The sequence below is a fragment of the Stenotrophomonas sp. YJH_SMC_130 genome (assembly GCF_059369035.1).
Map to the genome: position 1 here is coordinate 786404 of NZ_JCAFSH010000001.1, position 53262 is coordinate 839665.

The following is a 53262-nucleotide window of genomic DNA, read 5'->3' on the forward strand; positions in this document are numbered from 1 at the left end:
ATCCTCCAGTGGGTCGTCGCCATCATCGAGCGCGCACACGTAACTGAAAGTGCGATCGTCCAGCGGCTCACCGACAAAGGTCGGATCGTTGACCGCCTCGGTATGCCCAGCCGCCACTTTCACCGCGTGCTCGTGCTCCTCCCAGGCAACACTGTTTCGGTCGCTGCCCGAGTTGGTGATCATGAACAGCAACGGCTGTCGCCTGAACTTGAAGCCGCGCTCGAGCATCTCGATGGCGCGCCGGTCGGGCAGCTCGTGGACTTCGTCGGCAAGAACGAAGTACGGGCGAGGACCGGAGCCTGTTCGCCCGGTGTCCCGCGAAACCGGCCGGAAGAAGCTGCCGCTCTTGTGGTGAGCGATGTTGTACTCGCGCCCCTCGCCGCCGGAGAACTCCAGACGCTTCATCAGCGCCTTTGACGCCTTAACCATCTTCACCGCGTCGGCGAACAGGATTCCGGCCTGCTCCTTCTTCGCGGCGGCGGCGTAGATCTGCGCGCCAGCCTCCCCGTCGGAGGTCATCCCATACAAACCAATGCCGCCGGCCATGGGCGACTTTCCGTTGCCCTTGCCCATCTCGATGTAGGCGCGACGGAATCGCCGGTTCCCGTCTGCTTTCTTCCAGCCAAACAGCGATCCGAGAATGAATGCCTGCGAGGGGTGCAGCTCAAAAGAGCGGCCCTCGAACTGGCCCTCGGAGAGCTTCAGAATCGTCTCGAAGTACTCAAAAACCCTTTGCGCCGCAGCTTGGTCGAAGTAGAGGCCGCGCTCGTGACCGTCTTGCAGGTCCTTCAGGTGCCGGCGGCATGCATTCCGCACATGAGGGCCGGCCACGATCTCACCTGCTACCACCGCCAGCGCATAGGCCGCAGTGCGATCAGAAGAGCTTGTCGTCGGGGTCTTCGTCCTCTTCGCCGCCATGATTCACTTTTGTCTCGTCAACCGGCGTTGCGCCGAGCTTGGAAAGCAGGGAGCCCAGCGCCTGAAGGGCAGAAACCCCCATGTCGGGGTCGGTCTCCATCCGAGCCGCCAAGATGCAGACCTGGCGCAGCAACAGCCGGTGGCCGGCATGCAGCCACGGCATGTTTTCGACCTGCTCACGCCATACCGCGATCTGCGGTTTGGTCATCCCCTTGTAGGGAGGCCCGACCGCCTTGGTCTTTTTCGGCGTCTTGCGGTCCTTGTGCCGTTTTGGGTTCTTGGCCGCTGCGCCAGAAACTGCCGCTTTTGCGGCTGGTGTCCTTGGATTTGACATTTTTTGCCCCGGTCGGGGTGTCGTCTTTCCAACTGTGGATGTGCGAAGAAAGGGGGGCGCACGTATCGCCGGGCGATCGGCCCAAACTTTTGAGCCCCCCTCCCCTTTTCGTTCAGCTTTCTGTGGATAACCCCGCGCCGGCGCTGTTTGCCTACTTGATCGGCCAACCGTCGGCGTCGCACCCCACAACCACCTGCTGGGCGTTCCCAAAGCCGCCGTCCTCGCGGGCCGTCTTCCGGCTATGGCAGCTGATGCACATCGTCCTCAGGTTCTCCGGGGCGTTGTTGTTGGGGTCGCCATCCACGTGGTCGACGTGGGCTTGGCCGCGCCCGGTGCAGAGAACACCGCAGCCATGTTCCTGGCATCGGTACAGGTCCCGAACCAGAATGGTCTCTCGCAGCGCGCGCCAAGCTCGGCTGTTCGTCGGCAGGGCGCGCTTGGCCTGCCGGTTACCGGCCAGCCCTCGCGCGCTCATCAGTAGGGCTTCCCGTCCAGGTCGACGCGCTCAGGCTCGGCACCTTCATCCTGCACGGGTGCACCGGCCTCCTCGCCCAGCAGCTGCGCCACCGCCTGCACGAGCAGGCCAACGTGCATTGCCAGCTCGGCGATCTGCTTGCCCTGCTGCTCGATGATCCCGACCAGTCGGTCAATGCGGCTGTCGGTGCTGCTCTCAATCAGACCCGCCAGGGCCGTGACAGCCGCAGCGCGCGCCACCTCTTCAATCCGTGCAGCGTCCATCACCAACCCTCGTCGTTCGCAGCACCAGGCCGCGGCGGATCCACCACTCAACCCGCTCCCAGTCCGGTTCCATTCCCGTGGCCCGGGCAAACCACACCACGGCAGCCAGATACCACCGCAGCCACCAGCGCAGGCGGACCGACGCAGTCACTGTCGCGTGCATCAGAATTCCTCCACTTCCCAGCCACCGCCGTCGCGCTTGGGCCTGACCTTCACCGCAATGAAGCGGAACGGGTACATGGCCGCGGCAATCTTGATCTTGGCCCTGGCATCGTCCTGCCAGTGCCCCTTCACCTCGTGGCACTCCATGACTCCATCGGCAGCCATGACCGCAAAGTCCGGGGTGTAGAACGTGTTGTCGGCCAGGCGCAGCTTCATGCCCTCGAACCGGTGCCACTGGACCTCGCCCGCAGCCTGCAGCGCACGCAGCCGCGCGGCATACGTAGCCTCGGTCTTGTTCATCTCGCCGGTCTTCAGCCGGCCAAGCGCCAGGATGCGGCGCTCCACCCCGTTAATTCGTCCCATCGACGAAGCACCTCGGAATCTGTCACCTGCATTGCTGAGGCGCTTGGACACGCCAAGAAGTAGATGCCCGGCCAGCGCTTTCGCTGGCCGGGACTGGCCTTAGTTCGTCAGCACGATCAGCTGGAACTTGGCATTCACGCCCCACGAGCCTCCACCGCCCCCCGAAGCGCCCAGGCTCAGGCTGAAGCTGCTGCCACCACCAAAGGACGAGCCGCCGGAGAACTGGATTCCCATGCCACCGCCGAACTCCTGTCGGACGCTTCCGGACCAACCACCGCCGAAGTCATACGTGATGCCGGCACTTGCAGGGGAGATGTCGATCGCGGTGTTCTTGAACTGGACCTTGGCGGAGCCAGACAGCTTGCCGTTGCTGTCGAAGGTGCCGGTCAGTCGGGCCTCTTCATTACCCACGCCGTAGCCGACCGTACCAGTGACGCGTTCGTTCTGGTACTTCAAATTCAGGAACGAGTCGTTCTCGCCCACCTTGACCTGCGCATTGCCCGTCTTTACCTCACCGCTGACGGCGGTGCCGTCGATGTTGCCGGTGAAGCTCGCACCCACGGGGCGCCCATTTTCGTTCACGACGCTGCCGCTGACCTGCCAGCCACTGTCGTCCATCGGCTGATCGATCGTGCCACCGCCTGCGCGCTGCATCATGTAGTCGTCCTTGTGTTCGTTCTTGCTCATTGAATTGCTCCTTAGTTGTTGCCTTTGCGGCGGTAGTCGGTGCAACGGCCTATCCGAGGCACCAAAACGGCAGAGGGCCGCTCAAGGCGGCCCTCAGATAAAAGTTGACTCCAGATTTCGGTCAGTGCTGATCGCGATCCACCCGGATCACTGCTTGGCATGCTCGGAGCTGGTCGTCGGCGTCGGTGACGATCTGAACAGCAGCTCCGACAACCTCTGGACGTAATTCGGCTCGCGCATCACGTTCGGCGGCGCCGGCGGCAGCTTCGGACAGGCGAGCGGTGTGGCAGGTGGCGAGGTCGTCGCGCAACTGGAGACGCCCAGCGCGCAGGTCAGCCACAACAGCAGCAGGGACGGTCTCGGCCGCAGCGCGGTCTTCTTCATGTTTTGCTCCGATGGTTGCGAGGCTGTCGGCCTGGCGGTGTTCGACGGCTCGGGCCTGATTCACCTGTTCGGCCACGGCCAAGGCCGACGTGCCGCGCTGATTGGCTTCACTCGCCTCCGCCTGGTCGCCTCGCCAAGTCCAGCCGGCGCCAAACATTGCGGCGGACCACAGGCCGAGTCCGACAACCACAACGGCGATACGGCTCATGACTTGCCCTCGCACATGGCCCGTTCTGCCGCGCGGCGGTCCACCAAGCCTTGCACGCGCTTGCCGCCGGCGTAGACCCAGCGGTCCAGCTCCGGGCACCAGCTCGCGGCGGGCTGGCCAGCGTTGATCCGCCCCACCAGTGTTGAGCGGCAAGCAGCAGCCACGCCGACGTTGTAGGTCCAGCTGAGCAGCGCCGCCGCCTGATGGGGCTGGAGTGGGACCCGGATACACGCCTGAATACCGACCAGGTAGTGCCCGAGCCGGCTGTTCAACCTCTCCGCGCACTCCTGCTCGGTATACACCGCCTTGTCCGGTCTGCTGGTATCGCCGTAGCAGTAGGTGGCAACACCGACCATGTCGACGTAGGGAGTCGGCGAGTAGCCCTCCCATGGCTTTACCAGCGCGGCCGCGGCCAAAGCAATGACGGCGGCGGCGCTGCTACCGATGATCTTGGCCTTCATGCTCGCGCCCTCTGCCGCCACTCGCGAACCCAGCGCCAGCCCAGGTAGCTGATCTGGCCCACCAGGTAGATGATTGTCAGAACTACCACCACGCGATCGAGGTTCGCTCCTGCGGCGACCGCGCCGGCTACCGTCACCGGTGGAGCAGCCTTCGCCACAGCACCAGCGGCGGTGCCAATGATTTCGTCCTTCATGGTGGCCCCGTAGGTCGTCCGGTTCGGCATATGCCCCTCCCGGTTGATTGGTGCCCGCCCCTGGCGCCGGCTGGGCACGAGAGTTTGTCCGGCTGGGACGCGGGCAAAGAAAAAGCCCCGGCATGGCCGGGGCTTGCGTCTGGATGCTGGGAAGATTGCACCCGTTTCCGATGACCTAGGAAGTCATCGCTACGCGGCCTTGGAAAGAGCCCTGTTGAACTTCCTTGCGGCGCGCGCCTCGGCGGCACGGAAGCTGCACAGCATCCACTCGTACACCGGGCGCCAGAACCGGCTGTATGCCGACCAGTCGGCACCGATCGCGGCAGCGCGCTTACGGCCGCTCAGCGGCTCATGGCCGCTACCACCGCACTCCACGCAGTTCACGACACCTGCGACGCGCGGGTCCAGCAGAACCCGCTTGCCACAGCAGTGCGAGCACTCGCGCGCGCCGGCCATTTCAGCGATCACCGCTCCGGCCAGGACTCCCAACTGTTCCATCGTGTTGTTCGGCCAGGCCGCAGCGCGTGCATCGTCCAGAGCCTTTTCCGTACGGAGCAGCTCCCGCCGCTGCGCCTCCGTAATCGACCCGCCGCACCAGCCCATGCTGGCCTTGGCGATGCCGTAGTCAGTACGGGCGTCCGCAAGAGCGTGCATCTGGCGGGTGAACTCCGGCGCGACCAGGGAGACCACCGCCTGGCGCAGCTGCTCGCGCCTCCGCTGACCACTTTCCGGCCACCACAGCGCCTCCAGCAGTTCGCGACCGAGGCCAGCCGGAACATACGCCAAGGCGGCCAAGATTTCCTCAGTGCTTGGTCCGCCGATGCTTCCGTCGAAGCTCAGTGCCCTCGGCCCCGTCCGGCTCGACAGCAGTTCGCGTGCCTCGTTCATTCCCATGCGCCTTCCCCTTGGTGGTTTGCTCGTGCAGCGCGAGATCGCGCTTGGTTGTCTTCTATTGCGGCACCTGTCACGCCGCACGGTCCCAGCTGGCCGTCAGGCGCTGCACCTGCCCGCCGCGCGCCTCGAACTGCTCCACCGTCTCGGCCGGGCCATCTGCGACCACACGGCCCTTGACCCGCTTGGGCCGTGACACAGTGTTGTGGTCCATCCGCCGCTCGCGTGGTGCACGCTGGGGGTTGATCCTCGGCGCCATGGCCTTCGTCTTCTTCATGCTGCCGCCCTCAGTTCGTTGATGTAGGTCTGCTGTGCGATCAGGTCGTCGTCGGATCCGAACGCCTCGTGGAATTTCTTGGACCAGTGCAGCGGTGGGCCCCAGCGGGCCACCATTTGCTTCTGCGTCATGTGTTCCGTTCGGTAGCGCTGGTGATGCCACTGGCACAACGCGTAGCCGAAGAAATGGCCGCGCCGGATGTTTCCCGACTTGGCGTGGTTGTATTCGCAGCCGTAGATCACGTGCTTCTTCGCCATCAGTCCCTGCGCGTAGCGAACGAGGCATGCCATGCACGGCCCGGTCTTCGCCAGTTCGATGCGTGCTGCCTCCGCCTCGGTCGGCGGCGGTGCGTTCGACCACATCAGCGCAGCTCCGGGATCGGGCCGGCGTAGCGGGTGATCGGGATCCGCCGCATGCCGTCGCGCCAGACAGTCATCCCGCGCGTTGCGTAGACCACCAGCGGCTTGATCCCGTAGCCGTAGGCCAGATACCAGCCCGCCTCGGCCACTGGCTCGCTCACTGGGCGCACTTCGACGTTGAAGTGATCGGGGCTCATGCCGCTTTGCCCTCCAGCAGCGCGACGACCTCAGCCAGGCGCGAACGGGTCCGTTCGTCCGCGGTCGGCGACGCCTCAACGGTTCCGGCCAGCAGCGCCACCGGGTCGAAGGCCGGGGTGGGGGGCGGAAGTGCCAAGTACTGCTCCACCTGCTCCTTCATGAGTTGGCCAGCGGCCACCGCCTCGCGCAGGACGCTATCCCGACCGGACACGTCGCCGCCAAGGGACAGCTGATAGGTGGCGACCCGGTGCGCAGCGCGCGCTTCCTTCACCAACCGGGTGTAGACCTCCAGGAATGCCGGCCGGGCAGCGATCTTGTCGCCCGCCTGCACCAGCGGCAGCGCCGCCGCCCACGCATCGCGGGTCTGCTCAGTCCACACCACGGTCACACCTTCGTCAGCGGCGCGGATCGCGTTGGCCCATGCCTCATTCGGTGCCGGGTGGCCGTCCTCGATGCGTTCGAGGATCGCCGCCAGCGAAAGCCGCGCCTTCAGCTCCCGGCGGCACGACGCCAGCGCCCGCTCCAGCATCGGCAGCGGGTACTGCGCCAGATCCGAAACCATGTAGGCGGCGGCGTTCGGGCTGAGCTGGTGGCCAATCACCTCGGCGGTGGCCACCAGCAGATCGACCAGCCGATCCTGCTCCTGATTACCCAGCATGTGCCGCCCTCCGCTGTGCCAGCAGAGCCTTGGCCGCGTCGGCGGCGCCAAGGTTGGTCTGCGTCTTGTCCGTCTGCCGGGCGGCTTCCTCGGTCACCTGCCGACCGGTGGCCCACTGCGTGCGGTATGCCTCGCACTTCGCCAGCAGCGCGCCCAGGTCGTGCATGTTCTGCACCACGTAGCGCTCGTTGACGGTCAGGAACCACGCGGCCACCAGCGGGGCCTCGCCGTGGCCGAGCCGCTGCACGATCTGCCGGACGTTGCTGTTCACCTTTGCGTTGCGGACAGGCGCCACACCGTGGCGGGTGCGGTAAGCGGTGGCGTACGCGGCCCAGGTGGCGCGGCACGCGGCCTGCAGGTCGGTTTCGGAATCCTCCGCCAGCGGCGCGGCCGGCAGGCCCGCCGGAAATGACGGTTCTCCTGACGGTTCATTGAGGGTTATATGACGGTTAGGCGGCACGGGGCGCACCCCTAGACCTGCGCCCGGTGCATCCCCCCCTGCATGGGGCGCATCCCCTCCTGCAGCGGGCGCCCCCCCTGCATGGGGCGCAGCACCTGCGCCCGGTGCAGTACCTGCTTTTCCTGCCTTGCGGCCAGCCTTCGACGGCGCAGCGGCCTTGTCGAAGTTGGCCGGGGTGACCTTGTAGACCGTGCTGCTGTTGAACCGGCGGTCACGGGTCAGCAGGCCGACGGCCTCCAGATGATCCATTGCCGTACGCACAGCGCGCGCCGACATGCAGCAGCGCGCGGCGATGGTGCCCACCGCCGGCCAGCACACACCGTCGTCGTTCGCCTGATCAGCCAGCGAGATCAACACAGCCTTCTGCGTGACGCTCAGGCCCTGCAGCGGCCAGCACTGCGACATGATGATGGTCGACATGTCAGAGCCCCAGCGGCATGTTCTGACCCGGGGCCACCGGCCACCAGGTGCAGGCGCTGCGGCCAGAGACGGAGCAGGGCTTCTTCGGGCCGCGCCAAACACGGCCGGTTTCTGCCAGCTCGGGGAGACGGCGTGCCAGCACATAGCGGCACATGCGGGTCTTTTGGGCCAGTTCATTGCTGGTGAGGCCGGGATGGCGCTTCACTGCGGACGCCGCTGCGGCCTGCTGGTCACCCTGCAAGCCGGATTGAACGACGTAGTGGGCTGCCTCGTGACTGGTGCTGAGGTCGGTTGCTCGGGCTGGATGGTTCATCGACGCGCCCTCCCCTTCGCTGCAGCGCGCGACACGTTGCGGATCAGCCGGTGCGCCATTGTGATCAGCGAGTTGGCCTCTTCCACCATCAGCTTGGCTTCGTCGCTGTCGATGTGGCGGTCGGCCATCGCATCCACCGCAGTGCCCGACAGGCGCCCCACCCGCGTGGTGATCTCCAGCAGCTTCGTCTGAATGGCGCCGATCTCGTCCGACCAACCACCCTCCGGCGGCGGCGGAACCGTGGCAACGGCCATGCCGAACTGCCCGGCCAGCGCCTGCATCCAGTCCAGTGCGTAATCGCTGCCGCCTGCCTTCTCCTGCATCCACTCGGTCAGCAGTTCGGCAATCTCCATCGTCACCGACTCACCCTCCAACCCGCGCAACTTTGCGCGCAGGGTCTCCGGGTGCATGGACTTGCCACGGCGGTCGGCCAGGAAAGCGGCTGCGTCCACGACACCGCCGGGCGTCTTGCGCACGGAGTTGTAGAGAACGTCGAGCCAGTTAAGTGCGGATGTACGGCAGGTCATGGGTCACCTTGGGGTGGACTGCGTTTCAAGGTTTCGGGCCGAGCCCGGGAGGCGCACGATGAGCGCCATGGAGATCAAGTGAGGGACGACGGCCATGGATGGCTTTTCAGGCGGTGTCGACAGGGCCGATGCGGCCAACGTCGGGGTTCGTATCGACGCGGGGCGAAGGAGCGCCAACTGCCGGGCCCAGGACGGCGAGAACGCTTGGCAGGGCGGGGACAGCTGCGTCCAACTCCCAAGCCGCGACGCGGTCCGCAGGCAACGCCAGAACGACCGCAAGATGAGCGTCATTGGACAGACCGAGCTTGGCGAGAAGATCCCGCTTCGTGACCGGGGCCAGCCCGGCGAAGGGGCCGAAGATTTCCGGGCAGAGGTCATGGCGCGAAACGCCCGTGACCGATTCGATGGGAATCGCCATGGCTGGGGGCACGCGCCCCCGCGAGCGCCAATTGCTGACAGCGCTCTGGCGAACACCAAGATGGGAGGCAAGGGATGTGACCCCGCCGGCGGCTTTCACGGCTCTGTCGAGTGCGTCCATTCGCGGAGAATCACATATCGTGATCATCCGCGCAACACATTTCGTGTTAGCGACTTATCACATACCGTGAAGAATTCCGGTATGGCCTTCTCCGACAACCTCCGCGCCGCCCGGCTCAAGGCTGGCATGACACAAGAAGCCTTGGCACTCGCGTGCGGCTGGTCGGGGCAGAGTCGTATTGCCAACTACGAGTCGTCGGCCACCAGCGCGCGCGAGCCCAAAGTTTCGGAAGTGCCCCTGTTAGCTGCCGCGCTTGGGGTCAGCATCGCGTCCCTTTTCGGGGAGGCCCCGGCGTCTCAGTCCCCGCGACCGGATCCTGCAATCCTTGCCGAAACCCACCGGTTCCTGGACAAGGCGTTCGGTACGCTTGGAAAAGCTTTCGACATTGAGTCCGAGGCAGATCTGTTTGCCGACGTGTACGAGTGGATCCTGTCGGATGAGCGACCTGCAGATCAGCGCAACTTGGTGGATTTTGCTGCATGGCGCGAAAAGCGCGATTCACAAAGGGGAGCTGTAAGAAATGAGCAAAACGGACGCGCTGCTGCACAAGCTGGTCGAACGGATAAGCGCCGCGCCTGATAGGAAGCCCGCACTCCGCGCGGTTGTGGGCAAGAGGGCGACGCACTTCGATGCGGTCGCCCGAGAGAGTCATCTGCGGATGATCCGCAGCCTTGCCAAGATATATCGCCCCTTTGGGGTACAACTGATCATCGACCAGGCAACCCTAGGGCACGCCTCCATTGATGACCTCGGCGACGAGGACCTGATCGAACTGCACCGCGCGCTCGACCGCGCTCGGGAATGCATCAGGGACGATGTTTCTTTTGAAGATGCTGGCTTGATCCGGCACACGTTCGACTAGCCCGACCGCCAAATTCTGAACGAGATCAGAGGCGTTCAGAATTTGCATGATCAAACATCACGTTTCGTGTTGCACTGACAATCACATTATGTGATCTTATCTCCGCCACTCAACAGCGCCCCACCCCGGGGCCGGCGCAGGAGATCAAGCAATGGCAACCCTGTCCCTCGGCGTCAGCAAGGCGCCGCCTTCCGTAGTAGCAATGCCCGCAGTCGCCATGGTAGCCATCAAGGTGGGCGCCGCCAGCCTGTACGTTGAGCAGGAGGAGGCTGATCGCCTCGCCCTGGATATTCAGCAGGCTGCGCTGGAACTGCGCAGCAGTACGGCGGCCGCCGCATGAGCGCCGTCGTCGCCCACCACTCCAGCGCTCAGCGCGCGGCGGCCGCCGCCGGCATCGTCGCCCGCGCTGGGCGCCGCTGGGGCCTCCTCCCCTATCAGGTCGTCATCGCCGCCAGCATCGCCGCCAATGCCGTCCTGCGACAGGGCAAGAGCGCAGCCGGCGCCGTCGCCGCCGCACGCCGCGCAGCGCGCGCTCAGGCAGGTGCTGCATGAGCGCCCCCTCCAAGATCCCGGCCATCCGCCACGCAGTCAGCGCGCTGCACGGCGCCGCCGACGACGGCGCGGACACCCGCCGCTACGCCGACGCGCTGCAGGAGGCGGCCGAGGCCATTGATGCGCTGGTTGCAGCCGATGACGACTACGACCAGGCGCGTGACCGGTGGCTCAACTCGCCAAGCGATCACGAATTGTTCGAGGCGGCGCGCGAAGCCTGGGCGCGGCGCGCGGTTGCCCTCTTCCGAGTCAAAGGCGGTGTCGCATGAGCCGCCCAGTCGTCGATAGCTGCCGCGTGTTCGGTGGCAGAAGCCCCAAGACGGGCAAGCCTGTCGGTGAGCGCCACCGGTGGAACGGCGGAAGCTGGGGCAAGGGCCAGTGCGAGTTCTGCCACCGCACCCTGAGCGAAGTGCAGCGCAAGCCGGCGCTTCGCGCCAAAGAGGGGGCCGCATGACCGACCACGATTCTTCGCCGCCATGACCGTCGGCATCCCGCCCATCACCCCGCCAGGAGCAATCCCCATGACCCAGCTAAAAGCCTTCTACGTCGATGACATGCCGAGCATCTACGCCGCCGCTACGCCCGAAGAGGCCGCCCGTCTGTATGAGGAAGACATGGGCGATCCCTGCGAAGACGGCTATCCCCGCGAGGTGCCCGCCGCAGAGCTGGATCGGTCGATCCCCGAATTCGGCGAAGACGAACAGCCGACCGGCGAGATGACCACCATGCGGACGTGGCTGGAAGAAGCCAGCCCGGGCTTCCTGTGCGGGGCCGAGTGATGCGCCACCTGGCCCTGCCCTTCTACTACGCCGCCGTCGTCAGACTGCTGCTGGCGCTGCTCGTGCGCGCCATCTACACCGGCGCCGCGTCGTTCCTCCTACCCGTGGGCGCCGGTATCGCCTACTTCCACTGGTGCGGCGTGCGCGACCTAGTGTGGAGCTGGCCCGCCTTCCGCGAGGAAATACGGTGGCGCGCGGCAGAGCGACAGCGCGCGCCGCAGCAGGCAGACGACCCCCAATGAGCAACCGCCCGCCCTACGCGACAGACCTCTGGCGCCGGCTTACCTTGCGAGATCGCTTTGACTACTACCGTCCGAAATCAAACCTACGTGCGGGCAATGGGACTAAATGGTCCAGTCGCCGTTAAGCGTGACCACGATTTTCGCCTCTACGCTCGCTTGGGTGGCAGCGTCACTCACTGCCTCCAAGTCCGAGCACAGCACCGAAACAAATCCACTGAAAGTCCTGAAAAAGCTCTCCTTCATCTCGTCGGTCATCTGTTCGTAATCCACGTTGAACTGCGTCTTCAGTGCAGTCGCAAGTCCAATCGCTCGCGCCAGACGGCCAGCCAAAGGATGCCCAAGCAGATGAAGTCTTTCCCTCAGCGCCGACGCCACTGGGAGCTCAAGCTCTGCCAACTTGGCAAGAATCTTGGAGCGATAGTCTCCGTCGTTAACGAATCGACTCTTCGCGTCAGCCTTCTTCGCTTCGGCAACCAGCCCGCGGGCATTCACTACTTGTGTCCCAACATCGGCAACCAGCCAGAGCAAGATAACGATTCGCTCGTCTGCCTCATTTCTTCGCCGTGCGTCGGCTTCACTTTTTGCTATCGCGACTGCCGCTGCAGTTGCTCTGTTGGCCGCACGTCCAAGCCTCAAGGTCATGAAACCCAAGAACACAGTCGCCAGTACAGCAATCGAAGACACGACTACTGCCCAAGCGTCCCACCACACCACGCAATCTGCAACGCCTGGTTGCATGCAAGGGCTGATTCCGCTCCACAACTGCTGCAAACCACTCATTCCCTGATCCCCCTGTGGACTCGCCGGCATTCTGGCATGACCGGCTCCCCGGAGGTATGTCGTGCGTAACCAGCTCGACATCTTCGACCACGACCCCGCCCGCATGGCAGCGGCGAACCGCGCCGCCGCCGAGCGGGCACTGCACGACGTGCAGTTCACCGCCACGGTCCGGCAGGAACGCCACGAGTACTACCTGGGCGAAGCCGAACGCTGGGAACACCTCGCCGCGCACAGCGCGCGCTCCACCAACAGCAAGGACATGCAGGCATGAGGAACGACAACAAGTCCCTGGCGGACGTGCAGCCCGGTGGGAGGGTGAGGCTGGGGGATGCGCGCGCACTGATTCAGCGGTACGACGCGGCGGGCGCAAAGTTCCGTGAATCCCTGATGGACGACCGCTACAGCGATGCGCAGCGCGTGGAACTGCGTCGTGAACTGACTGCGGTGCAGGACGAGCTGCTGACAGCCCTCTCCCCCCAGCCCTCCCCGGGTGGTCAGGATGCGGCAATCAAAGCGATGGCCGAAAGCCTGCTTTGCGCCGAGAGTTCCGCCACCTTGGAAGATGCGCGCGAACAAGCTGCACTCCTTCTTGCCGATGCGCTTCCGCACCTCGCCGCCCCCCAGCCGGTGGGTATCAGCTCCGACTGGGTGATTGGCTACCTCACCACGGACGCACCCGAGGAATCACGCGAAGCGATCCGCAATGCCTTCGCCGAATATGCCGCGCTGTCTGCCGCCCGCCAGCCGGTGGGGGAGCCGGCCCCGTTCCGGTTCATCGCTGAAGCAGACAGGGCGCCTCCCAGGTACGACATGCGGGACAGAGAGATGGTTGGAGACCAGCACAAGCCCAACACCACGGATGAAGGGGCGAAAGAGTGAACGAGAAACTTCATATCGGCGGCATCGATGACGACGAGCAGCGCTGCCTACGTTGCGGCTCGCCCAGCTTGGACACGGGCTGGGAGTGCAACGACTGCGGCTACGACAACATGCCGCACTACGCGGAGAAGAACGGTCAAGGCGACAGCCAGGCGGTGGGCAAATGAGCTGGTTCCGGGTTCCTCAGCAGACTGCGGATCGCCTGCGCCGCAGATGGGAAAGGTTGTTTGCTCGAAAACCGGCCTACCCATGGGAGGCGCGTGCAGCCGAGGACCTTCTCTACAAGGTCAGCACGAATGCTCGCGCCTGCCAGCTTCTTGCCGAACTGCTGGAAATCGAGTGCGATCCGGGCGAATCGGTTGCGGATTACGTATCCCAGCAGCTGCGTGAGCCGATGATCGCCAGAGCGAAATCAGCGCACTTGGCCGACCTGGAAGAGATAACGCGAGGATTCTCCAATGGCTGACCAACTGCTCACCGCTGCAATGGAGGGGAAAGAGACCATCGTGTGCTGGGCTACGCCCTGCGCGTACCAGCGCCGGGATGAGTTCCCCGGTGAAACTGGAGGGCTCAGCAATTGGCATGAGATAGGCCGGGAATTCTACTTGGAGCTAGAGCGGTTGCAGAAGGAAGCCCCGGGAGTTGTTCGGGGCATCCAGCTGCGAAAGCTCTACGCGGCGAAGGAGGACTGACGATGCGCTACCTGTCCCTGTTCTCCGGCTTGGAAGCAGCTCACCTTGCCCTCGCTGCGCTGGGCTGGGAGTGCGTGGCCGTGTTCGAGATCGACCCCGCGGCCTGCGCGGTGCTGCGGCATCGCCTGCCGGACGTGCCGAACCTCGGAAGCGTCACCGATATCACAGACGAGCAGATCGCCGCGCTTGGGCCCATCGATGCAGTGATTGGCGGTAGCCCGTGCCAAGACCTATCCGTCGCGGGACGCCGTGCTGGCCTCGCCGGCGCCCGGTCGTCCCTGTTCCACCACCAACTGAGGATTTTCTATGCAGCTCGACATTTTTGCGGGGCCCGCTGGCTCTGGTGGGAGAACGTCCCCGGAGCCTTCAGCAGCAACGACGGCCGAGATTTTGCTGTGGTGGTTGGTGAAATGGCAGGATGCGACCTCACTGTCCCCCGCGATGGCTGGGCCAGCGAAGGCATGGCAGTCGGTCAGCACGGGCTCGTCGAATGGAGCGTGCTGGATGCGCAGTGGTTCGGACTGGCGCAGCGGCGCCGTCGCGTGTTCGCTGTCCTCGATACTGGAAACTGGACCGATCGACGCCCGGTACTTCTTGAGCCCGACAGCCTGCGCGGGGATTCTGCGCCGCGCCGAGGCCAAGGGGAAGGAATTGCCAGCACCCTTACGGCTGGCGCTGGAAGCAGTAGCGGCCCAGGCATGCGAGCCGAATGCGACGGCGGAAGCGGCCTGATACAGCACACTCTCGGATACGGCGGCGGCCGCACCAGCGGGGAGATTGAGGTGGCGGCATGCCTCACCGCGAAAGGGATGCGCATCGACTTCGAAGTGGAGACGTTCCTTGTCCAGCCGGTGGCGCACACGCTGCGTGCTGGCGGATTCGACGGCAGCGAAGACGGCACCGGCCGCGGCACCCCGCTGATCGCCTTCGACTGCAAGGCGGCAGGTGATACCGGAATATCGATCGGAGACGTCCCCGGCACCCTGCGCGCCGCGCACGGCGGCGGCCATGCAGCCGTGGCTTACGCGATCCAAGCAGGCGCGACCAGAGTCAACCCGGCCAGCGGCCCGGACGGTGTCGGCGTGCAAGCTGATCACGCATACACGATCGAGGCGCGCGCCGAGGTGCAAGCCGTTGGATACATGCCCAACCAGGTCCGCCGCCTCACCCCGCGCGAGTGCGAGCGCCTGCAGGGCGTTCCTGACGACTGGACCTTGGTCCCGAACGCTCGGGGCAAGCCGATGGCGGACGGCCCCCGCTACAAGATGCTGGGCAACAGCTTCGCCGTGACGGTCATCCACTGGATCGGCGAGCAGATCCAACACGCGCATGACCGATCCAGCGAGATCCAGCGCCTGCGCGATGCAGCAACCCAGGCCACCGAGCAGCTGCGCGCGGCGCTGGCCAGGAACCGAGGGAAGACCGCATGACCGCACCACTGCCCATTTCCCCGGACACCGTTGTCGAGGCCACCAAGGCATCGTCGCCTGTCGCCGCGGTCGTCACCACCATGCGCCGCCTGGGTGCCGCCGGCGCGCCAATCTCCGCCGACCAGGTTCGCGAGTGGAGCGACACCCTCCTGCAGGAGCTGTACTCGCAACCGCCCGTGCGCTGGGAGTACCGCAACAAGAACGACGTGGGGCCCGGGTGCTGGGTGACTGCCACCGCTGAGCACTTCTATCACGCCGCGAAGCGCGGCTGGGTCGTGCGCGCTCTGTGGGAAACCCCGCGCGTCATCCAGCCGGAGCGCGATCACGCGTTCAAGGCAGGCGTGTGCATCAGATGCGGCGATCCAGAGGACTGGGCCGGCCCCGATTGTTCCCCACTGGTCAAGAAGGTCGATCCGCGAACCCTGCTCCCGTTCGATCCGAAATGGCTGGTCGAGCCACTGCAGTGGCTCAGGGATGCGCCGCCCAACCTCAACGCCTACGACCGCCGCCACCGTGCAGCGCAAGCCGCCTTCCTCCTGGAAAAGCTCCAGGCACACATCGAGGAGTGCAACAAGCCATGACCCAGGAACATATCAGCCACCCGGAAGGGTTGCCGAACTGCGCCGCCGGCCACCGTGCGCGCCACATCCACGACAAGCGCTGCGCCTCCGCCGGCGGTGGCCACTTGGTCGAGTGCGCCTGCAGATCGACCAGCAAGCATGCCGACCCCGACGCGGCCATTGCGGCATGGCGCCGGCTCAACCGCCCGCCGCGCAGCACGCGGCCGGCTGCGGCTGCGGCGGCAGCCGACAACGTCCTGCAGTTCAACCTCAGTCTGGTCGAGCCTGCCGCCAAGCGCATCCGAGCCCGTGCCAGCGCCCAAGGAGGCCGCCCGTGATCGGCGAAGTTCTTCAGTTCCGCGACCTGCAGGAGCTGTGCCGGCCGGGGAAGCGTCCCCGGCTGGCTACGGTTGAGCGCTGGGCCAAGCAACGCAGCATCCGGATCCAATACGACGGCCAAGGCGGCATCTGGACCACCACGGCCGCCCTCAATGAGGCCTTGGGCCTCACCGCCTCGGCTTTCGAGAACGAGAGCTACCCCGCTTCGCTGATCTGAAAGGACGCACCAAAGCACCATGGCTAGACCACGCAAGGCTCCGCCCAACCTTCCAGCGCACATCGACTACGGCTTGGTGCCTCCCGGTATCTACTGGGATCGCACCGGCCGTGGCAGATGGTGCGTACAGGATCCGCACCCGGACGGGCACGGTTTTAAGAGGAAGACTGTTGCCGGGCCGACTGCCCGCCTGTCCGATCTGCATGCCATCGCCGAGGGCCGGCGCGGCGAGACGCAGCGCGGAACTATCGCGTACGTGATTGATCAGCATGCCAAGAGCCTTGCGTTCACCCAGCTGCAGCCGTCGACCCAGCAGCACTACCGCGACTATGCTAAGGCCATCAAGGCCTATCCGCTAAAGAACGGAACCACCCTAGGCGCTGCGGTGGTGGATCGCCTTTCTCCTGGCTTTATACGGCGGCTGATCGATGTGATCGCTCAAGGCAGACCCGGCCAGAAGCCGAGCGATCCGGCCATCCCTGGCTACCCTACGAAGGCCAACCACTGGCTGCGATACTTGCGCCGCGTGTTCGGCTGGGCACGGGAGCATGACCATGTGACCACGAACCCGGCGGCCGGTATCAAGCAGGTAAAGGAGAGGGGCGCCCACCGCATGCCGGCGGTCGATGTGTTCCGTAAGGTTCAAGCCTATGCGAAGGAATGCAGCGCGCGCGGTCCTCGGGCCAGAGGCGCAGTGCCGGCTTACCTGTGGGCAGCGATGGAGTTGGCTTATCAAGCGCGCCTGCGCGGAATCGAGGTGCTGACGCTAACCGACGCGCACGTGGACGGTGAGGTGCTGCGAACGAACCGACGCAAGGGTAGTCGCGACAACCTGATGCGCAAGGGTGCCGAGACCGAGGAGGCCATCACCATGCTGCGGGCACGGCGCGCGGCGATTTGGGAGAAGAAACGGGGAGTGATTCCGATCCGGGCCGAGGACCGCTATCTCTTCGTCAGTGAGGAAGGCGAGCGGTTGACCGAGGATGGTTGGCAGACTGCCTGGGGGCGCATGATGCGGAACGCGGTGAAGGACGGGATCCTGAGTCAGGACGACCGATTCGGACTGCACAGCCTGAAGCATCGGGGTGTCACCGATACCAGAGGCGACAAAAAAAGAGCAAGTGGCCATCGCACCGACGCGATGGTGGATCTGTACGACCACGAGCTCCCGCTCGTGGACCCGGCGGGTACGTAGACCCGCCTGACCCTATACTATAAGCCTATGAAGGATCTTCAGCCATGAACCGGCCGCACGGCTTCTATACTCCCCTCCGTTACCCTGGCGGCAAGGGGAAATTGACCGCCTATGTCGAAAAGGTCCTCGAGCTTAATGGGCTTTACGGCGGTACGTATGTGGAGCCTTACGCCGGCGGCGCTGCCGTGGCCTTGGAGTTGGTGCTCAGAGGCTTGGTCAAGCGGGTGCACATCAACGACCTGAACCCTGCGGTCCACGCTTTTTGGCAGGCTGTTCTGATGAACCCGGATGAGTTGATCCGTCGCATCGAGAGGTGCTCGGTCGACATGGATACTTGGAACTGGGCTAGAGCAGTGCAGACCGTGGAAGGTCCTGATCCAATGGACCTCGCATTCTCAACGTTTTTCTTGAATCGAACCAACCGGTCTGGAATCCTTCTTGGCGGTGTAATCGGCGGAAAAGCGCAAACTGGTCCGTGGAAGATTGATGCTCGCTTCAATAAGCGAGATCTAATCATGCGCATTGAAACAATCGCCGATCATTCCGGTGCCATTCGGTTACATCACGAAGACGCACAGTCGCTTGTCAAGCGGCTCGCGCCGCGGCTGGCGAAGAAGAACTTGATTTACTTCGATCCGCCGTACTTTGTAAAGGGTCAAGGCCTTTACATGCACCATTATGATCCCTCGGACCACGCTTCGGTCGCAAAGACTATTGAATCACTTCCCAGTAGCTGCAATTGGATGGTGTCGTACGATGACCACCCTGCAATCAGAGATCTCTACTCGGCCTACGAAGAACTGACATACACGCTTAATTACACAGCCGCTCAGGAGAGAGGCCGAGGAACAGAGGTGATCTTCTACTCACCTAGACTTGTGGTCCCGGCACCCGTTCGGCCAATGAGAGTTATGGTCGCAGCTGCGCCCGCTTTAACACAGAGATGAGGCTTCTAGATTTAGAAATGAGCGTGGCCAGCTCAGACGAGCGATGACAAAGCACTGCCCCAGATCTCCCCAACTCTAGCCCTCGCTGAGCATAAGCAGCTAGCACCTCACGATAGAAGATCGCGCCGTAGGTCGCAGAGTGAAAGCGCACCTGCTCGGCATACGTAATCCCGGGCTCCGGAACGATGGAAAACGGAATGAACATGGCATGGACTGGGGGAAGGATCCATTGTTGTGTGAGCCAGAGCTTTTGCAGGGAATCGATATATGGAGTAATGGGCTTGTCGCGCCAGTTTGCGCCGCTCGCCACTTGACCCAGCAAATGCAGCTTCCCGCCCGCTTTGTCGATCCTCACTTTCCAAGCTACGACATCTATACCGCCATCTTTTTCTCGCCCCGAAGCACCAGGCGGAGCGGTGTCACGCGGCAGAATCTCACCATCTGCCATGAGGTTGACGTAAACATGCTTCAGTGCAGTGACGAAGTTGGATCCGTCAGAGCGCGGCCATCCGAACACATAAGAAGAACCTTCAATCGCACCTGACGCAGCCCAGCCAGAGCAAGTCTGAAACGTGTCCCGCATCCACTTGGTGATGGGGAGTTTATTGACAAATATTATCGTATTGGAGGCAACTGAGAGAAACAGCGAAAGGAGATATACCGCTCGCCCATCCACTAGCTCAGCGGAACCCATAAAGCGGAGGGCAGTTTCATTGTCGCAGAATTCGAACGGGTATGCGGAACCGAGCAAGTCCATACGGCGCTGAATCACGTCCAGTCGTTCGTTTAGCCACTGGTCGTAAAACACGTCACCGCCGGAAGGATCCTCATCTTCGGAGATCCTGTTGGCCTCCCATGATCGCTCGATATCGGCAAAAGCCACCTTGTCGCGAGGAGAAAGCATGGCCTTCATCTCGAGCCAATCAGCAGCCGTGTGGGGATCCGCGTCAAACGGAACTGCTTGGAGCCTCATTCGTCACCTTGCTTCCCTGCAATTGCTGAACCGACTAGCAGTGCTAGCGCCCTAGATTGAGTCTGAATTTCCTTCGCTATCTCAGCAAACGCCTCTGGCAAATCCTCCGCACGACCTGCCAGCTGAGTAGCCTCGCGCAGCCTCAAGTTAATCTGCACCAGGAGCTCATTGAGCATTGTCTCGGGCGGTCGAAATGCCTGACGCGCCTCCTGCAAGCTGGCCCCACCTCTCAGCACCTGGAGAGCCACGGGGCTAGCAATTGCCTCACCCAAATCCGCAAGATCAGGGTTCTGGGACTTTATCAGCGAAGGCTTCTTACGCGCCTTGCTACCGTAGAGCCAGAGAAGGACTTCGGACAACTGCTCTTGATGGCTAGCAGGAATAGGGTCCAAATCGAGCGTTTGAGACCATCCTTTGCGAAGCCCTAAGTGCTCCATGTACTCGCCACGGGAAAGAGCCGTGTACAAATGAGAGAAGGCGAATCGCCCGCGATTTGCTCGGTCTGCGATATCAAATCCTAGAGCCTTACCCTGCTCTAAAACAAGCATACCGGCAATCATGTTCCGAATCGTATTATTATCGTCACCCAGACTTTCAGCAATCTGACTGATTGTTACGCCAGACGTCCTCTCTTGCTTCCACCAGTCCGTTACGTACTTAGCTTTAGCGAAAGACTCCCAACGATGAGGACCGTTGATGTGCTTAAAGCCAATAAACGCCCTGGCGTCAGACGGATTTTTTACGCGATAGACGGGAACCGTCTTAATACTGTCTAGGACCGCTTGCGGCACGGGCCGAGGCACGGTAACGCCCAGCTCATCTGCGAGCTGCGGATTGGTTAGTAACCGAATGCACGCGAGACGTCGATTTCCCTCTAGAACCTTATAAGGACCACCGTCAGGCCCATGGATCACCAGGGGCTCAATCCTCTTAAATCCATTGTGGGTAATAGAGGCGATCAGTTCGTCAAGAGCGGCAAGATTCCGCAGCCACTGGATGATCTCCTTCTCGCCCGCTGGGTCGTTGCCATCAATTCCATCCTCCAAGCGAGGATTTTGATCATCGAAGACCAGTTCGCCTGGAGGGAAATCCTCGATCTTCTCTATGTCGACGTTCTTCGATGGCATTGGGCAACAGCCGTTTGGGCAGTTCCCTATTGTTACCCTCGGCGGGGCTAAATGAACAGGGCCACCAGCCAACCAAGCACAAGAATTTGGGGGGGCATTTGGGGAGCGCCGACCGAATTAATCGTAACCTATTGATTTAAATGGCGCGCCCGACAGGAATCGAACCTGTAACCGCCGGCTTAGAAGGCCGGTGCTCTATCCAGTTGAGCTACGGGCGCCCGAACCGGAACGGTGTCCAATCCGACGTGGCGTGGGATTGGTCGGGGTAGAGGGATTCGAACCCCCGACATCCTGCTCCCAAAGCAGGCGCGCTACCAGACTGCGCTATACCCCGGTCTTGCAATCCCCTCGGGTTGGCCCGGGGAGTTGGTCATTGTCGCCAAGCGCGTTGGGAACTGTCAACGAAGGATGCACAGATCCCGGGCCTGCCACAACGCCGAAAGCAGTCATCGGCTATGCTCACGCCCATCGGCCGGATGGCCGTCCCGACCTTCATCCGCACGGAGAACACGCATGCGCAGCGGCAACCCGGCTCTTTCCGAGTCGACTTTCCTCGACCTCGCCAGTGGCTCGGTAGTGACCAGCCCCGACCAGGTCATGACCCTCAATGGCACCGCCAACAAGACCGGCATCCTGCTGCTGTTGACCGTGCTGACCGCGGCGTTCGCCTGGAGCCAGGCGGTCGACGAGTACGGCCAGATTTCCGGCAGCGCGAGCCTGTACGCCATCGGTGGCGCGATTGGCGGCCTGGTGCTGGCATTGATCACCATCTTCAAGAAGGAATGGTCACCGGTCACCGCGCCGATGTACGCGCTGGTCGAAGGCCTGTTCCTGGGCGCCGTGTCGGCCCTGTTCAACATGAAGTATCCGGGCATCGTATTCCAGGCGGTGCTGCTGACCTTCGGCACCCTGGCCGCCCTGCTGTTCGCATACCGCAGCGGCCTGATCAAGGCCACCGAGAACTTCAAGATGGGCGTGGTCGCCGCCACCGGCGGCATCGCCCTGCTCTACCTGGCCTCGTTCGTACTGGGCTTCTTCAACATCAATGTGCCGGTGATCCACGACTCCAGCTGGCTGGGCATTGCCTTCAGCCTGTTCGTGGTGGTCGTGGCCGCGCTGAACCTGGTGCTGGACTTCGATTTCATCGAGACCGGCGTGGCCCAGCGCGCGCCGAAGTACATGGAGTGGTATGGCGCATTCGGCCTGATGGTGACCCTGGTCTGGCTGTATGTGGAGTTCCTGCGCCTGCTGTCGAAGATCCAGCAGCGCTGAACCGGACAGAGCCATAAACGACAAAGGGCGCCTTCGGGGCGCCCTTTTCTCTTTGTAACGCGTGGCTGCTGCATTTCCCGGCTAGCCAGCCACGCCAGCCTGTGCAGCGTAGTGCGCCGCAAGGTGCTCGACCAGCGCGCGCACCTTGGGCGCGAGCGCACGTGCATGCGGGTACAACGCGAAGTAGCGCCGCTGGCCGGCATGCCAGGCCGGCAGCACGCGGATCAGACGACCGGCGCGCAGGTCCTCCTGCACGGTCAGCGCGGTGAACAGGCTGATGCCCATTCCGGCCAGCGCGGCGGCGTACAGCGCAGGCGTGGCATCCACACGCAGGCGCTGCCCGGCTTCAACGCTCACGCAGGCGCCGCGCGGCCCCTGTAACTGCCAGGGCGGCATTGATGGGGTGGGACTGAAACCCAGCAGCGTGTGCTGCTCCAGATCCGCAGCCTGCCGCGGCAGGCCATGCCGGGCCAGGTAGGCCGGTGCGGCGACCAGGATGCGCGGGCAGCTGGCCAGCGCGCGCGCGACCAGCTGGCTGTCCGGCAATGAAGCTGCAATGCGCAGCGCCAGGTCGAAACCACCGCCCACCACATCGACCAGCTGATCATCCGCCGACAGGTCCAGCGTGACCTGCGGGTAACGCTGCAGGAACGAGGGCAGCCAGTGGGGCAGTTCCTGGCTGGCCACTACCTGCGGCACGCTGATCCGCACCCTGCCACTGGGTTGCGCCTGCCCGGCGCGGGCACGATCGTCCGCCTCCTGCAGGCGGTCCAGCAGCGTTGCCGCCTCGCGGTAGTAATCGCGCCCGGCCTCGGTCAATGACAGCCGACGGCTGTTGCGATCGAGCAGGCGTACCTGCAGGTGTTCTTCCAGCTGCCGCAGCTGCCGCGACATCGCCGAGTGGGTGGTCCCCAGGCGTTCAGCGGCCGCGGTGAAACTGCCCGCGTCAACGATGGCGCGCAGCGCGCGCAGGGCGGCGAAGTGATCCATCGGCGGGCAGCTCCACGTGGCGGGGCCCACGGCATGCGGGCCCCGCCAGCTTATCAAGCGCCGTCACCGGCCTTGCGTACCGGCAGCGCCAGGATCGCGCCAGTCGTCATGACATCGCCGAAGGTGTCCTCGATCTGGGCCAGAGAGGCTTCATGCAGCGCGCGATGGCCGATGCGCTGGCCGCCGGCCAGGTCCAGGTCGCGGCTGGCGGTGGCATCGCCGGCCACGATCACCCGGTAGCCGCGTGGCGCCGCGGCGGCATCGCGCGCAGCCCCCACTACACAGGCATGGGTCTGCAGGCCGGTGATGATCAGGGTGTCGATGCCGGCGCTCTTCAGTACCTGGTCGAGCACGGCTGCGGACGCGCCGGCGAACACGCTGACATTGTCCTTCTGCACCACGGTCTCGCCCTGGCGCGGCTGCAGGTCGCGATGGAAGGCGGCATTGACGCTGCCCTGCGCGAACAGGGGTGCGCCGGCCGGCAGCACGTGCTGGACATGGATCACGCGGATGCCGTGGGCATCGGCGAATTCGACTACCCGCTTGGCCTGGCGCAGTGCGGCCACGCCATCGGGAATGACCATGCGGCCACCCGCAAAGCCCGGTACGGCCTTGGCATCGAAGTACTCGTTCTGGAAGTCGATCACCAGCACGGCAGTCTTCGCCGCATCCAGCGAGGTCGCGACCGGCGCACCCGCCATATGGCGGATGGTGGGATGGGCCGGCTCGGCAGCAGCAACCGGGAGGGTGGCGGTCATTCCGATCAGGCTGGCCAGGCCGAAGGCGGTGAGGTTCATGTTCAAGCTCCGGTGCATTGGGAAGTGGGCACAGGATGCGGAGCGGATGGCGCACGAACCAGCCGTGTAACAGCACATGATCTGTGCGATATCAGCACAGAGCGCTTCTGTAGAGTCGAGCCATGCTCGACTCTACAGAGGCGGAAAAACGCAACGGGGCGCCCGAAGGCGCCCCGCTGTGGATCCGACCGAGGTCGGCCGGCCGCTTACAGGCGGCTGGCAATTGCCTTGGCAAAGCTCATGGTGGTGCCGGTGCCACCCAGGTCGCCGGTCAGCGAATCCTTGGCTTCCATGGTCGCCACGATGGCCTTGCGCAGGCGCTCGGCGTTTTCCGGCTGGCCGATGTGGTCCAGCATCTGCGCGGCCGCCAGCAGCAGCGCGCACGGATTGGCCTTGCCCTGGCCGGCGATGTCCGGCGCGGTGCCGTGCACGGCTTCGAAGATCGCCGCATCCTTGCCGATGTTGGCGCCCGGAGCCAGGCCCAGGCCGCCGACCAGGCCGGCGCACAGGTCGGAGATGATGTCGCCGAACAGGTTGGTGGTGACGATCACATCGAACTGTTCCGGGCGCATCACCAGCTGCATGCAGCAGTTGTCGACGATCATTTCCTGGAACTCGATGTCCGGGTACTGCGCGGCGACTTCACGGGCGACATTCAGGAACAGGCCCGAGGTCGACTTGATGATGTTGGCCTTGTGCACGGCGGTGACCTTCTTGCGGCCGGTGCTCTTGGCCAGCTCGAAGGCGTAGCGCACGATGCGCTCGGAGCCCTTGCGGGTGATGCGGGTGCCGGAGAAGGCGGTCTCGCCGTCGGCCGACACTTCCTGGCCTTCGGCCAGGTAGGCACCTTCGGTGTTCTCACGGACGGTGATCAGGTCGACGTTGTCGAAACGCGACTTGGTGTTCGGGAAGGTGTGGGCCGGACGCACGTTGGCGTACAGGTCGAAATGACGTCGCAGGCTGACGTTGATCGAGGTGAAGCCACCACCGACCGGGGTGGTCAGCGGGCTCTTCAGCGCGACCTTGTTGCGCGCGATCGATTCCAGGGTCACCGCCGGCATCAGGTCGCCGTGCTTTTCCAGGGCCACCAGGCCGGCGTCGGCGTCTTCGTACTCCAGGCCAGTCTTGAGCTGGTCGAGCACGAACAGGGTGGCGTCCATGATTTCCGGGCCAATGCCGTCGCCGCGGATGACCGTAATTTTCTGCGTCATTGATCGATGTTCCGAACAGGGGGAAAAACGCCGTCCGGACGTGCCCGGAAACGCCGGCGCAAAGGAAGTTTCACCGGCAATTATGCCTTAGCCGGGCCCGGCTACCCAAGTAGACCATGGTCCTGACCCCGGCAAAGGCATAATTGCCCGCGCATTCCTCCTCTTCCCCCGCCTGTCGGCGCGCCCCTTCAACAAGAAGGGGCTCTTGGGCGGTTGGATCGCGGGAAATGCCCCGGCGCGCGGCCGTGATCCGGTAGCGCCGGGCCATGCCCGGCGGCTTTTCGTTCACGTCTCCGCCGGGCATGGCCCGGTGCTACCTCAGTGCTCGTGCGCTGCCGGGGCGGCGGCGCCGCCTTCGAGCTGGTCGAGGAAGTCGACCGCGCGGCGCAGGTGCGGGATCACGATGGAGCCGCCCACCACCAGGCCGACCGAGAAGGTCTCGAAGAACTCCTCACGGGTCACCCCGGCGTCCTTGCACTGGGCCACGTGGTAGCTGATGCAGTCGTCGCAGCGCAGCACCATCGAGGCCACCAGGCCCAGCAGCTCCTTGGTCTTCACGTCCAGCGCGCCGGCCTGGTAGGTCTGCGTATCCAGCGCGAAGAAGCGGCGCACCACCTGGTTCGGTTCGCCCAGGATGCGCTCGTTCATGCGCTTGCGGAACTCGGTGAACTCGGCGATGCGGTCCTTGCTGCCGTCGTCGGCCGCGCTCATGCCTGGCCCTGCCCGGCCAGCAGCGGCTCGAGCTTGCCTTCACGGTGCAGGGCCATCATGTCGTCGTAGCCGCCGACATGGACGTCGCCGACGAAGATCTGCGGCACGCTGGTGCGGCGGGTCAGCGCCATCATCTTCTCGCGCTCGGCCGGGTCCAGGTCGATGCGGACCTCGGTCCACTGCTGGCCCTTGCTCTTCAGGAAGTTCTTGGCGGCCACGCAGTACGGGCAGACGGCAGTGGAATAGATGGTGATGGCGGGGGCACCGCCGGCGGTCTGGGCTGTCACGGGAAACTCCACGATGGATCGACGGTCTACATATGGTACCGGTGCGCTGGAATTTCCACGCCACGGCCGCAACACTGTGGATTAACGAATGGTTGCCCCCCGCCCTGCCACGCTTGGTGCGCCCCGCCCGAGGACCTTCTGCTTGCGAGCCCTGCTGCTGACTACCGCCGTCACCCTGGCCCTGGCCATGCCGCTGGCCCAGGCCCAGGAGAAGCTGCCCGACATCGGCTCTTCGGCCGGCGAGCTGCTGACCCCGGCCCGCCAGGCCGAGTACGGCGCGATGATGCTGCGCGAGCTGCGCAACTACGGCTACCTGCTGGAAGATCCGCTGGTCAACGACTGGCTGCAGACCATGGGTACCCGGCTCGGCTCCAACAGTGACCAGCCGCGGCAGCCGTACACCTTCTTCGTGATGAACGACCGCCAGATCAACGCGTTCGCCACGCTGGGCGGCTACATCGGGGTCAATGCCGGACTGGTGCTGACCGCCGAGCGCGAGGACGAGGTTGCTGCGGTGCTGTCCCACGAAATCGCCCACGTCACCCAGCAGCACGTGCTGCGCGGTGTCGAGCGCGCCCAGCGCGACCAGATCCCGATCCTGCTGGGCATGCTGGCGGCGGTAGTGGCCGCCCAGGCCAGCAACAGCACGTCGTCCGGCAACGCGACGATGGCGGCGATCAGCTCGGGCATGGGCCTGATGCAGCAGCGGCAGATCAACTACACCCGCTCCAACGAGTCCGAGGCCGACCGCCTCGGCATCCGCACACTGTCGCGCAGCGGCTACGACGTGGATGCCATGGCCGGCTTCTTCGAGCGGATGTCGGCAGCCATGCGCGGCAACGAAGGCGGCTACAGCGTGCCCGAGTTCCTGCGCACCCACCCGGTCAACATCACCCGCATCAGCGAGGCCAAGTCCCGCGCCCAGCAGATGAAGAAGGATACGGTGCTTCTCACCACCAGCACCCCCACCGGCGAGCGCAAGGAGCGGGTGGACCCGGCCGATCCCAGCCTGGGCGAGCCGCTGCTGCGCGGCAACAACCCGCTGCTGCCCGGCAGTGTGCTGCGCCTGCCGATCGGCCAGCTCAACCGTGGCGCCAGCGGTGACTTCGAGTGGGCGCGTGAGCGCCTGCGCGTGCTCAGCGCGGACTCCACCCCCGAGCTGGAGCGTGAGTACGCCGACCTGGCCAAGCGGCAGAAGGACGGCCTCAACGATGCGCAGCGCTACGGCCAGGCGCTGGCGGTGATGCGCGGTGGCCGTGCCGGTGCCGGCCAGGCCCGGCAGACCCTGGCCGGCCTGCTGCAGAGCCACCCCGGCAACCTGTGGCTGGCGCTGGGCCTGGGCGAGGCGGAGTCGCGCGCAGGCCAGGCGGCCCAGGCCAACAGCCGCTTCGAGCAATTGTTGCGCGAACACCCCAACAGCCGCCCGGTGGCACTGACCTATGCCGAGATCCTGAACGAACAAGGCAGCCGCGAAGCCGGCCAGCGTGCGCAGGCGATGCTGCGCCCGCTGCTGTCGCAAAGTGGTAACGATCCGGTCTTCCAGCAGCGTTTCGCCCGCGCCAGTGAGTTGGCTGGCGACAGCGTGCGCGCCAGCGAGGCCTATGCCGAGGCCGCCTTCCTCAGCGGGCGGCCAGAACAGGCGCTGATGCAGCTGCAGGCGCTCAAGCGCAACCCGGCGCTGGATTACATCGGCCGCGCGCGGGTTGACGCGCGCATCGAATCGATCACCCCGACGGTGCTGGAACTGCGCCGGCAGGGCGTGCAGGACCCGGATCTGGACCGTCGCTGAGCACCGCATGACCGGCCGATGGCAATCCGGGCCGGTTCCGGCCGGGTAGTCACAAACATGTCATCAAACCGTAGTCTACTGGCACCAGTCCAGTAACCGAGCCCTACGGTGTCCTCGTGCAGAAACGCATCCTGATCGTCGATGACGAGCCCGCGATCCGTGAAATGGTCGCCTTCGCCCTTCGCAAGGGCGATTACGAACCGGTCCACGCCGGCGATGCCCGGGAGGCCCAGACCGCGATCGCCGATCGCGTTCCCGACCTGATCCTGCTGGACTGGATGCTGCCCGGCACCAGCGGCCTGGACCTGGCCCGTCGCTGGCGCAAGGAAACGCTGACCCGCGAAGTGCCGATCATCATGCTGACCGCCCGCGGCGAAGAGAACGATCGCGTCGGTGGCCTCGAGGCCGGTGTCGATGACTATGTGGTCAAGCCGTTCTCGGCACGCGAACTGCTGGCCCGCATCCGCGCGGTCATGCGCCGCGCCCGCGAAGATGACGAGGACGGCAGCGTAGCCGTCGGCCCGATCCGTATCGACGGCGCCGCCCATCGCGTGTTCGCCAACGACCAGCCGGTGCCGATCGGCCCGACCGAATACCGCCTGCTGCATTTCTTCATGACCCACCCGGAGCGCGTCTACACCCGCGCGCAGCTGCTGGACCATGTGTGGGGCGGCAGCGTTTACGTGGAGGAACGCACCATCGACGTGCATATCCGCCGCCTGCGCAAGACGCTGGAGCCGTTCAACGCCGAGAACATGGTGCAGACCGTGCGCGGCGCCGGCTATCGCTTCTCCACTGCCACCTGAGTCTCGTCGTGCCGGCACCGCGCACCTGCAGGTGCCGGTGCCGGCAACTCTGCTATAACCCTCGGTTCACCCCAGTGAACCGCCGCACCTCAACGACGAGATCGCAATGCCCCGCCACATCCGCTCTGCCTGGTTGAAGACCCTGGCCACCGTTGCCGCGGTGCTGCTGTTCGCCGGACTGGTGGGGTGGTTCACGGGCCATCTGTGGTTGTGCATCGCACTGGGCGCGCTGGCGACCCTGGCCTGGCATTACTGGCGCCTGCGCAGCGTTCTGCGCCGGCTGACCGCTCGCCAGCGCTGGGACACCGCCGAAGAAGGCACCGGCGTCTGGAACGAACTGGACCGCCTGCTGTACCGCAACCAGGTGGAAATGCGCGTGCGCAAGCGCCGCCTGCTGGACATGCTGCGCAGCTACCGCGCCGCCGCCGCCGCGCTGCCCGATGCTGTCGTCGTGCTGGATCGCAACAGCCAGCGCGTGCAGTGGTTCAACGAAGCGGCCACCGCCCTGCTCGGCCTGCACCATCCCGGCGACCTTGGCGAGGCCCTGGTCGAGCGCCTGCAGCCGATGCCGCTGGCGCACTGGCTGGCCGGTGGCCGCAATGCCGAGCCCATCCTGGACGTACCCTCGCCGGTCGATCCGGCGATCCGCCTGAACCTGCGCCTGATTCCCTATTCGTCGGACTACTGGCTGCTGATCGCGCGTGACGTCAGCAAGCTGCTGCGCCTGGAGCAGGTGCGGCGGGATTTCGTCGCCAACGTTTCACACGAGCTGCGCACGCCGCTCACCGTGGTCCACGGCTACCTGGACATGATGGACCCGGAGGATTTCCCGGGAACCGGACCGATGCTGGAAGAAATGCGCAAGCAGAGCCAGCGCATGGCCCAGCTGGTGGAAGACCTGCTGACCCTGTCGCGCCTCGAATCGCAGGAACACAGCGAGGACGAGACCGTGGCCATGCAGCCGATGCTGGCCACCCTGCGCCGCGAAGCCGAAGCGCACAGCCAGGGCCGCCACCAGATCAGCATCGACGACCTGGCAGGCGTTGACCTTCAGGGCTCGACCAAGGAGCTGCACAGCGCGTTCTCCAACCTGGTCACCAATGCGGTGCGCTATACGCCGGCCGGTGGCCGCATCGCGGTGGAGTTCCGCCGCGAGGGCGACGGTGCGGTGCTGGCCGTGCGCGATTCCGGCTACGGCATTCCCGCCACGCACCTGCCGCGCCTGACCGAACGCTTCTACCGTGTCTCCAGCAGCCGCTCCCGCGAAAGCGGTGGCACCGGCCTGGGCCTGTCCATCGTCAAGCACATCCTCGGCCTGCACCACGCACGGCTGGAAATTGAAAGCGAAGTCGGCAAGGGCTCGGTGTTCTCCTGCCATTTCGATGCCGACCACGTGCGCCCGCGCGAGTCCGCCCCCCTGACCTCCATCGAAGAATGACGCCATGAGCAGCCTCGGATCCCTCCCCCTCCCCGTGAGCCCGGACAACGATCCGTTGCGCGACCCGGCGCTGTACATCAATCGCGAACTGTCACAGCTGGATTTCAACTTCCGCGTGCTGGCCCAGGCGATGGACCCGCAGGTGCCGCTGCTGGAGCGCCTGCGCTTCATGTGCATCTCCTGCACCAACCTCGACGAGTTCTTCGAGATCCGTGCCGCCGCCGTGCGCCACGCGCAGGAGTACGGCCTGCCACCCGCACCGGACGGGATGAGCCCGCAGGCCATCCTGAGCGCCATCCATGACCGCGCCGCCGAACTGGTGGACCAGCAGTACCGTTGCTGGAACGAGACGCTGCGGCCGGCGCTGATGGAGGCCGGCATCGGCGTGCTCGGCCGCCACTCCTGGACCGACCGCCAGAAGCGCTGGCTGCGCGCCTACTTCCGCAACGAGATCATGCCGGTGCTGTCGCCACTGGGCCTGGACCCGGTGCACCCGTTCCCGAAGATCCTCAACAAGTCGCTGAACATCGTGGTGGTGCTCAAGGGCACCGATGCGTTCGGCCGCGCCGGCCACCTGGCCATCGTGCGCGCGCCGCGCTCGCTGCCGCGCATCATCCAGCTGCCGGAGAAGCTGGGCGGATCGCAGAACTTCGTGTTCCTCTCGTCGGTGCTGTCGACCTTCGTCGATGAGCTGTTCCCGGGCATGGAAGTCCAGGGCGCCTACCAGTTCCGCGTCACCCGCAATTCCGAGCTGGTGGTGGACGAGGAGGAAGTGGAGAACCTGGCGCTGGCGCTGCGCGATGAACTGGTCGACCGCGGCTACCGGCCGGCGGTGCGCCTGGAGATCGCTCAGGACATGCCACGCGACATCGTGCGCACCCTGCTGCAGAACTTCGGCCTGACCGAGAACGCGGTGTACCGCATCGACGGCCCGGTCAACCTCAATCGCATCATCCAGCTGTACGACCTGATCGCGCAGCCGGACCTGAAGTACCCGCCGATGACACCGCGCACGCTGCGCGACAGCGACGGCATCTTCGAGACCACGGCGCGCCAGGACCTGCTGCTGCACCACCCGTTCGATGCCTTCACCGCGGTGCTGGACCTGATCCGGCAGGCGGCGATAGATCCGAACGTACTGGCGATCAAGCAGACCCTGTACCGCACCGGCAAGGATTCGCTGATCGTCGACGCGCTGATCCAGGCCGCACGCAACGGCAAGGACGTGACCGTGGTGGTCGAACTGCGCGCCCGCTTCGACGAAGAAGCCAACCTCGGCCTGGCCGATCGCCTGCAGGAAGCCGGCGTGCAGGTGGTGTACGGCGTGGTCGGCTACAAGACCCACGCCAAGATGCTGCTGATCGTGCGCCGCGAGGGCCGCAAGCTGCGCCGCTACGTGCACCTGGGTACCGGCAACTACCACAGCGGCACCGCCCGCGCGTATACCGACATCAGCCTGATCACCGCCGATGCGGACATCGGCAATGACGTGCACCTGCTGTTCCAGCAGCTGTCCGGGCTGGCGTCGAAGATGAAGCTCAAGCGCCTGCTGCAGTCGCCCTTCACCCTGCACACCGGCATCCTCGGCCGCATCGAGCGCGAGACGCGCATCGCCGCCGCCGGCCGCCCGGCGCGGATCATCGCCAAGATGAACGCACTGAACGAACCGCAGGTGGTGCGCGCGCTGTACGCCGCGTCGCAGGCCGGCGTGCAGATCGACCTGATCATCCGCGGCGCCTGCACGCTGCGACCGGGCGTGCCGGGCATCTCGGACAACATCCGCGTGCGCTCGATCGTCGGCCGCTTCCTGGAACACAGCCGGGTCTACTGGTTCGGCAACGACGGCGCACCGGAAATGTACTGCGCCAGCGCGGACTGGCTGGAACGCAACCTGCTGCGCCGGGTCGAGACCTGCTTCCCGATCCTCGATCCGGAACTGGCCAAGCGGGTCTACCGCGAAGTCCTGCAGAACTACCTTGACGACAACCTCAACGCCTGGGAACTGGATGCCGACGGCATCTACCACAAGCGTGCCCCGGCCCACGACGAAGCGCCGCATTCGGCACAGATGGCGTTGATGCAGGGGCTCTGACCCGGTGTGTCGACCAGGGTCGACACCTACCAGGAGCGGGAGGTGCCGCCCCCTTGCAGTCCCGCCGCGCTCCCCTCTTCCAAAATGTGAAGGCCGCGCGGTGACGAGCACACCGCCCCTTCGGCTAACATTCGTCCATGCCGCACACCACCACGACTCCGCCCGCATTGCAGGATGGCGACCTGCTGGCCGCCATCGACCTTGGCTCCAACAGTTTCCACATGGTCATCGCGCGCTATACGCTCGGCCAGCTGCGGGTGATCGACCGCCTGCGCGAGACGGTGCGCATGGCCGATGGCCTGGATGGCAAGGGTGGTCTCTCTTCCGCTGCACGCCAACGTGCACTGGAATGCCTGGCCCGCTTCGGTCAGCGCATCCGCAATGTGCCGCCGCACCGGGTGCGCGCGCTGGCCACCAATACTGTGCGCCAGCTGCGCTCGCCGCAGTCGTTCCTGGTACCGGCCGAAACCGCACTGGGGCATGCCATCGAAGTGGTCAGCGGGCGCGAAGAAGCGCGCCTGATCTACCTGGGCGTGGCCCACGCGCAACCGCCCAAGCCCGGCCAGCGCCGGCTGGTGATCGACATCGGCGGTGGCTCCACTGAGTTCATCATCGGCATGGGCATGCAGACCCTGGAGCGCGAAAGCCTGCAGGCCGGCTGCATCGCCAGCACCCGGCGCTTTTTCCCCGGCGGCAAGCTGAGCAAGAAGCGCTGGAAGGACGCGCTGGCCGAGATTGGCCGCGAGTTCCAGCCTTTCGCCAGCAAGTACCGCGCGCTGGGCTGGCAGGAAGCGTTGGGCTCTTCGGGCACGCACAAGGCGATCAGCGAGATCTGCGCGACGATGAAGCTGAGCAAGGGCGCCATCACCGCCGAGGCCCTGCCGCAGCTGCGCGATGAACTGCTGAAGGCCAAGAAGATCGAGGACATCCAGCTGCCGGGCCTGTCCAGCGACCGCCGCCCGATCATCGCCGGCGGCATCCTGGTGCTGGAAGCGGCCTTCCAGGCGCTGGGCCTGCAGAAGCTGCTGGTCAGCAAGGCGGCGATGCGCGAAGGCATCCTGTATGACATCGTCGGCCGCGCCGGCGAAAACGACCTGCGTGACGAATCGGTGGCTGCGCTCAGCCAGCGCTACGGTATCGATACCGTCCAGGCCGAGCGCGTGCAGGACACCGCGCTGTCCCTGCTGGAACAGGTGCAGGAGCGCTGGAGGCTCGATGCCGACGATGCGCGCATGCTCGGCTGGGCCGCGCGCCTGCACGAGCTGGGCCTGATGATCGCGCACAGCGGCTACCACGTGCATGGCAGCTATGTGCTGGAACACTCGGATATCGCCGGCTTCTCGCGCCAGGAGCAGCAGATGCTGGCGGCTCTGGTGCGCAGCCACCGCCGCAGCGTGACCAAGACCGCCTTCGACGCCCTGCCCGAGCGACTGCTGCTGACCGCACGCCGGCTGGCGGCCCTGCTGCGGCTGGCGGTGCTGCTCAACCGCGCCCACGAAGACGATCCGCTGCCGGCACTGGAATTGACCGCCGACGACAACCGGCTGTCGCTGATCGTGCCGCAGGCCTTCATCGATGCCCGCCCGCTGCTGCGCGCGGACCTGATCGGCGAGACCGATGGCATCGCCGGGCTGGGCATCCAGTTCCGTCCGTTCGTGGCCTGAATACGCTGTCCGCTGTTGTCCACAGGACAACTGGGGTGACGCATTTCCCACTCCCACTTTGCGCAGTCTGGCGGTTTTTTGTGCTGCTCCGCAACACAACGGTGTGCTGTGGGCAATCGCTGCCATCACGTAAGCACCTGCTTTTGTTCACGTTTTGTGAAGACTGGCGCGGCCGCGTGACATAAATGGATACGAACTCTTTACAGAGCATTAACTAACGAGACTACTATCGGGTCACCGGCTCGGTCATCGACCCTGCTGGCTCCTTCGACGCCCGCTTTGGCGTCCTGTGCACGACCTGAGAGAGAGAGAGCTCGCCATGACTTCACGCACCACCGCACTGGGGCAGGCCATCCGCTACGCCCTGGCTACCACTGCAGCGCTGGCGGCGCTGCCCGCGTTTGCCCAGGAAGGCAGCAACGCCAACCCGACCAACCTCGACCGCATCGAGATCACCGGCTCGCGCATCCGCCAGGTGGACGTGGAAACCGCACAGCCGGTGTTCGCGATCAGCCGCAACGACATCGAAAAGCAGGGGTTCAGCTCGGTTGCCGACATCCTGCAGAACGTCACCGCGATGGGCAGCCCGACCATCAGCCGCGCCAATGCGCTGACCGCAGGCGAGAACGCGGGCGGCACCTACATCGACATGCGCAACCTGGGCACCCAGCGCACCCTGGTGCTGGTCAACGGCAAGCGCCTGGGCATCAGCACGTCCGGCTACCAGGACATCTCCACGCTGCCGGTGTCCGCCGTGGAACGCATCGAGGTGCTGAAGGACGGCGCCTCTGCGATCTATGGCTCCGACGCCATGGCCGGCGTGGTGAACATCATCACCCGTTCCAATGTCACCGGTGTGACTGCCAACGTCTACCACGGCCAGTACAGCCAGGGCGACGGCGCGCGTGACCGCTTCGACGTGGTCGCCGGCTGGAGCAACGATCGCGTGTCGTTGACCCTGTCCGCCGAGCATGCCGAAGAGAAGGGCGTGTGGGCGCGCGATCGCGGCTTCAGCAAGTACGGCATGACCGATCGCCATCCGTACGACAGCAGCAACTGGACCACGATCAGCCAGTACGGCCAGTTCACCGGTCTGCGAGGCCCGGGCTGTACCGCCACTGCGGGTTGCGGCTATTCCCTCAACCGCGGCGCGGATCCCACCAACCCGGCCAATTACCACCTCACCGATACCACGCCTTTCACCGGTGACGTGAGCAACGCCAACGACCAGATGCATGTGATGTATCCGGTCAAGCGCGACTCGGTCTATTTCGACGGCCGCTTCAAGATCACCGACAACGTCAACTTCCGCACCGAGCTGGGCTACAACAAGCGTGAGTCCACCCGCCAGATCGCGGGCTATCCGCTGCAGTCGAGCACCGCCGGTGTCGGCTCGATGTCGATCAACAGCTACTTCAACCCGTTCGGCCGCCAGCACGGTTACGCCAACCCGACCGCCGTGGCCTGGAACCGCCGCACCTGGGAAGTGCCGCGCGTGACCACCAGCGAGCTGAAGACCTACCGCGCGGTGGCGTCGTTCGACGGTTCGTTCGAGATCGGCAGCCGCTACTTCGACTGGGAAGTGGGCTACCAGTACAACCGCAATGAACTGGAATCGGTGGCGACCGGCAACCTGCACAAGGGTCGCGTCGCCGGCGGCGTCGGCCCGTCGTTCTACAACGCCGCTACCGGCAAGGTGCAGTGCGGTACCGCAGCTGCACCGATCTCCTATGACGTGTGCAAGCCGTGGAACCCGTTGGTTCCGTACGGCACGACGGCTGCCGATGGCCTGTACGGCAACGAAGAACTGCAGGCGTGGCTGTTCCCGGAAGAGATCACCAAGGGCCGCACCACCTCCAAGAACTTCTTTGCCAACATCGCTGGCAGCATCGTGACCCTGCCGGCTGGCGACCTCGGCTTCGCCTTCGGCGTGGAAAGCCGCAAGGAAGAAGGCAAGTACACCCCGGATGCCCTGGCCCAGACCGGCGCTACCACCAACCTGGCCGCAGGCCCGACCGGCGGTGACTACACCGTCAACGAGGCCTACCTGGAAGTGAACGTTCCGGTGCTGGCCGACCTGCCGGGCGCGAAGGAACTGACCTTCAATGGCGCAACCCGCTTCTCGGACTACAACACCTTCGGCAACACGCTCAACAGCAAGTTCGGCTTCAAGTGGAAGCCGATCGACTCGCTGATGGTGCGTGGCACCTGGGCCGAGGGCTTCCGTGCACCGACCATCAGCGACCTGTTCGGTGGTGGCTCGGAGACCTTCGCGCAGTTCAGCGATCCGTGCGACACCCGTTTCGGTTCATCGGCCTCCAGCGCCGAAGTCCGTGCACGTTGCGCACGCGACATCGCCAATGCGAATACCTTCCGCCAGCTGCGCCAGGGCGGCACCCCGGTGAACACGTCGACGGACGCGACGCCGGTGCCGTTCACCTCCGGGTCCAACCCGCTGCTGACGCCGGAAACCTCGACCAGCAAGACCCTGGGCCTGGTCTGGAGCCCGAGCTTCATCCAGGGCTTCAACGCCTCGCTGGACTGGTGGAAGATCCGCATCGACAACACGATCATCGCCGACACGCCGACCCAGATCCTGCAGGACTGCTACGAGTCGGGCATCGAAGCGCGCTGCTCGCGCTTCCAGCGTGACCCGGTGACCGGCATCGTGACCAACCTGAAGTTCGGCAACCGCAACGCGGGCTTCATGGAAACCGAAGGCTACGACCTGGACGTGAGCTACCGTCTGGACACCCGGTTCGGCAAGTTCAACGTGAACTCGGCCACCACCTACGTGTCCAGTGCGACCTACCGCACCTCCAACGACAACTCGATCGTTCCGATCGTCACCAACGGCATCGGCAGCGCCTTCCGCGTCCGTTCCAACCTGGTGCTGGGCTACGAGCGGGGCAACTTCGGCGCGAGCTGGACCGCGCGTTACTACTCGGGCGTGAAGGAAACCTGCTCGAACATCGCGCTGTACCCGGACGAATGCTCGGATCCGGGTGTGTATGCACCGTGGTACAAGGGCGCCCGCAACTACAACGAGCGTGGTGCGGTCACCTTCCACGACGTGCAGGTGCGTTACTCGCTGCCGTGGGATGCCACCGTGTCGGTCGGTGCCAACAACGTGTTCGAAAAGACCGGCCCGATCATGTACAGCAAGCCGAACTCGGCCTTCTCGTACTACGGTGGCTACGACATCGGCCGCTTCGTCTACATGAAGTACCAGCAGCGCTTCTGATCCATCGCGCTGTGACATGAAGCACCAGGACCACGGCCCTTCGGGGCCGTGGTTTTTTGTTGGCCGCAGCGCCCCTGCGGTGGCCGGCGCCCCCGTCATCTGACGGTCGCAAAGCGGTCATGTCGGCTACATCGCCAGGCCCGAGCATGCCGGAAACCGGGAGGCCCGCCATGCGCTATGCCATCGTCACCGAGACCTATCCGCCGGAAGTCAACGGCGTCGCCCTCACCGTACAGGGCCTGGAGCAGGGTCTGCGTGCAGCCGGACACGAGATCGACCTCGTCCGCCCCCGCCAGTCCACCGAAGCGCTGGATTCGGCACCCGGCACCTTGCTGGTTCCCGGCGCTGCCCTGCCCCGCTACCCCGGCCTGCGCTTCGGCCTGCCAGCCCCGATCCGGCTGGGCCGCCATTGGCAGAATCAGCGTCCGGATGCGGTCTACATCGCCACAGAAGGTCCACTCGGCTGGTCGGCACTGCGTACCGCACGTCGCCTCGGCATTCCGGTCGCCAGCGGCTTCCACACCCGCTTCGACGAGTACTTGCCCGACTATGGCGTGGCATGGCTGCAGGCCGCGGCCATGCGCTGGATGCGCCGCTTCCACAACCAGGCGGACGCTACCCTGGTACCGACCCGCGAACTGCAGCAGTTCCTCGGCGAACAGGGCTTCGAACGCGTGCGCCTGCTGGCCCGTGCGGTGGACAGCCAGCAGTTCGATCCAGGCCGGCGCGACCCTGCACTACGCGAGGAATGGGGCGTGGATGGCAACGGCCTGGTGGCGATCTATGTCGGCCGCATTGCTGCCGAGAAGAACCTCGGCCTGGCGGTGAAGGCATTCCGCCGCCTGCAGCAGATCCGGCCCAAGGCACGCTTTGTATGGGTGGGTGACGGCCCGGCCCGCGAGAAGCTGGCACATGAAAATCCCGATTTCATCTTCTGTGGCATCCAGCGCGGCGATGCGCTGGCCCGCCACTTCGCCAGCGGCGATCTGTTCCTGTTCCCCAGCCGCAGCGAGACATTCGGCAACGTGACTCTGGAAAGCATGGCCAGCGGTGTGGCCACCGTGGCCTTCGACTACGGCGCCGCGCGTGAGTACCTGCGCAACGGCGAGAACGGCGCAGCGGTGGACAGCGACGAGCAGTTCATCGAGGCCGCCGTGCAACTGGCCGCCGATGACGCGAAACGCCACGAACTGGGCGGCAATGCTGCACGCGCGATGAAGCGATTGCATCCACAGCAGGTGGTGGCCGAGTTCGATGCGTTGCTGGCCGAGCTTGCGCAGTCGCGGAGGAGCGGCCATGCGCACCACGCCGCTTGAACTGCTGGCAGGGCGCGAGGCGCGCTTGTGCCGGCGGGCGAACCATTACTGCCGGCGCCGCCGCGTGCTCCGCCTGTTCTCGGTCATCAGCCGTCTCGGCGATGGCGTGTTCTGGTATGTGCTGATGGCCGCGCTGGTGGTGCTGGATGGCTTCGATGGCCTGCGCGCCTCGGTGCACATGGCCGCCACCGGCCTGGCCGCATTGCTGCTGTACAAGGGCCTCAAGCGCTGGACGAGGCGCCCGCGGCCTTACGCGGCCGACCTGCGCATCCGCGCCTGGGTGGCGCCGCTGGACGAGTTCAGTTTCCCCTCCGGGCACACCCTGCACGCGGTGTCGTTCACCATCGTGGCACTGGCCTACTACCCGTGGCTGGCACCGCTGCTGGTGCCGTTCACCTGTGGCGTTGCGCTGTCGCGGGTGGTCCTGGGCCTGCACTATCCTTCCGATGTGCTCGCCGCCACGGGCATCGCCGTCCTGCTGGCTTCGGCCAGCCTGACCTGGCTGCCGCTGCCGGTGTAGCCCAGGGATCAGATCGCTTTCCCATCCGAAAGGGATCCGACCGCGCGACTCCCGCGGCGCTACCATCATCATTGATGGCCTAGAATGCAGGCATGACCACGTTGTTCATTTCCGACCTGCACCTGGACCCCAGCCGTCCGGAGATCACCGACCTGTTCCTGCGCTTCCTGCGCGAGCAGGCGCCCGGCGCCGATGCGCTGTACATTCTCGGCGACCTGTTCGAGGCCTGGATCGGCGACGACACGCCCTCTCCGGCCGCTGATGCGGTGGCCGATGCGTTGAAGGTGCTGTCCGACGGCGGCGTGCCCGTGTACTTCATCCGCGGCAACCGCGATTTCCTGCTTGGCGAGGATTACGCGCGCCGTGCCGGCCTGCGCATCCTGCCCGACCCGTGCGTGATCGAGCTGTACGGCCGCCCGGTGCTGCTGCAGCATGGTGACCTGCTGTGCACCGATGACATCCCCTACCAGCAGTTCCGTGCGCAGACCCGCGACCCGGTGTTCCAGGCGCAGTTCCTGTCGCAGCCGCTGGCCGCACGCATCGCCTTCGCGCAGAAGGCGCGCGAGGCCAGCCAGGCCCGCCAGTCGGAAATGAAGCAGGGCGATCGTGCACAGTTCGAAACCGTCACCGACGTGGCTCCGGCCGAAGTCGATGCCACCTTTGTCCGCCACGACGTGGACACCATGATCCACGGTCACACGCACCGCCCGGCGATCCACACGCTGCAGGCCGGCGGGCGCGCCTGCACCCGCATCGTGCTGGGCGACTGGTACGAACAGGGCTCGGTGCTGCGTGTGGATGCCAGTGGCTGGTCGCTGGATACCCTGCCCCGCGGGTAATTCCCGCCGGCAGGAAATCCGCGGCCGCACAAGGCGGCCGCGGACAGTACAGACTCAGCGGAAGGCCGCGATGGTGGCCTTGGTGTTGACCAGCACGCGCTGGTTGTCAGCGGTACTGGCATTGCCCATCGGGATGCCGTTGTAGCTGATGTTCGGGTTGGACCAGTAGTTCAGGCGCGGGCAGCTGCGGGTGCAGTTGTAGGCCATGATCGTGCGCCAGCCGGTGCCGCTGGACGGCTCATAGCGGTAGCCGTGGCCATAGGCGTAGGGCGATGTGCTCGGGTCGGTAGCGATGTCATGCCGCGCGCTCTGCAGGTGGCCGATCTCATGCGCGAATGAGTAGTAGCCGGTCGCGCAATCCCAGTACACCGCCGCGAACGCCGTCGACGCGGTCGAGCCGATCCCCGAGGCCAGGCCGCAGTAGGCACTGTTGTTGATCAGCAGCACGCCGACATCGGCCGCGGTGGTGTTGCGGCTGGTGTGGATGCTGTCCATGTAGCCGTCGCTGGTGCCACGGAAACGCGACAGGTCGGTGGTGAAGTTGCCGGACTCGCTGTAGCTGGTGGTCTCGTAACCGGCCAGTTGCAGCGTCAGGCCGACATTGCTGTTGCCGTAGCCCTGGTTGGACTCGGCCACCGCCAGCTGCACCAGCGACTGCATGTTGCCGCCATAGGCGGCGACGGCGGCATTGGTCGCCACCACCAGCACACGGATGGTCGCCGGCGTACCGGACGATGCCTGCGCGATGCCGATGCGATCGTTGTTGCCCATCGGGATCTTCGGCAGCTGGTTGTAGTCGGCCGGATGGTCGGCCGGCATCCGCGATTCATCCACTTCCACCAGCACGTGGCGGTTGCCCAACGGGCGCAGGCGATACAGCTTTCCCTCCTTGCGGATCGAGCCGGTGATGGTGTCGCCCGAGCGCACCAGGATCAGCGAATTGCCGGGGTCGTCCTGGCCGTTGGAGGTGGCCGCGGTCAGCTTGTCCGAGGGCGAACGGAACTGGCCGTACCAGATGCTGCCGCCATCGGGCAGTGCTTCGACCCTGCTGCGCACCGCCTGCACCCGCTGGCCGAGCAGTTCGAATTCCAGCTGCGGTTGTGCAGTGGCGGCTGCATCGACACGCACTTCCTGTACCGTCGCCGTGGACGGGGTGGCCAGCAGCTTGCCCAGTGCGGGCTCGCTGTTTGCCGATGCGCGGCTGATGACCGTCACCGGCTCGAACAACGGTGCCGCATGCGCGACCGCTGCCACCGACAAACCCAACACCAGGCCACCTGCCGCTTTGCCAATCGATCTGGACAACATTGCGTCGCTCCTTGAATGATGTGAACAGCGTTGATGCAGCACGACCCGGTTTGCCGGGTTTGGCCATATGGCCTGCGCGGGGCGTGTGAATTCAATAGGCGAGAGAAGTGAAAATCAGGATTTGTGATCGACCGCATCTGGGTTAAGTAAGGTCAAAAGCGTCACTACACGTCGCCAATACACCGCTTTCGCGCTACCGTGACGCAGCCACGACGGGGAATGCACATGGCACCATCGCTGGACACGGACGAAGATGTCGGCTTGCTGCGGATCGGGCTGTTCTTCGATGGCACCCGCAACAACGCACACAACCTGGCCCGTGGCAGGCCCCAGCCGCCGCAGCCGCGCCCGGCGCAGCTGCGTGCGGATGACGATTCGACCTACCAGAGCCGGTTGACCAGCAGCTACGACAATGGCCTGACCAACATCGCCCGCCTGCAGCAGCTGTACCCGGACAGCCGCAGCGGGACATCGGCGGCCCCCTCGCTGTCGATCTACGTGGAAGGTGTCGGTACCCGCGATGACGCCGACGACGACCTGATCGGACTGGCGTTCGGCATTGGCGCCAGTGGTGTGCGCGCCAAAGTGCGACGCGCGCTGCAGGTGCTGCTGCCGGCAGCACTGGGTGCACTCGCTACGCGCTGGCAGCGACCACTGCGTGGCGTGCAGCTGGATCTGTTCGGCTTTTCACGGGGTGCGGCCGCCGCGCGCGATGTGGCCAACCAGTTGCAGGCCTGGGATCGCACCCGCTGGCGGCAGCTGTTGCAGGCCGCTGGCCTGTCCTGCACAACGGACTTCGCCCCGGCCGATCCGCCGCTGCGCTTCATCGGCCTGTTCGACACGGTGGTTGCGGTCAGCGGTGGCCGTGCCGACGAACAACCTCATCTCGCGCTGCATGCAGGCGTTGCCAGGCAGGTGCTGCAACTGAGCGCGCGTGACGAGCATCGCCAGCACTATCCATTGACCAGCGTGGCGCCAGCGTTCACCGAGATCGCCCTGCCCGGCGTACACGCCAACATCGGCGGCGGCTACAACCAGCTCGAAGAAGGGCCCAAGCTGCTCAGTCGCCCGCGCCGGCAGCTGCTGCGCCGCCCGAGCGTGGCCGAGTACCAGACGCCACCGCTGGCGATCCTGCAGGCGACCACGGCCTACGCCGAGGCACAGGCCGACGCCGAGCGCTGGCGGCAGCAGTTGGGCCTGGACCAAAGGGAAGTCTGGGTGGATGTCTGGCACCAGTGGCAGCAACAGCGTCGCGCCGGCAGCCGCAGCGTAGTGCTGTCACCGGTGCTGTACGTGACGGCGGCCGTGGTGTTGCGCCGGCGCATCGACTGGCGCTACCAGCTGATCGCGCTTCAGGTGATGCAGCAGCATGCCATCGATGCCGGCGTGCAATGGACGGCCAATGCCAACGCAGTCCCCGGCTGGGAGCTGCCGTCGGCCCTGCAACCGATCGCACGACGGCTGGTGGCCGGACAGCCACTGACGCAAACCCAGGAGGCGCTGTTGCGACGGCGTTACCTGATGCAGTCGGCGCACTGGAACTTCGACGCGCTGGGCGACACCGCACTGACCTACGCTGCCGACGCCGGCGTCAGCGAGCTGCCGTACCGGCCGGGCCCCGGCCTGTTCTACATCAACCGGCCCACCGTGGATGGCAAGCGCGTGGTGCTGCCCAACGCATGAAAAAGGGGACGGAGGGGATTAAGTCGTTTTGGCACAAACGACTTGATCCCTCCGTCCCCTTTTCTTCAACCGGCCTGCTCGACCAGGTTGGAGAGTTCGTCCGCATCGAATCCGGCCAGCAGGCGCGCTTCCATGTTGAACGGCCCATGCAGGTAGCCGCCGGCGTACTCCACCAGCAGCTCCTTGAAACGCGCGCGCGGCTCGACACCGGCGCGGTCGCAGTACCAGCGATACCAGCGCGAACCGGCGGCAACATGCGCTACTTCCTCACGCAGGATCACCTCCAGCACATCGGCGGTTTCGCCATCGCCGACATTGCGCAGCTTCTCGATCATGCCCGGGGTGACGTCAAGGCCACGCGCTTCCAGCACGCGCGGCACCAGCGCCATGCGCGCCAGGCCGTCATGCGCGGTCTTTTCGCACATTTCCCACAGACCGTTGTGTGCGGGGAAATCCGCATAGTCGTGGCCATGCACCTGCAGGCGCTCGCGCAGCAGCATGAAATGCCGCGATTCGTCATCGGCACAGCTGACCCAATCAGCATGGAACGCCGACGGCAGGCCCCGGAACCGGTACACCGCGTCCCAGGCCAGGTCGATCGCGTTGAGCTCGATATGGGCAATCGCGTGGATGAAGGCAGCCCGCCCTTCCACGCCGCCCAGTCCACGCCGTGGCACCTCGCGCGGATGCACCAGCACCAGTCGTCCCGGACGACCCGGCATGCAGATCGGATCCGGCGGCGGCGCATCCGCGGCCACCTTCAGGCGACCGGCACGGAACGCGGCCGCATACGCCCGGGTCAATGCGACCTTGCGCAGCGGATCGGCTTCAGCCAGGCACTGCTGCGCAGCGCGCAGCAGGTCGCCACCAACGTCGGGCACATCCACCACGCCTGATCCTCAGGCGCGACGCTTGTGCTTGGCATCGTCCGAACGCAACTGCTGGATGCGCTCGAAGTAGCCCGGCTCGATACCGGTCGGGTAGTGGCCGTTGAAGCAGGACGAATCGAAGCTGCGCAGCGCCGGGTTGCCTTCGCTCACCGCCGCTTCCATGTCTTCCAGGTCCTGGTAGATCAGCCAGTCGCAGCCCAGGTGGGCCTCGATCTCTTCCACCGTGCGGTTGTGCGCGACCAGCTCTTCGGCCGCCGGCATGTCGATGCCGTAGATGTTCGGGTAACGCACCGGCGGCGCGGCGCTGGCCAGGTAGACCTTGCGCGCGCCGGCATCACGGGCCATCTGCACGATCTGCTGGCTGGTGGTGCCACGCACGATCGAATCGTCCACCAGCAGCACCACGCGGTTGCGGAACTCCAGGTGGATCGGGTTGAGCTTGCGGCGCACCGACTTCACGCGTTCACCCTGCCCCGGCATGATGAAGGTGCGGCCGATGTAGCGGTTCTTGATGAAGCCTTCGCGGTACTTCACCCCGAGCACATTGGAGATCTCCAGCGCGGCATCGCGCGAGGTATCCGGGATCGGGATGATGGTGTCGATGTCATGGTCCGGGCGCAGGCGCAGGATCTTCTCGCCCAGCTTGATGCCCATGCGCATGCGTGCCTTGTGCACCGAGACGTTGTCGATCATCGAATCCGGGCGTGCGAAGTACACGTATTCGAAGATGCATGGTGTGTGCTCGGCCGGCTCGGCGCAGATTTCCGAGAACAGCTCGCCGCGCGCGGTGATCACCAGCGCTTCGCCCGGCTGCACGTCACGCACGCGCTGGAAACCCAGCACGTCCAGTGCGGCCGATTCGGACGCCACGATGTACTCGTCGCCTTCTGCGTGGCTGCGCTTGCCCAGCACCAGCGGGCGGATGCCATGCGGGTCGCGGAAGGCCACCAGGCCCAGGCCCAGCACCACGCTGACCACTGCATAGCCGCCCTTGCAGCGGCGATGCACGCCGGCCACCGCGCGGATCGCGGCTTCCGGGCTGAGCTGGCGCTGCTGCTCCAGTTCGTAGGCGAACACGTTCAACAGCACTTCGCTGTCCGAATCGGTGTTGACGTTGCGCCGGTCCTGTTCGAACACCTGCTGGCGCAGCGCCTCGGTGTTGATCAGGTTGCCGTTGTGGGCCAGCGCGATGCCGTAAGGCGAATTCACGTAGAACGGCTGTGCCTCGTCCATGCCTTCCGAACCTGCCGTCGGATAGCGCACGTGCGCGATGCCGACGCTGCCTTCCAGCGTGGACATGGTACGGGCGTCGAACACATCGCGGACCAGGCCGGTGGCCTTCTGCACCCGCAGGCGGCTGCCATTGGCGGTGGCGATACCTGCCGCGTCCTGGCCGCGGTGCTGGAGAACGGTCAAGCCGTCATACAACTGCCCGGCGACGTTCTGGTTGCCGACGATTCCGACGATGCCACACATGGTGCGAGGTCTCCGCTGGGCTGTGCCCAGTTACAAGGAAGGTGGCCGTACCTGGCCGCGGTGGTCGCCGCGCCTGCGGTCGACATTGGCCGGATCGTCCGGCTCGATACTGTCCGGCAGTGCTGGGGCGTCCGGGCGCACTTCGGCCGGATCGTATGCATCGCCCTGTTCCGCTTTCGCAGGCCGCAGCCATCCGCTGCCTGCCACTACCTGGTTAAGGATGCCATTATCGCCTGCCGCGCCCGGCTTTCCCAACCCGGCGCCTGCGTTCTTCCCCATTTCCATCAATGCAGATGGGGACAGCATGTCGGTCGGCAAGGCCTTGGGCAGCATATCGGCGCCCGGTACCTGCCAGCACGGCAGCTTCCCGTTCATCCAGGTCACGGCCGGATTCAGCACCGGGCGAACCGCCGAGCGCTTCCAGGAGGGCTCGGCGGTCAGCGGGGTGAAGCCGGCCAGCAGCACCAGGATCGCCGCGATCAGGCCACCTCGCACGGCCCCCAGTACACCGCCCAGCAACCGGTCCAGGCTGGTCAGCATGCTGCGGTGGATCATCGCCTTGATGACCATGCCGATCACCGCGACCACGATCATCACGCCAATGCCCACGCCCAGGTAGCCGCCGACGAAATGTTCGCCGCCAGGTGCGGCGGGCGCCGCCCACCAGCGCGCGGCATCGTTGCCGAAGGCGAAGGCCGCCCACGCGGCCAGCAGCCACGACAACGTGCCGATGACGATTCCCACGAAGCCACGCAGCATCCCGAGCAGGGTCGAGGCGGCGATCACGATCAGCAGCACCACGTCGATCATGGCGCCCCGCTCCTTCGGCGGCGCTGGCAACGGGCCTGCGCGTCGGTCATGGGTGCGGTCGGACCATGCCGGCGACGCCAACCTTGGCGGCGACCTGCGCCTTCAGCTGTTCGGCGTCAGCCCGGTTGGCCACCGGTCCGACACGGACGCGATGCAGGGTGCCCTTTTCGGTACGCACCTGCTCGACGAAGGCGCTGAAGCCGGCAGCACGGACCTTGTCACGCAGCGCATTGGCATCGCTGGCCTGACCGAACGCGCCCAGCTGCACGGCGAAGCCGACGCCGCTGGCCGCCGGTGCAGCCGGCGTGGTCGGTGCCGTCGCCGGCTTGCTGGCGGTGGCCTCCGGCTTCGGCTCGGACTTCGGGGCTTCGGGCTTCGGCGGCTCGGGCTTGGCCGCCGGAGTGGCCGTCGCAGTCGGCGGCAGGCTTTCGCTGCGCACCGGGTTGCTGCTGGCGGACGGCGAGGTGGCTGCCGACGGGGTACTGGCACTTGGCGTAGCCGGTGCCGGTGCCGGTGCCGGGGTAGCTGCCACAGGGGCGCTGCTGCCCGTTGCGGCATCCAGGGTGATCACTTCGGCCTTCACATCGGCGCGGATCTTCACCGCCTGCAGCCGGGCCGCCTCGGCCTGTGCACGGTCGGCATACGGCCCCACGCGCACACGCCATGCCTGACGGCCGTTGATGGTAGTCGCTTCTGCGAAGCCCGGCAGCTGCGAGCGCTGCAGGTAGGCGATCACGGCATCGGCGTCGGCCTTGCTGCCGTATGCGCCGAAAGTGACGGCGTAGTTGCCGGCGGCAACCGCCGGGGACGTGTCCACGGTCGGTGGCGTGGCCGGCGTGGCGGCTTCCTGCAGCGGCTTGGCCTGCCCGGTCTGCAGGCCGGTAGCCCCACCGGCCGGGGCCACCAGCGGCAGTTCACGGGTTTCGAACTGGCCATCGGCCGGTGCATCCGGCGCGGCGATCGGCACCGAGGCCACGCCGCTGTCCGGTGCAGGCCCCTTGACCAGCATCGGCAGGAAAATCACGGCCAGTGCAACCAGCACGATGGCACCAATCAGACGCTGTTTCAGAGGCGTATCCACGTGAGGCGGCAACTGTCCGGAGGTTGCGGTCGATTATACGGGTGCCGGACCGGACGGCGTCGGGATTGGCTGAACGTGGCTCAGGCGCTGCCCTGCAACCACTGCAATGCGGCGGCAGCGGTATGGAAGGAGCCAAACACCAGTACGCGGTCACCGCGCTCGGCCCGGGCCAGTACCTGCGCCAGCGCCTGTTCGACCGAAGCGGCCAGCTGCGCGCTGCCAGCAGCGGTCTCGGCCAGGCGCGCCTGCAACTGGTCGGCACTCTGGCCACGTGGGCCGTCCAGGCCGGCAAGGGTCCACTCGGCAACCACGCCCTGCAATGCCTGCACCACACCCACCGCGTCCTTGTCCTGCAATGCGGCATACACCGCCAAGGTGCGCCCGGCCGACGCCTCGGCCTTCAGCGCGCGCGCCAGCTGGCCCGCCGCCTGCGGGTTGTGCCCGACGTCGACGCGGATCTGCACACCGCCACGCTCGAACGCCTGCAGGCGGCCCGGAATGCGCGCCGCCGCGATACCGGCGGCCCACGCCGCGCGCGGCACCGGCTTGTCCAGCGCGCGCAGCGCGGCGATGGCCGCACCGGCATTGGCCAGCTGGATCGGGCCGGCCAGCGCCGGGGTCGGCAGTTCCATGCGCAGGCCGACATCGCGCCAGCGCCAGCGCTGGGCGTCGATCGGCTCGTAGAAGTAATCGCTGCCGCCGCGGATCGCGTTGGCACCGACCAGGTAGGCACGCGCGAGCACGCTCGAGGGCGGGTCGGTCTCGCCCAGGATCACCGGCTTCCAGCCGCGGATGATGCCGGCCTTCTCGGTGCCGATCGCCTCGCGGTCCTCGCCCAGCCATTCCGCGTGGTCGATGTCCACGGTGGTGATCACCGCCACGTCGGCGTCGACGATGTTGACCGCATCCAGGCGGCCGCCCAGGCCCACTTCCAGCACCGCCAGGTCCAGCCCGGCGTCGGCGAACAGCTGCAGCGCAGCCAGCGTGCCGTACTCGAAATAGGTCAGCGTGGTCTCGCCACGCGCGGCCTCGACCGCACTGAACGCAGCGACCAGCGCGGCATCGTCCACGTCCTGGCCGTCGATGCGCACGCGCTCGTTGTAGCGCAGCAGGTGCGGCGAGGTGTACGCGCCGACCTTCCAGCCGGCGGCACGTGCAATGGCTTCGATGAAGGCCACGGTGGAGCCCTTGCCGTTGGTGCCACCGACCACGATGGTGCGCTTGCCCGGCGCCCCCAGGCCCATCGCCGTGGCCACGGCGCGCACGCGCTCCAGGCCCATGTCGATGCTCGCCGGATGCTGGCGTTCAATGTAGTCCAGCCAGTCGGCCAGGGTGGTCGGGGTGTTCGTCACGGCAGCGGTTCCAGCAGAAGCAGTTGGTGCGAGGGGATCGATCAGAGTGCGCGGTGCTTGGCTTCGCCGAAGAACGGCGTGTGGTGGGCGCAGTCGTTCAGGCGCACCACTTCCAGGCTGTCAAGGTCGGCGCCTTCGAGCAGGTTGAGCGTGGTCGGTGCCTGGCGGAAGGTCCACAGGCGGGAGATCGGCAGGCCCAGCACCTTGCACAGGATCACGCGGTTCACCGCGTCGTGGGCGACCACCAGCAGGGTGTCGTGCTCGCCGAGGCCGTCGGTGGCGCGGGCCAGGCCGCGCCAGCTGCGCTCCAGCACCAGGCGCAGCGATTCGCCGCCGGGCATCAGCACGGTATCCGGCTCCTCGCGCCACGCCTTCAGGCGCGACGGATCCTTCTCGTGGATCTCGCTGGCCAGCAGGCCTTCCCACTCACCATGGGCGATTTCCTGCAGCTCCGGCTCGGTCAGCAGCATGTCGACACGGGCGGCACCCAGTGCCAGCTGCGCGGTGCGCTGCGCGCGCGACAGCGGCGAGGCAACGGCACGGGTGATGTCCACCGAGGCCAGGCGGGCACCCAGGGCCTGGGCCTGGGCTTCGCCGATCGGCGAAAGCGGGATGTCGATCTGGCCCTGGTAGCGGCCTTCGGCGTTCCACGGCGTTTCGCCGTGGCGGGCAAGCAGGATGCGCATGCGTGCAAGGGGTCCTGGGGGGGAGGAGGTTTCCGCGTTTCGTTCACATCCTGTGAAGTGCGCGGAACACGGATGATACCTGTTCGGCGCACCGGGTCGGGGCGGGCATGAAAAAACCCCGCGACGTGGGTCGCGGGGTTTCGAGAACTCCGGCTGTCTGGTCGAGGTTGCCGGCCAGCGGCCGGCACTACCGCAACCGGTTTATTTCGCCAGGTTCAGTTCCTTCAGCAGCTGCGGCGCCGGCGCCACTTCCTGCATGATCCACTGCATGTAGCGGCTGTCGACGGCGATCATGCGGGTCATCACCGGGTCGAACACCCAGTTGGAGCTGACCGATTCCCAGTTGCCGTCGAATGCCAGGCCGACCAGCCTGCCGTTGGCGTCCAGCACCGGCGAACCCGAGTTGCCACCGGTGATGTCCAGGTTGGACAGGAAGTTCACCGGCACCGAACCGATGCGCTTGTCTTCCAGGCCGCCATAACGCTTGGCCTTGACCGCGTCGAGCAGCGCCTTCGGCGAATCGAACGGATCTTCACCGGTTTCCTTCGCCGCCACGCCTTCCAGGGTGGTGAACGGGGTGTACTTCACGCCGTCCTTGCCGTAGCCCATGACGTTGCCGAAGGTGATGCGCAGCGACAGGTTGGCGTCCGGGTAGACGAACTCGCCCTGGCTCTTCTTGTAGTCGGCCACGGCCTGCAGGTACAGCGGACGCGCGGTCAGCGATTCGCCTTCGCGGATCTTCTTCTGCTCTTCCTGCTTCAGCAGTGCCGGCATGACAGCCACGGCGTACTGGATGGCCGGATCGCTGCTGGCTTCAAATGCGGCACGGTCGGCCTTGAACCATTTCAGGCGTGCGTCCAGGCTGCCGAGCTCGGTGCCCGACAGCTTGCCCACCAGCGCCTTTACTGCGTTGGCATCGCTGCCGGCCAGCCACTTGTTCAGCACTTCATTGTCGCGCTGCGCGGCCGGCAGGGCCACGTACTGCTCCAGCCAGTAGGCCTGCAGCTGCTGGTCCATCTTCGCCACGTAGCGGCGGTCCATCTGCTTCAGGCCACCTTCAATGGTGGTCAGGTCGCGCTCCTGGTAACCGGCTTCGCGCTCGGCATCCGGCTTGCTGCGCTCGATCGACAGGCGGTACAGGGTGATCGCCGCGCCAACGGCCGAGGTGTTGTTGAACTGGCCGACGAACAGGTCGCGTTCGCGGGTCGACTTGCTGGTATCCAGATGCTTGAGCAGCTGCGCATGTGCGGCCAGCGCGGGCTTGCCGGCAGCGCCCTGCTTCTTCAGCCACGCCAGCACGGCGGCCTCTTCCGCCTGTTTCTGGCCGGCGGCGTCGATGCGCTTGAAGCCTTCCAGCTGGCCCAGGTAGTTCTTGGCCACGTTGTTCATGCTGGCGGCGGTGGCGGCGTACTTCACCTTGACGTCGGCGTCGGCCTTGCCGGCGTCGGCGATCATCTTCAGCACGGCGTTGTAGTGCTTGGCGATGGTCGGGTAGGTGAAGCTGGCGGTTTCGTTGAACTCACCGGCCAGCGCGTAGCGGTTGGTGCGGCCCGGGTAGCCGGCCACCATCACGAAGTCGTCGGCGCCCAGCGGCTGGTCGGCGAACTTCAGGAAGTGCTTGGGCTGGTACGGCACGTTGTCGGCGGCGAAGGCGGCCGGCTTGCCGTCCTTGCCGACGTAGGCGCGGTAGAACGAGAAATCGCCGGTGTGGCGCGGCCACATCCAGTTGTCGACGTCGCCGCCGAACTTGCCGACGCTGCCCGGGGGCGCGTAGACCAGGCGCACGTCCTTGATTTCCATGTTGCGGAACAGGCGATAGGTGTTGCCGCCGGAGAAGCTGTACAGGCGGCAGCGGAACCCGGCATCGGCTTCACAGGCGGCAACCTGGGCCTTGTCGAAGGCGTCCAGCGCGCGACTGCGGGCCAGCGGGTCGTTGCCGGCGGCGGCGATGGCGGCCTTGGCCTGGGCGGTGACGTCGGTGATCTGGTCGAGCACGAACACGCGGGCGTTCGGGCCGGCGCTCAGTTCGTCCTTCAGGGTCGGCGCGTTGAAGCCGTCCTTGATCAGGTTCTTCTGCGCGGTCGAATTGAGCTGGATGGCGCCATACGCGCAGTGGTGGTTGGTGACCACCAGGCCCTGCGGCGAGACGAAGCTGGCGGTGCAGCCGCCCAGCGCAACCACCGCACCCATCGGGTCACCGGTCAGGTTGGCCAGCTGCTCCGGGGACAGCTTCAGGCCGGCCTTCTGCAGCGGCCCGGCGATTTCCGGCAGCTGCTGCGGCACCCACATGCCTTCTGCGGCGTGGGCGACCTGGACCAGCCCAAGGCTGGCGACGATGGAAAATGCAAGCAGGTTCGAGCGCATGGAGCGGCCCCTGGTAGTGGAACCCTCGATTGTAGCCCGCCGCCCTGCCCCGGCCCGAACCCCGGAAGTCATGCAATCGGATGCTTCCACCGTTCAGCGTCTCCACTGCGATCGGACGGAGGCGGGAGGCCAGGCCGATGCAGGACACGCCGTAAACCCCGCTCCGCGGCCCGGCCCAGCCGCTGGCGGCTGTGCGTTCTGGCGCTTGCGAAGCAGTGCTTCGCAAGCAAAGCGCCCTCACCCATGGGGGCTCGGTCGCGCCATCCATGGCGCTCACGGTCCTGCATCGGCCTGGCCTCTCGCCTCCCCACAGTCCCCTGGCCTCGGACGGTAGCGCCGAGCCACGCCCGGCGAGCGAAGCGGCGCTGCTGTTTGCAGCACGTTCGAAACGCCCGCCGGCGCACGTCTTTCGTTCCGCCACTGCACCCGCAGCGCAACATGGGAAATCCGCGCGGCACCCTATAATCCGCGCTTTCCCCCTGATGAGTTCCACCCCGATGGCGCAGCAAACGATGAAGGCCCTGGTCAAGCGCGAAGCAGCCAAGGGCATCTGGATGGAAGAGGTTCCGGTGCCGACTCCGGGCCCCAACCAGGTGTTGATCAAGCTCGAGAAGACCGCGATCTGCGGTACCGACCTGCACATCTATCTGTGGGACGAGTGGAGCCAGCGCACGATCAAACCGGGCCTGACCATCGGCCATGAATTCGTCGGCCGCATTGCCGAAATCGGCCCGGGCGTGACCGGCTACGAGATCGGCCAGCGCGTCTCGGCCGAAGGCCACATCGTCTGCGGCCACTGCCGCAACTGCCGTGGCGGCCGCCCGCACCTGTGCCCGAACACCGTCGGCATCGGCGTCAACGTCAATGGTGCCTTTGCCGAATACATGGTGATGCCGGCCAGCAACCTGTGGCCGATCCCGGACCAGATCCCGTCGGAGCTGGCCGCGTTCTTCGACCCGTACGGCAACGCTGCGCACTGCGCACTGGAATTCGACGTGATCGGTGAGGACGTGCTGATCACCGGCGCGGGCCCGATCGGCATCATCGCTGCCGGCATCTGCAAGCACATCGGTGCGCGCAACGTGGTGGTGACCGACGTCAACGACTTCCGCCTGAAGCTGGCCGCCGACATGGGTGCCACCCGCGTGGTCAACGTCGCCAACCAGTCGCTGAAGGACGTGATGAAGGAACTGCACATGGAGGGCTTCGATGTGGGCCTGGAAATGAGCGGCAACCCGCGTGCGTTCAACGACATGCTCGACTGCATGTACCACGGTGGCAAGATCGCCATGCTGGGCATCATGCCCAAGGGTGCCGGCTGCGACTGGGACAAGATCATCTTCAAGGGCCTGACCGTGCAGGGCATCTACGGCCGCAAGATGTATGAGACCTGGTACAAGATGACCCAGCTGGTGCTGTCCGGCTTCCCGCTCGGCAAGGTGATGACCCACCAGCTGCCGATCGACGACTTCCAGAAGGGCTTCGACCTGATGGAAGAAGGCAAGGCCGGCAAGGTCGTGCTCAGCTGGAATTGACCCGAAGGGTCAATTCCCCCGCATGTTTCCTTCTCCCCGCGCCTTTGGCGCGCCCCCTTGAACAACAAGGGGGCTCTTCCCCAGATGGGATCAAGAACACCGCGGAACTGAAAAAGGCGCCCGATGGGCGCCTTTTTCGCAATGCGTGCCAGGCAAGCCTGGCACCTACCGAAGCAAGGGTTACTTGCCGACGGCCACGGTCAGCAGCACGCGGCTGTGTGCCAGCTTGCCGGAGTTGTCGCGACCGTTGCCGTCGGTGCCGTAGTAGCCGAGGCCGACGTTGAACAGGCCGAACTGGCGTTCGACGCCGACGTTCCAGTCGGTATAGTCCTTGGCGATGCCGTCCTCGAAGGTGCTGCGGCCGACGTTGGCATTCAGGGTGAAGTCCTTCGGCAGGCCCCAGCTGCCGCCCAGGCCGAAGTACCAGCCATCGGTGC

66 protein-coding genes and 2 tRNA genes (2 of these 68 only partly in view) are annotated in these 53262 nt (G+C 65.5%); 31 read left to right on the forward strand and 37 right to left on the reverse strand.

All coding sequences use genetic code 11. The features are described from left to right. The 18 genes from AC5P5V_RS03760 to AC5P5V_RS03845 form a co-directional block, all read right to left on the reverse strand. Positions 1–918, reverse strand: the beginning of a protein-coding gene (locus AC5P5V_RS03760) for a terminase large subunit (RefSeq protein ID WP_111096862.1). It extends 963 nt beyond the left edge of the window; 918 of the gene's 1881 nt are visible here — the first part of the coding sequence; it begins with the start codon at positions 916–918; its stop codon lies beyond the left edge, outside the window. Further along, positions 875–1252: a hypothetical protein gene (locus AC5P5V_RS03765; protein WP_235643138.1), complete on the reverse strand. Its 378-nt coding sequence runs from the start codon at positions 1250–1252 to the stop codon at positions 875–877. Before AC5P5V_RS03765 ends, AC5P5V_RS03760 begins: the two co-directional genes overlap by 44 nt. A 151-nt stretch (positions 1253–1403) precedes the next feature. Further along, a complete protein-coding gene (locus tag AC5P5V_RS03770; protein WP_099553154.1) occupies positions 1404–1727 on the reverse strand; it encodes an HNH endonuclease in 324 nt (107 codons plus the stop codon). Beyond that, complete coding sequence (locus AC5P5V_RS03775) at positions 1727–1990, reverse strand: hypothetical protein (RefSeq protein WP_099553153.1); 264 nt, start codon at positions 1988–1990, stop codon at positions 1727–1729. The genes AC5P5V_RS03770 and AC5P5V_RS03775 overlap by 1 nt, the downstream gene beginning before the upstream one ends. A gap of 162 nt (positions 1991–2152) precedes the next feature. Further along, complete coding sequence (locus AC5P5V_RS03780) at positions 2153–2515, reverse strand: DUF1064 domain-containing protein (protein WP_235643139.1); 363 nt, start codon at positions 2513–2515, stop codon at positions 2153–2155. A gap of 99 nt (positions 2516–2614) precedes the next feature. Beyond that, positions 2615–3202, reverse strand: coding sequence for a hypothetical protein (locus AC5P5V_RS03785; RefSeq protein ID WP_053497189.1), 588 nt, complete (start codon positions 3200–3202; stop codon positions 2615–2617). Positions 3203–3323: 121 nt separating this feature from the next. Then, the gene (locus AC5P5V_RS03790) at positions 3324–3794 is read right to left on the reverse strand and encodes a lysis system i-spanin subunit Rz (RefSeq protein ID WP_235643140.1); all 471 of its coding nucleotides are present in this window, start codon (positions 3792–3794) and stop codon (positions 3324–3326) included. Beyond that, on the reverse strand, positions 3791–4255 hold the full coding sequence (locus AC5P5V_RS03795) for a lysozyme (protein ID WP_005418728.1): 465 nt from the start codon (positions 4253–4255) through the stop codon (positions 3791–3793). The genes AC5P5V_RS03790 and AC5P5V_RS03795 overlap by 4 nt, the downstream gene beginning before the upstream one ends. Then, positions 4252–4449, reverse strand: a complete 198-nt coding sequence (locus AC5P5V_RS03800; RefSeq protein ID WP_032954460.1) for a hypothetical protein — start codon at positions 4447–4449, stop codon at positions 4252–4254. Before AC5P5V_RS03800 ends, AC5P5V_RS03795 begins: the two co-directional genes overlap by 4 nt. 189 nt (positions 4450–4638) lie before the next feature. Then, positions 4639–5337, reverse strand: a complete 699-nt coding sequence (locus AC5P5V_RS03805; RefSeq protein WP_235643141.1) for a hypothetical protein — start codon at positions 5335–5337, stop codon at positions 4639–4641. Positions 5338–5413: 76 nt separating this feature from the next. Next, entirely contained in the window at positions 5414–5617 is a 204-nt protein-coding gene (locus tag AC5P5V_RS03810; protein WP_235643142.1) for a hypothetical protein, read from the reverse strand. After that, a complete protein-coding gene (locus tag AC5P5V_RS03815) occupies positions 5614–5979 on the reverse strand; it encodes a Ref family recombination enhancement nuclease (RefSeq protein WP_235643143.1) in 366 nt (121 codons plus the stop codon). Before AC5P5V_RS03815 ends, AC5P5V_RS03810 begins: the two co-directional genes overlap by 4 nt. Next, positions 5979–6173 (reverse strand): hypothetical protein, encoded by a 195-nt coding sequence (locus AC5P5V_RS03820; RefSeq protein WP_005418745.1) that lies wholly within the window; start codon positions 6171–6173, stop codon positions 5979–5981. Before AC5P5V_RS03820 ends, AC5P5V_RS03815 begins: the two co-directional genes overlap by 1 nt. Continuing rightward, complete coding sequence (locus AC5P5V_RS03825; protein WP_235643144.1) at positions 6170–6832, reverse strand: hypothetical protein; 663 nt, start codon at positions 6830–6832, stop codon at positions 6170–6172. Before AC5P5V_RS03825 ends, AC5P5V_RS03820 begins: the two co-directional genes overlap by 4 nt. Further along, positions 6822–7712, reverse strand: coding sequence for a helix-turn-helix domain-containing protein (locus AC5P5V_RS03830; RefSeq protein WP_235643145.1), 891 nt, complete (start codon positions 7710–7712; stop codon positions 6822–6824). The genes AC5P5V_RS03825 and AC5P5V_RS03830 overlap by 11 nt, the downstream gene beginning before the upstream one ends. Position 7713: 1 nt before the next feature. Beyond that, positions 7714–8025, reverse strand: coding sequence for a winged helix-turn-helix domain-containing protein (locus AC5P5V_RS03835; protein ID WP_235643146.1), 312 nt, complete (start codon positions 8023–8025; stop codon positions 7714–7716). Further along, on the reverse strand, positions 8022–8552 hold the full coding sequence (locus AC5P5V_RS03840; RefSeq protein ID WP_111008138.1) for a phage regulatory CII family protein: 531 nt from the start codon (positions 8550–8552) through the stop codon (positions 8022–8024). Before AC5P5V_RS03840 ends, AC5P5V_RS03835 begins: the two co-directional genes overlap by 4 nt. 106 nt (positions 8553–8658) lie before the next feature. After that, a complete protein-coding gene (locus AC5P5V_RS03845; RefSeq protein ID WP_321573208.1) occupies positions 8659–9117 on the reverse strand; it encodes a transcriptional regulator in 459 nt (152 codons plus the stop codon). A gap of 54 nt (positions 9118–9171) precedes the next feature. Between AC5P5V_RS03845 and AC5P5V_RS03850 the strand changes: the two genes are divergently transcribed. The 8 genes from AC5P5V_RS03850 to AC5P5V_RS03885 all read left to right on the forward strand — a co-directional run bounded on the left by AC5P5V_RS03850 (position 9172) and on the right by AC5P5V_RS03885 (position 11525). Beyond that, a complete protein-coding gene (locus AC5P5V_RS03850; protein WP_080375050.1) occupies positions 9172–9669 on the forward strand; it encodes a helix-turn-helix domain-containing protein in 498 nt (165 codons plus the stop codon). Continuing rightward, entirely contained in the window at positions 9611–9952 is a 342-nt protein-coding gene (locus tag AC5P5V_RS03855) for a hypothetical protein (RefSeq protein ID WP_235643148.1), read from the forward strand. The genes AC5P5V_RS03850 and AC5P5V_RS03855 overlap by 59 nt, the downstream gene beginning before the upstream one ends. Positions 9953–10103: 151 nt before the next feature. Further along, positions 10104–10292: a hypothetical protein gene (locus tag AC5P5V_RS03860; RefSeq protein ID WP_235643149.1), complete on the forward strand. Its 189-nt coding sequence runs from the start codon at positions 10104–10106 to the stop codon at positions 10290–10292. Then, positions 10289–10504, forward strand: coding sequence for a hypothetical protein (locus AC5P5V_RS03865; protein WP_235643150.1), 216 nt, complete (start codon positions 10289–10291; stop codon positions 10502–10504). The genes AC5P5V_RS03860 and AC5P5V_RS03865 overlap by 4 nt, the downstream gene beginning before the upstream one ends. Continuing rightward, on the forward strand, positions 10501–10773 hold the full coding sequence (locus tag AC5P5V_RS03870) for a hypothetical protein (RefSeq protein ID WP_235643151.1): 273 nt from the start codon (positions 10501–10503) through the stop codon (positions 10771–10773). Before AC5P5V_RS03865 ends, AC5P5V_RS03870 begins: the two co-directional genes overlap by 4 nt. Continuing rightward, on the forward strand, positions 10770–10958 hold the full coding sequence (locus AC5P5V_RS03875) for a hypothetical protein (RefSeq protein ID WP_161771702.1): 189 nt from the start codon (positions 10770–10772) through the stop codon (positions 10956–10958). The genes AC5P5V_RS03870 and AC5P5V_RS03875 overlap by 4 nt, the downstream gene beginning before the upstream one ends. A gap of 67 nt (positions 10959–11025) precedes the next feature. Further along, complete coding sequence (locus tag AC5P5V_RS03880; protein ID WP_235643152.1) at positions 11026–11283, forward strand: hypothetical protein; 258 nt, start codon at positions 11026–11028, stop codon at positions 11281–11283. Continuing rightward, on the forward strand, positions 11283–11525 hold the full coding sequence (locus AC5P5V_RS03885; RefSeq protein WP_053497243.1) for a hypothetical protein: 243 nt from the start codon (positions 11283–11285) through the stop codon (positions 11523–11525). The genes AC5P5V_RS03880 and AC5P5V_RS03885 overlap by 1 nt, the downstream gene beginning before the upstream one ends. A 102-nt stretch (positions 11526–11627) precedes the next feature. On the opposite strand, the gene AC5P5V_RS03890 is transcribed toward AC5P5V_RS03885, so the two are convergent. After that, the gene (locus tag AC5P5V_RS03890; RefSeq protein ID WP_195840052.1) at positions 11628–12209 is read right to left on the reverse strand and encodes a hypothetical protein; all 582 of its coding nucleotides are present in this window, start codon (positions 12207–12209) and stop codon (positions 11628–11630) included. Positions 12210–12366: 157 nt separating this feature from the next. On the opposite strand from AC5P5V_RS03890, the gene AC5P5V_RS03895 reads away from it, so the two are divergent. The 11 genes from AC5P5V_RS03895 to AC5P5V_RS03945 are packed head-to-tail and all read left to right on the forward strand — an operon-like array spanning position 12367 to position 18564. Next, a complete protein-coding gene (locus AC5P5V_RS03895) occupies positions 12367–12576 on the forward strand; it encodes a hypothetical protein (RefSeq protein WP_049427091.1) in 210 nt (69 codons plus the stop codon). Then, a complete protein-coding gene (locus AC5P5V_RS03900) occupies positions 12573–13184 on the forward strand; it encodes a hypothetical protein (protein ID WP_235643153.1) in 612 nt (203 codons plus the stop codon). Before AC5P5V_RS03895 ends, AC5P5V_RS03900 begins: the two co-directional genes overlap by 4 nt. Then, positions 13181–13351 carry a hypothetical protein gene (locus AC5P5V_RS03905; RefSeq protein ID WP_235643154.1) on the forward strand — a complete coding sequence of 57 codons (171 nt, stop codon included), beginning with the start codon at positions 13181–13183 and terminating at the stop codon, positions 13349–13351. Before AC5P5V_RS03900 ends, AC5P5V_RS03905 begins: the two co-directional genes overlap by 4 nt. After that, the gene (locus tag AC5P5V_RS03910; RefSeq protein WP_235643155.1) at positions 13348–13650 is read left to right on the forward strand and encodes a hypothetical protein; all 303 of its coding nucleotides are present in this window, start codon (positions 13348–13350) and stop codon (positions 13648–13650) included. Before AC5P5V_RS03905 ends, AC5P5V_RS03910 begins: the two co-directional genes overlap by 4 nt. Next, complete coding sequence (locus tag AC5P5V_RS03915) at positions 13643–13876, forward strand: hypothetical protein (RefSeq protein ID WP_235643156.1); 234 nt, start codon at positions 13643–13645, stop codon at positions 13874–13876. The genes AC5P5V_RS03910 and AC5P5V_RS03915 overlap by 8 nt, the downstream gene beginning before the upstream one ends. A gap of 2 nt (positions 13877–13878) precedes the next feature. Continuing rightward, positions 13879–15306 carry a DNA cytosine methyltransferase gene (locus AC5P5V_RS03920; protein ID WP_235643157.1) on the forward strand — a complete coding sequence of 476 codons (1428 nt, stop codon included), beginning with the start codon at positions 13879–13881 and terminating at the stop codon, positions 15304–15306. After that, on the forward strand, positions 15303–15887 hold the full coding sequence (locus AC5P5V_RS03925) for a hypothetical protein (protein WP_235643158.1): 585 nt from the start codon (positions 15303–15305) through the stop codon (positions 15885–15887). The genes AC5P5V_RS03920 and AC5P5V_RS03925 overlap by 4 nt, the downstream gene beginning before the upstream one ends. Beyond that, positions 15884–16204: a hypothetical protein gene (locus AC5P5V_RS03930; RefSeq protein WP_235643159.1), complete on the forward strand. Its 321-nt coding sequence runs from the start codon at positions 15884–15886 to the stop codon at positions 16202–16204. The genes AC5P5V_RS03925 and AC5P5V_RS03930 overlap by 4 nt, the downstream gene beginning before the upstream one ends. Next, complete coding sequence (locus AC5P5V_RS03935) at positions 16201–16422, forward strand: hypothetical protein (RefSeq protein ID WP_235643160.1); 222 nt, start codon at positions 16201–16203, stop codon at positions 16420–16422. Before AC5P5V_RS03930 ends, AC5P5V_RS03935 begins: the two co-directional genes overlap by 4 nt. A 19-nt stretch (positions 16423–16441) precedes the next feature. Further along, positions 16442–17617 carry a site-specific integrase gene (locus AC5P5V_RS03940; protein WP_235643161.1) on the forward strand — a complete coding sequence of 392 codons (1176 nt, stop codon included), beginning with the start codon at positions 16442–16444 and terminating at the stop codon, positions 17615–17617. 44 nt (positions 17618–17661) lie between these two features. Further along, positions 17662–18564 carry a DNA adenine methylase gene (locus AC5P5V_RS03945; RefSeq protein WP_235643162.1) on the forward strand — a complete coding sequence of 301 codons (903 nt, stop codon included), beginning with the start codon at positions 17662–17664 and terminating at the stop codon, positions 18562–18564. Here the strand turns inward: AC5P5V_RS03945 and AC5P5V_RS03950 are convergent. The 4 genes from AC5P5V_RS03950 to AC5P5V_RS03965 all read right to left on the reverse strand — a co-directional run bounded on the left by AC5P5V_RS03950 (position 18527) and on the right by AC5P5V_RS03965 (position 20998). Further along, entirely contained in the window at positions 18527–19477 is a 951-nt protein-coding gene (locus AC5P5V_RS03950; RefSeq protein WP_235643163.1) for a hypothetical protein, read from the reverse strand. The genes AC5P5V_RS03945 and AC5P5V_RS03950 overlap by 38 nt on opposite strands. Positions 19478–19533: 56 nt before the next feature. After that, the gene (locus AC5P5V_RS03955; RefSeq protein WP_235643164.1) at positions 19534–20664 is read right to left on the reverse strand and encodes a ParB N-terminal domain-containing protein; all 1131 of its coding nucleotides are present in this window, start codon (positions 20662–20664) and stop codon (positions 19534–19536) included. A 141-nt stretch (positions 20665–20805) separates the two neighbouring features. Next, positions 20806–20882 (reverse strand) — tRNA-Arg (locus tag AC5P5V_RS03960). Positions 20883–20921: 39 nt separating this feature from the next. Then, positions 20922–20998, reverse strand: a tRNA-Pro gene (locus tag AC5P5V_RS03965). A 179-nt stretch (positions 20999–21177) separates the two neighbouring features. Here AC5P5V_RS03965 and AC5P5V_RS03970 point away from each other — a divergent pair. Beyond that, entirely contained in the window at positions 21178–21936 is a 759-nt protein-coding gene (locus AC5P5V_RS03970) for a Bax inhibitor-1/YccA family protein (protein ID WP_069138943.1), read from the forward strand. 81 nt (positions 21937–22017) lie between these two features. Here the strand turns inward: AC5P5V_RS03970 and AC5P5V_RS03975 are convergent, their stop codons facing one another. The 5 genes from AC5P5V_RS03975 to grxC all read right to left on the reverse strand — a co-directional run bounded on the left by AC5P5V_RS03975 (position 22018) and on the right by grxC (position 25932). Further along, the gene (locus AC5P5V_RS03975; protein WP_134968739.1) at positions 22018–22926 is read right to left on the reverse strand and encodes a LysR family transcriptional regulator; all 909 of its coding nucleotides are present in this window, start codon (positions 22924–22926) and stop codon (positions 22018–22020) included. A 53-nt stretch (positions 22927–22979) separates the two neighbouring features. Next, the gene (locus tag AC5P5V_RS03980) at positions 22980–23723 is read right to left on the reverse strand and encodes a cysteine hydrolase family protein (RefSeq protein WP_134968740.1); all 744 of its coding nucleotides are present in this window, start codon (positions 23721–23723) and stop codon (positions 22980–22982) included. A gap of 206 nt (positions 23724–23929) precedes the next feature. Then, a complete protein-coding gene (locus tag AC5P5V_RS03985) occupies positions 23930–24934 on the reverse strand; it encodes an isocitrate dehydrogenase (RefSeq protein ID WP_012479261.1) in 1005 nt (334 codons plus the stop codon). Between the two features lie 318 nt (positions 24935–25252). Next, positions 25253–25645, reverse strand: coding sequence for a carboxymuconolactone decarboxylase family protein (locus AC5P5V_RS03990; RefSeq protein WP_004154542.1), 393 nt, complete (start codon positions 25643–25645; stop codon positions 25253–25255). After that, positions 25642–25932 (reverse strand): glutaredoxin 3, encoded by a 291-nt coding sequence (gene grxC, locus AC5P5V_RS03995; RefSeq protein WP_004154541.1) that lies wholly within the window; start codon positions 25930–25932, stop codon positions 25642–25644. The genes AC5P5V_RS03990 and grxC overlap by 4 nt, the downstream gene beginning before the upstream one ends. Before the next feature lie 142 nt (positions 25933–26074). Here grxC and AC5P5V_RS04000 point away from each other — a divergent pair, with 142 nt between their 5' ends. From AC5P5V_RS04000 to lpxH, 9 genes are all read left to right on the forward strand, one after another. After that, a complete protein-coding gene (locus tag AC5P5V_RS04000; protein WP_456043960.1) occupies positions 26075–27721 on the forward strand; it encodes a M48 family metalloprotease in 1647 nt (548 codons plus the stop codon). 116 nt (positions 27722–27837) lie between these two features. Next, positions 27838–28527, forward strand: a complete 690-nt coding sequence (phoB, locus tag AC5P5V_RS04005) for a phosphate regulon transcriptional regulator PhoB (protein ID WP_005408258.1) — start codon at positions 27838–27840, stop codon at positions 28525–28527. 106 nt (positions 28528–28633) lie between these two features. Continuing rightward, positions 28634–29965: a phosphate regulon sensor histidine kinase PhoR gene (gene phoR / locus AC5P5V_RS04010; RefSeq protein WP_061479944.1), complete on the forward strand. Its 1332-nt coding sequence runs from the start codon at positions 28634–28636 to the stop codon at positions 29963–29965. A gap of 4 nt (positions 29966–29969) precedes the next feature. Next, entirely contained in the window at positions 29970–32057 is a 2088-nt protein-coding gene (gene ppk1 / locus AC5P5V_RS04015; protein ID WP_134968698.1) for a polyphosphate kinase 1, read from the forward strand. 137 nt (positions 32058–32194) lie between these two features. After that, complete coding sequence (gene ppx, locus AC5P5V_RS04020) at positions 32195–33721, forward strand: exopolyphosphatase (protein ID WP_134968697.1); 1527 nt, start codon at positions 32195–32197, stop codon at positions 33719–33721. A 319-nt stretch (positions 33722–34040) separates the two neighbouring features. Beyond that, a complete protein-coding gene (locus tag AC5P5V_RS04025; RefSeq protein ID WP_061479942.1) occupies positions 34041–36965 on the forward strand; it encodes a TonB-dependent receptor domain-containing protein in 2925 nt (974 codons plus the stop codon). Positions 36966–37135: 170 nt separating this feature from the next. Next, positions 37136–38281: a glycosyltransferase family 4 protein gene (locus AC5P5V_RS04030; RefSeq protein ID WP_053500127.1), complete on the forward strand. Its 1146-nt coding sequence runs from the start codon at positions 37136–37138 to the stop codon at positions 38279–38281. Beyond that, on the forward strand, positions 38262–38801 hold the full coding sequence (locus AC5P5V_RS04035) for a phosphatase PAP2 family protein (RefSeq protein WP_134968696.1): 540 nt from the start codon (positions 38262–38264) through the stop codon (positions 38799–38801). The genes AC5P5V_RS04030 and AC5P5V_RS04035 overlap by 20 nt, the downstream gene beginning before the upstream one ends. Before the next feature lie 92 nt (positions 38802–38893). After that, positions 38894–39640, forward strand: coding sequence for a UDP-2,3-diacylglucosamine diphosphatase (lpxH, locus tag AC5P5V_RS04040; protein WP_231352567.1), 747 nt, complete (start codon positions 38894–38896; stop codon positions 39638–39640). 54 nt (positions 39641–39694) lie between these two features. Here the strand turns inward: lpxH and AC5P5V_RS04045 are convergent, their stop codons facing one another. Beyond that, positions 39695–40948, reverse strand: coding sequence for a M12 family metallo-peptidase (locus AC5P5V_RS04045; RefSeq protein WP_134968695.1), 1254 nt, complete (start codon positions 40946–40948; stop codon positions 39695–39697). A gap of 225 nt (positions 40949–41173) precedes the next feature. Between AC5P5V_RS04045 and AC5P5V_RS04050 the strand changes: the two genes are divergently transcribed. Continuing rightward, positions 41174–42631 (forward strand): T6SS phospholipase effector Tle1-like catalytic domain-containing protein, encoded by a 1458-nt coding sequence (locus tag AC5P5V_RS04050; RefSeq protein ID WP_134968694.1) that lies wholly within the window; start codon positions 41174–41176, stop codon positions 42629–42631. Positions 42632–42696: 65 nt separating this feature from the next. Here AC5P5V_RS04050 and AC5P5V_RS04055 read toward each other — a convergent pair whose 3' ends face one another. The 7 genes from AC5P5V_RS04055 to AC5P5V_RS04085 form a co-directional block, all read right to left on the reverse strand. Then, entirely contained in the window at positions 42697–43521 is an 825-nt protein-coding gene (locus AC5P5V_RS04055) for a ferritin-like domain-containing protein (protein WP_134968693.1), read from the reverse strand. 9 nt (positions 43522–43530) lie between these two features. After that, complete coding sequence (purF, locus tag AC5P5V_RS04060) at positions 43531–44997, reverse strand: amidophosphoribosyltransferase (RefSeq protein ID WP_049414284.1); 1467 nt, start codon at positions 44995–44997, stop codon at positions 43531–43533. A gap of 30 nt (positions 44998–45027) precedes the next feature. Then, complete coding sequence (locus AC5P5V_RS04065) at positions 45028–45807, reverse strand: CvpA family protein (protein WP_495215815.1); 780 nt, start codon at positions 45805–45807, stop codon at positions 45028–45030. Positions 45808–45853: 46 nt separating this feature from the next. After that, positions 45854–46888, reverse strand: a complete 1035-nt coding sequence (locus AC5P5V_RS04070) for an SPOR domain-containing protein (protein WP_231352566.1) — start codon at positions 46886–46888, stop codon at positions 45854–45856. 80 nt (positions 46889–46968) lie between these two features. Then, complete coding sequence (folC, locus tag AC5P5V_RS04075) at positions 46969–48240, reverse strand: bifunctional tetrahydrofolate synthase/dihydrofolate synthase (RefSeq protein ID WP_065185782.1); 1272 nt, start codon at positions 48238–48240, stop codon at positions 46969–46971. 41 nt (positions 48241–48281) lie between these two features. Continuing rightward, positions 48282–48926 (reverse strand): histidine phosphatase family protein, encoded by a 645-nt coding sequence (locus AC5P5V_RS04080; protein ID WP_134968340.1) that lies wholly within the window; start codon positions 48924–48926, stop codon positions 48282–48284. Between the two features lie 201 nt (positions 48927–49127). Next, a complete protein-coding gene (locus AC5P5V_RS04085; RefSeq protein ID WP_061480604.1) occupies positions 49128–51290 on the reverse strand; it encodes a S46 family peptidase in 2163 nt (720 codons plus the stop codon). Positions 51291–51802: 512 nt separating this feature from the next. Between AC5P5V_RS04085 and tdh the strand changes: the two genes are divergently transcribed. Further along, positions 51803–52825: an L-threonine 3-dehydrogenase gene (tdh, locus tag AC5P5V_RS04090; protein ID WP_005415442.1), complete on the forward strand. Its 1023-nt coding sequence runs from the start codon at positions 51803–51805 to the stop codon at positions 52823–52825. Positions 52826–53005: 180 nt separating this feature from the next. Here the strand turns inward: tdh and AC5P5V_RS04095 are convergent, their stop codons facing one another. Continuing rightward, a protein-coding gene (locus tag AC5P5V_RS04095) for a TorF family putative porin (RefSeq protein ID WP_061480603.1) crosses the window boundary here: on the reverse strand, positions 53006–53262 show its final stretch. The gene runs 439 nt beyond the window's last position; the window shows 257 of its 696 coding nt (coding positions 440–696); the start codon falls outside the window, past its right edge; the stop codon is at positions 53006–53008.

Excerpts from the sequence above, each read along its gene's own strand:
- AC5P5V_RS03975 (WP_134968739.1), bottom strand. The coding sequence starts at position 22,926 with ATGGATCACTTCGCCGCCCTGCGCGCGCTGCGCGCCATCGTTGACGCG.
- AC5P5V_RS03970 (WP_069138943.1), top strand. The coding sequence starts at position 21,178 with ATGCGCAGCGGCAACCCGGCTCTTTCCGAGTCGACTTTCCTCGACCTC.
- AC5P5V_RS04080 (WP_134968340.1), bottom strand. The coding sequence starts at position 48,926 with ATGCGCATCCTGCTTGCCCGCCACGGCGAAACGCCGTGGAACGCCGAA.
- AC5P5V_RS03820 (WP_005418745.1), bottom strand. The coding sequence starts at position 6,173 with ATGAGCCCCGATCACTTCAACGTCGAAGTGCGCCCAGTGAGCGAGCCA.
- AC5P5V_RS03925 (WP_235643158.1), top strand. The coding sequence starts at position 15,303 with ATGACCGCACCACTGCCCATTTCCCCGGACACCGTTGTCGAGGCCACC.
- AC5P5V_RS03845 (WP_321573208.1), bottom strand. The coding sequence starts at position 9,117 with ATGATCACGATATGTGATTCTCCGCGAATGGACGCACTCGACAGAGCC.
- AC5P5V_RS03785 (WP_053497189.1), bottom strand. The coding sequence starts at position 3,202 with ATGAGCAAGAACGAACACAAGGACGACTACATGATGCAGCGCGCAGGC.
- AC5P5V_RS03930 (WP_235643159.1), top strand. The coding sequence starts at position 15,884 with ATGACCCAGGAACATATCAGCCACCCGGAAGGGTTGCCGAACTGCGCC.
- AC5P5V_RS03955 (WP_235643164.1), bottom strand. The coding sequence starts at position 20,664 with ATGCCATCGAAGAACGTCGACATAGAGAAGATCGAGGATTTCCCTCCA.
- AC5P5V_RS03765 (WP_235643138.1), bottom strand. The coding sequence starts at position 1,252 with ATGTCAAATCCAAGGACACCAGCCGCAAAAGCGGCAGTTTCTGGCGCA.
- AC5P5V_RS04035 (WP_134968696.1), top strand. The coding sequence starts at position 38,262 with ATGCGCACCACGCCGCTTGAACTGCTGGCAGGGCGCGAGGCGCGCTTG.
- AC5P5V_RS03980 (WP_134968740.1), bottom strand. The coding sequence starts at position 23,723 with ATGAACCTCACCGCCTTCGGCCTGGCCAGCCTGATCGGAATGACCGCC.
- AC5P5V_RS03900 (WP_235643153.1), top strand. The coding sequence starts at position 12,573 with ATGAGGAACGACAACAAGTCCCTGGCGGACGTGCAGCCCGGTGGGAGG.
- purF (WP_049414284.1), bottom strand. The coding sequence starts at position 44,997 with ATGTGTGGCATCGTCGGAATCGTCGGCAACCAGAACGTCGCCGGGCAG.
- AC5P5V_RS03810 (WP_235643142.1), bottom strand. The coding sequence starts at position 5,617 with ATGAAGAAGACGAAGGCCATGGCGCCGAGGATCAACCCCCAGCGTGCA.
- AC5P5V_RS03850 (WP_080375050.1), top strand. The coding sequence starts at position 9,172 with ATGGCCTTCTCCGACAACCTCCGCGCCGCCCGGCTCAAGGCTGGCATG.
- AC5P5V_RS03830 (WP_235643145.1), bottom strand. The coding sequence starts at position 7,712 with ATGTCGACCATCATCATGTCGCAGTGCTGGCCGCTGCAGGGCCTGAGC.
- AC5P5V_RS04065 (WP_495215815.1), bottom strand. The coding sequence starts at position 45,807 with ATGATCGACGTGGTGCTGCTGATCGTGATCGCCGCCTCGACCCTGCTC.
- ppk1 (WP_134968698.1), top strand. The coding sequence starts at position 29,970 with ATGAGCAGCCTCGGATCCCTCCCCCTCCCCGTGAGCCCGGACAACGAT.
- AC5P5V_RS03885 (WP_053497243.1), top strand. The coding sequence starts at position 11,283 with ATGCGCCACCTGGCCCTGCCCTTCTACTACGCCGCCGTCGTCAGACTG.
- AC5P5V_RS03990 (WP_004154542.1), bottom strand. The coding sequence starts at position 25,645 with ATGAGCGCGGCCGACGACGGCAGCAAGGACCGCATCGCCGAGTTCACC.
- AC5P5V_RS03880 (WP_235643152.1), top strand. The coding sequence starts at position 11,026 with ATGACCCAGCTAAAAGCCTTCTACGTCGATGACATGCCGAGCATCTAC.
- AC5P5V_RS03915 (WP_235643156.1), top strand. The coding sequence starts at position 13,643 with ATGGCTGACCAACTGCTCACCGCTGCAATGGAGGGGAAAGAGACCATC.
- AC5P5V_RS03840 (WP_111008138.1), bottom strand. The coding sequence starts at position 8,552 with ATGACCTGCCGTACATCCGCACTTAACTGGCTCGACGTTCTCTACAAC.
- AC5P5V_RS03800 (WP_032954460.1), bottom strand. The coding sequence starts at position 4,449 with ATGAAGGACGAAATCATTGGCACCGCCGCTGGTGCTGTGGCGAAGGCT.
- AC5P5V_RS04045 (WP_134968695.1), bottom strand. The coding sequence starts at position 40,948 with ATGTTGTCCAGATCGATTGGCAAAGCGGCAGGTGGCCTGGTGTTGGGT.
- phoR (WP_061479944.1), top strand. The coding sequence starts at position 28,634 with ATGCCCCGCCACATCCGCTCTGCCTGGTTGAAGACCCTGGCCACCGTT.
- AC5P5V_RS03770 (WP_099553154.1), bottom strand. The coding sequence starts at position 1,727 with ATGAGCGCGCGAGGGCTGGCCGGTAACCGGCAGGCCAAGCGCGCCCTG.
- AC5P5V_RS03950 (WP_235643163.1), bottom strand. The coding sequence starts at position 19,477 with ATGAAGGCCATGCTTTCTCCTCGCGACAAGGTGGCTTTTGCCGATATC.
- AC5P5V_RS03875 (WP_161771702.1), top strand. The coding sequence starts at position 10,770 with ATGAGCCGCCCAGTCGTCGATAGCTGCCGCGTGTTCGGTGGCAGAAGC.
- AC5P5V_RS03940 (WP_235643161.1), top strand. The coding sequence starts at position 16,442 with ATGGCTAGACCACGCAAGGCTCCGCCCAACCTTCCAGCGCACATCGAC.
- tdh (WP_005415442.1), top strand. The coding sequence starts at position 51,803 with ATGAAGGCCCTGGTCAAGCGCGAAGCAGCCAAGGGCATCTGGATGGAA.
- AC5P5V_RS03795 (WP_005418728.1), bottom strand. The coding sequence starts at position 4,255 with ATGAAGGCCAAGATCATCGGTAGCAGCGCCGCCGCCGTCATTGCTTTG.
- AC5P5V_RS04085 (WP_061480604.1), bottom strand. The coding sequence starts at position 51,290 with ATGCGCTCGAACCTGCTTGCATTTTCCATCGTCGCCAGCCTTGGGCTG.
- AC5P5V_RS03835 (WP_235643146.1), bottom strand. The coding sequence starts at position 8,025 with ATGAACCATCCAGCCCGAGCAACCGACCTCAGCACCAGTCACGAGGCA.
- AC5P5V_RS03805 (WP_235643141.1), bottom strand. The coding sequence starts at position 5,337 with ATGAACGAGGCACGCGAACTGCTGTCGAGCCGGACGGGGCCGAGGGCA.
- AC5P5V_RS03775 (WP_099553153.1), bottom strand. The coding sequence starts at position 1,990 with ATGGACGCTGCACGGATTGAAGAGGTGGCGCGCGCTGCGGCTGTCACG.
- AC5P5V_RS03945 (WP_235643162.1), top strand. The coding sequence starts at position 17,662 with ATGAACCGGCCGCACGGCTTCTATACTCCCCTCCGTTACCCTGGCGGC.
- AC5P5V_RS03860 (WP_235643149.1), top strand. The coding sequence starts at position 10,104 with ATGGCAACCCTGTCCCTCGGCGTCAGCAAGGCGCCGCCTTCCGTAGTA.
- AC5P5V_RS03985 (WP_012479261.1), bottom strand. The coding sequence starts at position 24,934 with ATGACGCAGAAAATTACGGTCATCCGCGGCGACGGCATTGGCCCGGAA.
- AC5P5V_RS04025 (WP_061479942.1), top strand. The coding sequence starts at position 34,041 with ATGACTTCACGCACCACCGCACTGGGGCAGGCCATCCGCTACGCCCTG.
- AC5P5V_RS04050 (WP_134968694.1), top strand. The coding sequence starts at position 41,174 with ATGGCACCATCGCTGGACACGGACGAAGATGTCGGCTTGCTGCGGATC.
- AC5P5V_RS03780 (WP_235643139.1), bottom strand. The coding sequence starts at position 2,515 with ATGGGACGAATTAACGGGGTGGAGCGCCGCATCCTGGCGCTTGGCCGG.
- AC5P5V_RS03920 (WP_235643157.1), top strand. The coding sequence starts at position 13,879 with ATGCGCTACCTGTCCCTGTTCTCCGGCTTGGAAGCAGCTCACCTTGCC.
- lpxH (WP_231352567.1), top strand. The coding sequence starts at position 38,894 with ATGACCACGTTGTTCATTTCCGACCTGCACCTGGACCCCAGCCGTCCG.
- AC5P5V_RS03825 (WP_235643144.1), bottom strand. The coding sequence starts at position 6,832 with ATGCTGGGTAATCAGGAGCAGGATCGGCTGGTCGATCTGCTGGTGGCC.
- AC5P5V_RS03865 (WP_235643150.1), top strand. The coding sequence starts at position 10,289 with ATGAGCGCCGTCGTCGCCCACCACTCCAGCGCTCAGCGCGCGGCGGCC.
- AC5P5V_RS04030 (WP_053500127.1), top strand. The coding sequence starts at position 37,136 with ATGCGCTATGCCATCGTCACCGAGACCTATCCGCCGGAAGTCAACGGC.
- AC5P5V_RS03855 (WP_235643148.1), top strand. The coding sequence starts at position 9,611 with ATGAGCAAAACGGACGCGCTGCTGCACAAGCTGGTCGAACGGATAAGC.
- ppx (WP_134968697.1), top strand. The coding sequence starts at position 32,195 with ATGCCGCACACCACCACGACTCCGCCCGCATTGCAGGATGGCGACCTG.
- AC5P5V_RS03870 (WP_235643151.1), top strand. The coding sequence starts at position 10,501 with ATGAGCGCCCCCTCCAAGATCCCGGCCATCCGCCACGCAGTCAGCGCG.
- AC5P5V_RS03910 (WP_235643155.1), top strand. The coding sequence starts at position 13,348 with ATGAGCTGGTTCCGGGTTCCTCAGCAGACTGCGGATCGCCTGCGCCGC.
- AC5P5V_RS03790 (WP_235643140.1), bottom strand. The coding sequence starts at position 3,794 with ATGAGCCGTATCGCCGTTGTGGTTGTCGGACTCGGCCTGTGGTCCGCC.
- AC5P5V_RS03815 (WP_235643143.1), bottom strand. The coding sequence starts at position 5,979 with ATGTGGTCGAACGCACCGCCGCCGACCGAGGCGGAGGCAGCACGCATC.